This is a genomic window from Mitsuaria sp. MSU3D (assembly GCF_056867975.1).
The window spans coordinates 5,384,661-5,440,285 of the sequence record NZ_CP200314.1 but is presented as its reverse complement, the minus strand read 5'-3'; the positions used below and the strand labels follow the sequence as shown (position 1 = coordinate 5,440,285).

General features: G+C 69.2%; 56 protein-coding genes (2 of these 56 cut by a window edge). 9 read left to right on the top strand and 47 right to left on the bottom strand.

The window, feature by feature from the left end; genetic code table 11:
- The 33 genes from fabG to AC1VNM_RS23800 form a co-directional block, all read right to left on the bottom strand.
- On the bottom strand, positions 1-199 hold the start of the coding sequence (gene fabG / locus AC1VNM_RS23960) for a 3-oxoacyl-ACP reductase FabG (RefSeq protein WP_377158305.1). It extends 548 nt beyond the left edge of the window; 199 of the gene's 747 nt are visible here — the first part of the coding sequence; it begins with the start codon at positions 197-199; its stop codon lies off the left edge, out of view.
- 74 nt (positions 200-273) lie between these two features.
- Positions 274-822 carry a hotdog family protein gene (locus AC1VNM_RS23955; protein ID WP_483108564.1) on the bottom strand — a complete coding sequence of 183 codons (549 nt, stop codon included), beginning with the start codon at positions 820-822 and terminating at the stop codon, positions 274-276.
- Entirely contained in the window at positions 815-2,011 is a 1,197-nt protein-coding gene (locus AC1VNM_RS23950; RefSeq protein ID WP_483109323.1) for a beta-ketoacyl-ACP synthase, read from the bottom strand. The genes AC1VNM_RS23955 and AC1VNM_RS23950 overlap by 8 nt, the downstream gene beginning before the upstream one ends.
- Before the next feature lie 2 nt (positions 2,012-2,013).
- Complete coding sequence (locus AC1VNM_RS23945; protein WP_483108563.1) at positions 2,014-2,682, bottom strand: DUF3261 domain-containing protein; 669 nt, start codon at positions 2,680-2,682, stop codon at positions 2,014-2,016.
- An 8-nt stretch (positions 2,683-2,690) separates the two neighbouring features.
- Complete coding sequence (locus AC1VNM_RS23940) at positions 2,691-3,812, bottom strand: class I SAM-dependent methyltransferase (RefSeq protein WP_377158311.1); 1,122 nt, start codon at positions 3,810-3,812, stop codon at positions 2,691-2,693.
- Positions 3,809-6,220, bottom strand: a complete 2,412-nt coding sequence (locus AC1VNM_RS23935; RefSeq protein ID WP_483108562.1) for an MMPL family transporter — start codon at positions 6,218-6,220, stop codon at positions 3,809-3,811. The genes AC1VNM_RS23940 and AC1VNM_RS23935 overlap by 4 nt, the downstream gene beginning before the upstream one ends.
- Positions 6,221-6,227: 7 nt before the next feature.
- Positions 6,228-6,887, bottom strand: coding sequence for a LolA family protein (locus tag AC1VNM_RS23930; RefSeq protein ID WP_483108561.1), 660 nt, complete (start codon positions 6,885-6,887; stop codon positions 6,228-6,230).
- 23 nt (positions 6,888-6,910) lie between these two features.
- Positions 6,911-7,375, bottom strand: a complete 465-nt coding sequence (locus AC1VNM_RS23925) for an acyl-CoA thioesterase (protein ID WP_483108560.1) — start codon at positions 7,373-7,375, stop codon at positions 6,911-6,913.
- A complete protein-coding gene (locus AC1VNM_RS23920) occupies positions 7,365-8,921 on the bottom strand; it encodes an HAL/PAL/TAL family ammonia-lyase (protein WP_483108559.1) in 1,557 nt (518 codons plus the stop codon). The genes AC1VNM_RS23925 and AC1VNM_RS23920 overlap by 11 nt, the downstream gene beginning before the upstream one ends.
- The gene (locus AC1VNM_RS23915) at positions 8,908-9,891 is read right to left on the bottom strand and encodes an LpxL/LpxP family acyltransferase (RefSeq protein WP_483108558.1); all 984 of its coding nucleotides are present in this window, start codon (positions 9,889-9,891) and stop codon (positions 8,908-8,910) included. The genes AC1VNM_RS23920 and AC1VNM_RS23915 overlap by 14 nt, the downstream gene beginning before the upstream one ends.
- Positions 9,888-10,622, bottom strand: coding sequence for a glycosyltransferase family 2 protein (locus AC1VNM_RS23910; RefSeq protein WP_483108557.1), 735 nt, complete (start codon positions 10,620-10,622; stop codon positions 9,888-9,890). The genes AC1VNM_RS23915 and AC1VNM_RS23910 overlap by 4 nt, the downstream gene beginning before the upstream one ends.
- Positions 10,619-12,442 carry an ApeI family dehydratase gene (locus AC1VNM_RS23905; RefSeq protein ID WP_483108556.1) on the bottom strand — a complete coding sequence of 608 codons (1,824 nt, stop codon included), beginning with the start codon at positions 12,440-12,442 and terminating at the stop codon, positions 10,619-10,621. Before AC1VNM_RS23905 ends, AC1VNM_RS23910 begins: the two co-directional genes overlap by 4 nt.
- A gap of 13 nt (positions 12,443-12,455) precedes the next feature.
- Positions 12,456-13,013, bottom strand: a complete 558-nt coding sequence (locus AC1VNM_RS23900; RefSeq protein ID WP_483108555.1) for a COG4648 family protein — start codon at positions 13,011-13,013, stop codon at positions 12,456-12,458.
- A 6-nt stretch (positions 13,014-13,019) separates the two neighbouring features.
- Positions 13,020-13,283: an acyl carrier protein gene (locus AC1VNM_RS23895; protein WP_377158324.1), complete on the bottom strand. Its 264-nt coding sequence runs from the start codon at positions 13,281-13,283 to the stop codon at positions 13,020-13,022.
- 27 nt (positions 13,284-13,310) lie between these two features.
- Complete coding sequence (locus AC1VNM_RS23890; protein ID WP_067279176.1) at positions 13,311-13,577, bottom strand: phosphopantetheine-binding protein; 267 nt, start codon at positions 13,575-13,577, stop codon at positions 13,311-13,313.
- Positions 13,558-14,367, bottom strand: a complete 810-nt coding sequence (locus AC1VNM_RS23885) for a lysophospholipid acyltransferase family protein (protein ID WP_377158326.1) — start codon at positions 14,365-14,367, stop codon at positions 13,558-13,560. Before AC1VNM_RS23885 ends, AC1VNM_RS23890 begins: the two co-directional genes overlap by 20 nt.
- Before the next feature lie 9 nt (positions 14,368-14,376).
- On the bottom strand, positions 14,377-15,189 hold the full coding sequence (locus AC1VNM_RS23880; protein WP_483108554.1) for a beta-ketoacyl synthase chain length factor: 813 nt from the start codon (positions 15,187-15,189) through the stop codon (positions 14,377-14,379).
- A 60-nt stretch (positions 15,190-15,249) separates the two neighbouring features.
- Positions 15,250-15,666 carry a F0F1 ATP synthase subunit epsilon gene (locus tag AC1VNM_RS23875; RefSeq protein WP_088405913.1) on the bottom strand — a complete coding sequence of 139 codons (417 nt, stop codon included), beginning with the start codon at positions 15,664-15,666 and terminating at the stop codon, positions 15,250-15,252.
- Positions 15,667-15,747: 81 nt separating this feature from the next.
- The gene (gene atpD, locus AC1VNM_RS23870) at positions 15,748-17,160 is read right to left on the bottom strand and encodes a F0F1 ATP synthase subunit beta (protein ID WP_377158329.1); all 1,413 of its coding nucleotides are present in this window, start codon (positions 17,158-17,160) and stop codon (positions 15,748-15,750) included.
- Positions 17,161-17,208: 48 nt separating this feature from the next.
- Complete coding sequence (atpG, locus tag AC1VNM_RS23865) at positions 17,209-18,084, bottom strand: F0F1 ATP synthase subunit gamma (RefSeq protein ID WP_297530792.1); 876 nt, start codon at positions 18,082-18,084, stop codon at positions 17,209-17,211.
- Between the two features lie 59 nt (positions 18,085-18,143).
- The gene (gene atpA / locus AC1VNM_RS23860; protein WP_377158330.1) at positions 18,144-19,697 is read right to left on the bottom strand and encodes a F0F1 ATP synthase subunit alpha; all 1,554 of its coding nucleotides are present in this window, start codon (positions 19,695-19,697) and stop codon (positions 18,144-18,146) included.
- A 91-nt stretch (positions 19,698-19,788) separates the two neighbouring features.
- Positions 19,789-20,322, bottom strand: a complete 534-nt coding sequence (locus AC1VNM_RS23855) for a F0F1 ATP synthase subunit delta (RefSeq protein WP_483108553.1) — start codon at positions 20,320-20,322, stop codon at positions 19,789-19,791.
- A 2-nt stretch (positions 20,323-20,324) separates the two neighbouring features.
- Positions 20,325-20,795, bottom strand: a complete 471-nt coding sequence (locus AC1VNM_RS23850) for a F0F1 ATP synthase subunit B (protein WP_377158334.1) — start codon at positions 20,793-20,795, stop codon at positions 20,325-20,327.
- 38 nt (positions 20,796-20,833) lie between these two features.
- Positions 20,834-21,103: a F0F1 ATP synthase subunit C gene (atpE, locus tag AC1VNM_RS23845; RefSeq protein WP_067066400.1), complete on the bottom strand. Its 270-nt coding sequence runs from the start codon at positions 21,101-21,103 to the stop codon at positions 20,834-20,836.
- 80 nt (positions 21,104-21,183) lie between these two features.
- Positions 21,184-22,053: a F0F1 ATP synthase subunit A gene (gene atpB, locus AC1VNM_RS23840; protein WP_377158336.1), complete on the bottom strand. Its 870-nt coding sequence runs from the start codon at positions 22,051-22,053 to the stop codon at positions 21,184-21,186.
- A 16-nt stretch (positions 22,054-22,069) separates the two neighbouring features.
- Positions 22,070-22,561, bottom strand: a complete 492-nt coding sequence (locus AC1VNM_RS23835; RefSeq protein ID WP_483108552.1) for an ATP synthase subunit I — start codon at positions 22,559-22,561, stop codon at positions 22,070-22,072.
- Between the two features lie 335 nt (positions 22,562-22,896).
- Positions 22,897-23,841: an SMP-30/gluconolactonase/LRE family protein gene (locus AC1VNM_RS23830; protein WP_483108551.1), complete on the bottom strand. Its 945-nt coding sequence runs from the start codon at positions 23,839-23,841 to the stop codon at positions 22,897-22,899.
- Between the two features lie 81 nt (positions 23,842-23,922).
- The gene (locus AC1VNM_RS23825) at positions 23,923-24,414 is read right to left on the bottom strand and encodes a GNAT family N-acetyltransferase (protein ID WP_483108550.1); all 492 of its coding nucleotides are present in this window, start codon (positions 24,412-24,414) and stop codon (positions 23,923-23,925) included.
- 58 nt (positions 24,415-24,472) lie between these two features.
- The gene (locus AC1VNM_RS23820) at positions 24,473-25,147 is read right to left on the bottom strand and encodes a glutathione S-transferase C-terminal domain-containing protein (RefSeq protein WP_483108549.1); all 675 of its coding nucleotides are present in this window, start codon (positions 25,145-25,147) and stop codon (positions 24,473-24,475) included.
- Entirely contained in the window at positions 25,144-25,887 is a 744-nt protein-coding gene (locus AC1VNM_RS23815; RefSeq protein WP_483108548.1) for an alanyl-tRNA editing protein, read from the bottom strand. The genes AC1VNM_RS23820 and AC1VNM_RS23815 overlap by 4 nt, the downstream gene beginning before the upstream one ends.
- Before the next feature lie 40 nt (positions 25,888-25,927).
- A complete protein-coding gene (locus AC1VNM_RS23810) occupies positions 25,928-26,563 on the bottom strand; it encodes a VOC family protein (protein ID WP_377158347.1) in 636 nt (211 codons plus the stop codon).
- Positions 26,564-26,567: 4 nt separating this feature from the next.
- Positions 26,568-27,407: a PhzF family phenazine biosynthesis protein gene (locus tag AC1VNM_RS23805; RefSeq protein ID WP_483108547.1), complete on the bottom strand. Its 840-nt coding sequence runs from the start codon at positions 27,405-27,407 to the stop codon at positions 26,568-26,570.
- Between the two features lie 127 nt (positions 27,408-27,534).
- Positions 27,535-28,749: an aminotransferase-like domain-containing protein gene (locus tag AC1VNM_RS23800; protein ID WP_377158350.1), complete on the bottom strand. Its 1,215-nt coding sequence runs from the start codon at positions 28,747-28,749 to the stop codon at positions 27,535-27,537.
- 119 nt (positions 28,750-28,868) lie between these two features.
- Between AC1VNM_RS23800 and AC1VNM_RS23795 the strand changes: the two genes are divergently transcribed.
- A complete protein-coding gene (locus tag AC1VNM_RS23795) occupies positions 28,869-30,311 on the top strand; it encodes an aminotransferase-like domain-containing protein (protein ID WP_483109322.1) in 1,443 nt (480 codons plus the stop codon).
- 9 nt (positions 30,312-30,320) lie between these two features.
- On the opposite strand, the gene AC1VNM_RS23790 is transcribed toward AC1VNM_RS23795, so the two are convergent.
- A complete protein-coding gene (locus tag AC1VNM_RS23790; protein WP_483108546.1) occupies positions 30,321-30,785 on the bottom strand; it encodes an energy transducer TonB in 465 nt (154 codons plus the stop codon).
- A 95-nt stretch (positions 30,786-30,880) separates the two neighbouring features.
- Here AC1VNM_RS23790 and AC1VNM_RS23785 point away from each other — a divergent pair, with 95 nt between their 5' ends.
- Positions 30,881-31,666 (top strand): fumarylacetoacetate hydrolase family protein, encoded by a 786-nt coding sequence (locus tag AC1VNM_RS23785; RefSeq protein ID WP_483108545.1) that lies wholly within the window; start codon positions 30,881-30,883, stop codon positions 31,664-31,666.
- A 153-nt stretch (positions 31,667-31,819) separates the two neighbouring features.
- Here the strand turns inward: AC1VNM_RS23785 and AC1VNM_RS23780 are convergent, their stop codons facing one another.
- The 3 genes from AC1VNM_RS23780 to AC1VNM_RS23770 form a co-directional block, all read right to left on the bottom strand.
- The gene (locus AC1VNM_RS23780; protein WP_483108544.1) at positions 31,820-32,575 is read right to left on the bottom strand and encodes a hypothetical protein; all 756 of its coding nucleotides are present in this window, start codon (positions 32,573-32,575) and stop codon (positions 31,820-31,822) included.
- Positions 32,576-32,647: 72 nt separating this feature from the next.
- Positions 32,648-34,525 carry an ATP-binding cassette domain-containing protein gene (locus tag AC1VNM_RS23775; RefSeq protein WP_431101284.1) on the bottom strand — a complete coding sequence of 626 codons (1,878 nt, stop codon included), beginning with the start codon at positions 34,523-34,525 and terminating at the stop codon, positions 32,648-32,650.
- Between the two features lie 33 nt (positions 34,526-34,558).
- The gene (locus AC1VNM_RS23770) at positions 34,559-35,479 is read right to left on the bottom strand and encodes a helix-turn-helix domain-containing protein (protein ID WP_483108543.1); all 921 of its coding nucleotides are present in this window, start codon (positions 35,477-35,479) and stop codon (positions 34,559-34,561) included.
- Between the two features lie 146 nt (positions 35,480-35,625).
- Between AC1VNM_RS23770 and AC1VNM_RS23765 the strand changes: the two genes are divergently transcribed.
- The gene (locus AC1VNM_RS23765) at positions 35,626-37,053 is read left to right on the top strand and encodes a cytochrome P450 (protein ID WP_483108542.1); all 1,428 of its coding nucleotides are present in this window, start codon (positions 35,626-35,628) and stop codon (positions 37,051-37,053) included.
- 5 nt (positions 37,054-37,058) lie between these two features.
- Here AC1VNM_RS23765 and AC1VNM_RS23760 read toward each other — a convergent pair whose 3' ends face one another.
- A complete protein-coding gene (locus AC1VNM_RS23760) occupies positions 37,059-37,676 on the bottom strand; it encodes a helix-turn-helix domain-containing protein (protein WP_377158356.1) in 618 nt (205 codons plus the stop codon).
- Positions 37,677-37,786: 110 nt separating this feature from the next.
- Here AC1VNM_RS23760 and AC1VNM_RS23755 point away from each other — a divergent pair, with 110 nt between their 5' ends.
- A complete protein-coding gene (locus AC1VNM_RS23755; protein ID WP_483108541.1) occupies positions 37,787-39,007 on the top strand; it encodes an MFS transporter in 1,221 nt (406 codons plus the stop codon).
- On the opposite strand, the gene AC1VNM_RS23750 is transcribed toward AC1VNM_RS23755, so the two are convergent.
- On the bottom strand, positions 38,929-39,924 hold the full coding sequence (locus tag AC1VNM_RS23750) for a Bug family tripartite tricarboxylate transporter substrate binding protein (RefSeq protein WP_483108540.1): 996 nt from the start codon (positions 39,922-39,924) through the stop codon (positions 38,929-38,931). The genes AC1VNM_RS23755 and AC1VNM_RS23750 overlap by 79 nt on opposite strands.
- Positions 39,925-40,036: 112 nt before the next feature.
- Positions 40,037-40,558, bottom strand: coding sequence for a MarR family winged helix-turn-helix transcriptional regulator (locus AC1VNM_RS23745; RefSeq protein WP_483108539.1), 522 nt, complete (start codon positions 40,556-40,558; stop codon positions 40,037-40,039).
- A 72-nt stretch (positions 40,559-40,630) separates the two neighbouring features.
- Between AC1VNM_RS23745 and AC1VNM_RS23740 the strand changes: the two genes are divergently transcribed.
- Both AC1VNM_RS23740 and AC1VNM_RS23735 read left to right on the top strand, forming a co-directional pair.
- Entirely contained in the window at positions 40,631-41,917 is a 1,287-nt protein-coding gene (locus tag AC1VNM_RS23740; RefSeq protein WP_483108538.1) for a flavin-dependent oxidoreductase, read from the top strand.
- 147 nt (positions 41,918-42,064) lie between these two features.
- On the top strand, positions 42,065-43,153 hold the full coding sequence (locus AC1VNM_RS23735; protein WP_483108537.1) for a Uma2 family endonuclease: 1,089 nt from the start codon (positions 42,065-42,067) through the stop codon (positions 43,151-43,153).
- A gap of 18 nt (positions 43,154-43,171) precedes the next feature.
- Here AC1VNM_RS23735 and AC1VNM_RS23730 read toward each other — a convergent pair whose 3' ends face one another.
- The 6 genes from AC1VNM_RS23730 to AC1VNM_RS23705 all read right to left on the bottom strand — a co-directional run bounded on the left by AC1VNM_RS23730 (position 43,172) and on the right by AC1VNM_RS23705 (position 52,070).
- Complete coding sequence (locus AC1VNM_RS23730; protein ID WP_483108536.1) at positions 43,172-43,909, bottom strand: metallophosphoesterase family protein; 738 nt, start codon at positions 43,907-43,909, stop codon at positions 43,172-43,174.
- A gap of 43 nt (positions 43,910-43,952) precedes the next feature.
- Complete coding sequence (fghA, locus tag AC1VNM_RS23725; RefSeq protein WP_483108535.1) at positions 43,953-44,813, bottom strand: S-formylglutathione hydrolase; 861 nt, start codon at positions 44,811-44,813, stop codon at positions 43,953-43,955.
- A gap of 61 nt (positions 44,814-44,874) precedes the next feature.
- On the bottom strand, positions 44,875-45,858 hold the full coding sequence (gshB, locus tag AC1VNM_RS23720) for a glutathione synthase (RefSeq protein ID WP_377158368.1): 984 nt from the start codon (positions 45,856-45,858) through the stop codon (positions 44,875-44,877).
- A 23-nt stretch (positions 45,859-45,881) separates the two neighbouring features.
- On the bottom strand, positions 45,882-47,048 hold the full coding sequence (locus tag AC1VNM_RS23715) for a benzoate/H(+) symporter BenE family transporter (protein WP_483108534.1): 1,167 nt from the start codon (positions 47,046-47,048) through the stop codon (positions 45,882-45,884).
- A gap of 10 nt (positions 47,049-47,058) precedes the next feature.
- Positions 47,059-48,942, bottom strand: coding sequence for a potassium transporter Kup (locus AC1VNM_RS23710; protein WP_483108533.1), 1,884 nt, complete (start codon positions 48,940-48,942; stop codon positions 47,059-47,061).
- Positions 48,943-49,058: 116 nt separating this feature from the next.
- Entirely contained in the window at positions 49,059-52,070 is a 3,012-nt protein-coding gene (locus tag AC1VNM_RS23705) for a TonB-dependent receptor domain-containing protein (RefSeq protein ID WP_483108532.1), read from the bottom strand.
- A 103-nt stretch (positions 52,071-52,173) separates the two neighbouring features.
- On the opposite strand from AC1VNM_RS23705, the gene AC1VNM_RS23700 reads away from it, so the two are divergent.
- Both AC1VNM_RS23700 and AC1VNM_RS23695 read left to right on the top strand, forming a co-directional pair.
- Positions 52,174-53,136: a LysR family transcriptional regulator gene (locus tag AC1VNM_RS23700; RefSeq protein ID WP_431101268.1), complete on the top strand. Its 963-nt coding sequence runs from the start codon at positions 52,174-52,176 to the stop codon at positions 53,134-53,136.
- Positions 53,137-53,572: 436 nt separating this feature from the next.
- Positions 53,573-53,830: a hypothetical protein gene (locus tag AC1VNM_RS23695; protein WP_483108531.1), complete on the top strand. Its 258-nt coding sequence runs from the start codon at positions 53,573-53,575 to the stop codon at positions 53,828-53,830.
- Here the strand turns inward: AC1VNM_RS23695 and gshA are convergent.
- The gene (gshA, locus tag AC1VNM_RS23690; RefSeq protein ID WP_377158375.1) at positions 53,821-55,116 is read right to left on the bottom strand and encodes a glutamate--cysteine ligase; all 1,296 of its coding nucleotides are present in this window, start codon (positions 55,114-55,116) and stop codon (positions 53,821-53,823) included. The two genes, AC1VNM_RS23695 and gshA, sit on opposite strands and share 10 nt — an antisense overlap.
- Before the next feature lie 161 nt (positions 55,117-55,277).
- Between gshA and AC1VNM_RS23685 the strand changes: the two genes are divergently transcribed.
- On the top strand, positions 55,278-55,625 hold the start of the coding sequence (locus AC1VNM_RS23685) for a hypothetical protein (RefSeq protein ID WP_483108530.1). 612 nt of this gene lie beyond the right edge of the window; 348 of the gene's 960 nt are visible here — the first part of the coding sequence; its start codon is at positions 55,278-55,280; its stop codon lies beyond the right edge, outside the window.

The following is a 55,625-nucleotide window of genomic DNA, read 5'->3' as shown; positions in this document are numbered from 1 at the left end:
CGTCGAACTGCAGCACGCGGGCCTGGCGGCCCAGGGCCGTGATCTCGGCGGCGACGGCGTCGGCTTCCTCGACGCGGCTGCGGCAATGCACCACCACGTCGTAGCCGTCGCGCGCCAGGCGCAGCGCCACCGCGCGCCCGATGCCCCGGCTGGAGCCGGTCACCAGGACGGTGTCGTTGGAATCGTTGTTGTTCTTCATGGAGCGGGGTAAGCGTTCTTCTTTGGAATTCTCGTCGGGCGGGCGAGACCTCTTCGGACCTCGTCACGCCATTTTCATGGCGCCATGCCGGCCAGGAAAGCCGCCGGATCAGGCGGCCCGAACACGGTGAGCTGGGCCTGGGCCAGCGGCGGCGCCTCCGGCGAATGCGGCGCATCCCCGGCGAGGTGCACCACGCAGGCGAACTGGCCCAGTCCGTTGTCGGCCTGGAACTCGCGCGCGATCTCGATGCGCAGCGTCTCGCCGGCCTCGAAGCGGGCGCGCGTGCTGCGGTACTTGCGGCAACCGAGCAGCAAACCGATGCGCGGCGCCTCGCCCTGGGCGCGGCCCTGCACACCGGCCCACGCGGCCACGGCCTGCGCCATCAGCTCGATGCCGATCCAGCCGCCGATGCCGGTGCCCTCGCCCTGGCTGTCGTGAAAGAGCTGGTCGCCGTCGAGCACCGCCTCGGCCACCAGACGGTCGCCCTCGCAGGCCAGCACGCGCGTCAGCAGGCTCATGCGACCGGCGTGCGGCACCAGCTCGGCGGCCGGCATCGGGAACACGAGGTCGAAGGCGGCGTCAGACGGATTCGACGGGTTCGACGGGTTCATCGGCTCAGACATCGTGTCGGCTCAGGATCAGCGCGGCATTGCTGCCGCCGAAGGCGAAGGAGTTGCTCAGCACGTGGCGCGGCGGACGGCCCAGGCGCTCGCCCGGCACGGCGAGCCGGATCGCGGGCAGCGCCGGATCGCGGCGGCCATCCCACCAGTGTGGCGCGAGGCGGCCGTCCGGGTTGTCGCGCAGGTGTATCCAGGCGATCGCGGCCTCCAGCGCGCCGGCGGCGCCGAGCGTGTGGCCGGTCAGCGGCTTGGTCGAGCTGCACGGCAGGTCGAGCCCGAACAGCGCCTCGACCGCGCGGCTCTCCATCGCATCGTTCTGCGGCGTGGCCGTGCCGTGGAGGTTGAGGTAATCGATGTCGGACGGCGCCAGGCCGGCCTGCGTCAGCGCGGCGCGCATGGCCGCCAGCGCACCGGTGCCGCCCGGTTCGGGCGCCGAGATGTGATGCGCGTCCGAGGTCTCGCCCCAGCCGGCGAGTCGCACCGGGCCGGGCTCGCGCGTCATCAGGAACAGGGCGGCGGCCTCGCCGATGTTGATGCCCTCGCGGCATTCGCTCATCGGGTTGCAGCGTGCCTCCGCGACCGAGTCCAAGGCCGCGAAACCGGCGACGGTGAAGCGGCACAGCGAGTCCGCGCCACCGCAGACGACCGCGTCGCAGAGGCCGGCGCGCAACAGCCGCGCGGCGCTCGCGAGCGCCTTGGCGCTGGACGAGCAGGCGGTCGAGATCACGTGCCGCGGACCCGCGGCGCCGAGCTCGCGCGCGAGCATCAGCGCGGGCGCGCCGATCTCCTGCTGGCCGACGTGGAAGGACTCGGGGAGTCGAGACCCATCGCCACCGGCCTGCGCCGCGGCGTTCCAGGCCGCCTCGGCCTCGCCGACGCCGGATGTACTGGTCCCCAGCACCACGCCGATGCGACCGGCACCGAAGCGCGCGATCGCGGCGTCCACGGCCGGCCGGATCTGCGCGAGCGCCTCCAGCAGCAGCGCGTTGTTGCGGCTGCGCTCGGCGAGCGGCCGCGCATCGACGGGCGGCAGCGCGGCGTTCACCGCGCCGAGGTGCAGCGTGCGCCCGGGCCAGATCGCCTCGTTCGGCGCGACGCCGCCCGGCGCGTACGCGAAGACGCCCGCGCGCAGCGCGTCGACGCCGCTGCCCAATGCGCAGACGACGCCCAGTTCATGCAGATAGGCGGCCACGCTCATCGGCCGGACTCCAGAGGTCGGGATTCGATCAGGAGCCGATAGTGCTCCCGCTGGTTGGTGATGACGATCCGGCTGTCCCCCGCGAGGTCCCCGGAGACGGCGACATCGACGACCGGGTGTGCGACGTCCGCGCCCGCGATCAGCTCGCGGCGGCCCGGCGTCTCGCGCAGCGTCCAGCCCGGCGGCAGCGCGCCGCGCAACGCGGGCACGGGCCAGTAGACCAGCGTCATGTCGCGCAGCATGCGCTGCTCGTCGACCTCGGCGGGCAGGCGCGGATGGCGCTGCGTCTTCAGCTCGCGGCCGTCCCACTGCATCAGCAGCACGCGCTGGCCGATCGCGAAGGCGGCCAGGCGCAGGCCCTCGCGGTCGATCTCCAGCTGCACGTCGACGACCTGCTGCTCGCGCCCGCTGCCGTCCAGCGGCGTGACCGTGAGCCGCTGGCTCAGGCTCGCGTCGCGCTCGAGCAGCGCAGGGGCCAACCGCAGCATCGGCAGCGGCGTCTCTTCGCTGGCAGGCGCCGAGGCCGACGCCGACGTCGGCGCCGCCGCTCCCGTCGACGCGGCAGCAGGCAGCCGCGAGGACGCGCACCCCGTCATCGCCACCGCGAGCGCGGCGAACACGGCGAACGGGACGAGGAGCGACGCGTGCAGCCCCCTGAGGCTCATCGGACGCATCACGCCTTCGTCAGCCGCATCAGGCTGTGGCAGTAGCCGATGTTGTCGCGCATCGTGACGAGCTTCAGGCCGGCCTGCGCGGCCAGGCGCAGGTAGTCGCCGCTCTGGTAGACCTTGGAGTTGCCGCTGGCCATCGCGGTGAAGTACGGCGAGGTGTTGATCAGGCAGTACGCGGCGATGTCGTAGCGCTGACGGTCCCACAGCGTGTCCAGGATCAGCACCTGGCCGCCGGGCGCCAGCGCGTCGGCCACGCGGCGGAAGATGCTGGCGATCTGCGGCTCGCCGAAGCAGCTCAGGAACTGGCTCATCCAGATGATGTCCATGCCTTCGGGCAACGCGGCGTTGTCGTCGAGCATGTCGCGGCCGTGGAACTTCGCGCGGCCGACGGTGCCGGCCTCGGTCAGCGTGGCGCGGGCCAGTTCGAGTTGCTGCGGCAGGTCCACCAGGTTCAGCTCGAAATCGGCGTTGTAGGCCAGCGCCGCGCGGCTGAACTTGCCGGTGTTGGCGCCGATGTCCATCACGCGCCTGGGCGCGGTGGCGAAGACGTCGGGCAGGATGTCCGGGAACGAGGTGTCGGAGTAGAAGTGGTCGAACTCGAACCAGCTCGTGCGCGCCGGCTCCTGCAGCTGCGACAGGCCTTCGTAGATCGTCGGCCAGGGGCCCAGGTGGGCCAGGCCCAGCGGGCGCTCCTCGTCGAGCGAGCGCTCCAGGTCGAACAGCCCCTGGTAGCAGACGTCCTGGACGAAGTTGATGTTGATCTGCGTGATGCGGTCGCTGATCAGGCAGTAGCCGGTCTTGTCCAGCGTCCAGCGGCCCTGCTTCAGTTCGACGACGCCGGCCGACAGGCAGGACTCCAGCGCGAGCTTGAGCGCGTAGGCGGTCCATCGACCGTCGGCCACCAGCTGTTCCATGCTGAGTCCGGCGTCACCGGCGCCGGCCAGCGTTTCCAGCATGCCGCGCTTCCACGCGTAGCGCACGCATTGGAAGACGACCGGGCCGAAGGCGATCTTCTGGGCCTCGTAGCGCGCGGCGAAGGCGCTCTGCTTGGGCGGGGAGAAGCGCTTGTCGATGGCCTCGGTGGCACCGTGCGCTGCGGTGTCCTGGGTCGCGGTCGTGGTCATGGAGTCCCTTGTGATGAAGGTGGTGTGGGCGCGGTGGCGCCTCTCGGATCGTTGGTCTGGTCCGGGCGCGTGACAGCGTCGGCGTCGGTGCCGGTGTCGGCGTCCGCGGGCATGAAGAGCGGCGTGAGCCACCAGGCGAGCGTGACGCCGACCAGCAGCGTCAGGCCGAAGGCGCGCAGCGCCGGCGTGGTGGACAGCGCCAGCAGGCCGAAGGCCAGCAGCGTGGAGAGCGCGGCCAGGCTCACGGACAGGAAGGGCTGGATCTCGCGGCGGCCCGGTTGTTCGAGCAGGAAGATGCCGTAGTCGACGCCCAGGCCGAGCAGGATGAGCAGCGGCAGCAGGTGGAACAGCGTGACGGGGACGCCCGCCATGCCGAAGACGGCGAGCGTGAGCAGCGTGGCGAGCGAGGTCGGCACCAGCGCCCGCCACGCCCGGCGGCCGAAGCGCGGCATCAGCGCGAGCCACACCAGCAGATGCCCGGCCACCACCATCACGCCGAACAGCGACGCGTAGCGGCCGAGCAGCGCGGAGATCTCGCCGACCTTGTCGACCCAGACCGCGCCGGGGATCTGACCGATCGCCGCGGACAGTCGCGCGGCGTCCAGCGGCGCATCGCCGCCTCGCAGCAGCACGGCGCTGCGCCAAGCACCGTCCGCGCCGCGGCCCAGCCATTGGTGACGCAGCGGTTCCGACACCGCCGACGCGAGCCACGGTGCCGGCAGCAGCGGCGATGCGACGGCGGCGGGCGCGGGCAGCGTCTCGTCGAGCATCGTCGCGAGCGCGCCGTTGATCTCGGCCACACGGCGCGCGATCAGCGCGGCGTCGTCGCGTTGCGCCTGCCGTGACGGCAGCCATTGCGACACCGCCTGCGACTCGACGCCCAGCGCACCGAGGGCCCGCACCACGGCCTCGTCGCGGGTCAGCAGTTGCTCTTCGCTCTCGCCCTCGACGAGCACGAAGCGAGCGACGCCGGGCAGGCCCATCACACGACCGACCTCGCGCTGCTGGTCGATCAGCGCCGCGGGCGCGCTCTGCAGCTGGCGGATGTCGTCGTTGCGCGTGAGCTGATACAGGCCGAGCAGGATGAACATCGACGTGAAGATGATCAGCGTCGACGCCCAGCGGCGCAGTGCGACATGGGGCACGCGGGCGCGCAGGCCGCCGAGCCACAGGCCGAAACGCGTCGGCGGCGCGGCCTCGCCGTCCAGCCACGGGAACCAGAGCATCACGGTCACGAACGCGCCGAGCAGACCGGCCGACGAGAACACCGCGATCTGGCGCAGTCCGGGGAACGGTGCGATGCCGATCAGCGCGTAGGCGATCACCGTCGTCAGCATCGCCAGGCTCACGATCGGCCACTGCCGCCGCAGCATGTCCCAGCGCGCCGCGCGCGGCAGGCCCATGCGGGCGCAGAAGTAGTTGCTGCCGTAGTTCTCCGCGACGCCCAGCAGCGTCGCGCCGAACACCAGCGTGATCAGGTGCAGGCCGCCGAAGAGCGCATGCGTCACCGACACCGCCGCCGCCAGGCCCACGGCCATCGACAGCGTCACCAGCACGCGCGGCCGCAGCGAGCGGAACGCGCACCACGTCAGCAGCACGATGCCGATCAGCGAGCCGACGCCGATGGTGTGGATCTCGCGCTCGGCCTGCGCCGCGGCGGACGCCGCGAACAACGGCACGCCGCCCATCAGCACGCGCGAGTCCGGCACCGCGGTGCGTGCGGCGTCCGCTGCGGCTTCAAGTCGCGCGACCAGCGCGCGCTGCGCCGACACCGCGAAGGCCGGCGCCGTCGATTCGGCCATCAGCACCGCGTAGATCGTGTCGCCGTCGGTCACCGTGAGTCGCCCGTCCTGGACACGCACGCGGCTGATGCCGGCGCGCTCGGCGAGCCAGCGGCCGCGCAGATTCAGCGGGTCCTCGGCCCAGGAGCCGATGCGCGGCAGCCCCACCGGCTGGTGCAACGCGCGCAGCGCCTGCTGGGCGAGCGCTTCGGTCGACTGCGTCTGCAGCGCGCGGCGGTCCGTCTCGGTCAGCAGCGCGGCGCGCCACGGTGCGTAGAAATTGAGCCAGGCGCCCTGCTCGCCCTCGCCGACGCGCCAGCGCAGCGCGACCTCCTTGCCCAGCGCCTCGGCGAACGCGTCGCCCGCACGGCGTGCCTGCGCCGGATCCTTCGTGCCGATCAGCACGACGACGCGTCGCTCGCCCGCATCGGCCAGCGCGCGCGTGGCCGCGGCGACGGCGGGGCGGCGCTCGTCGCGCGGCAGCATCGCGAGCACGTCGCTGTCCAGCACGCCGGCCGGTCGCGTCCACAGCCACGCCTGGTGCGCCGCGATGACGAGCACCACCGCCAGCCACAGCCAGGCAAGCAGGCGGTGACCGCGCGGAGGACGCGACGCGAGGGCGGTCATGCGGCGATCAGTCGAAGAGCCGCGCGCCGCCCTCGGGGGCGGATTCGCGCAGATTGGAGAAGGCGATGCGCGTGATGTCGCCGCCGGCCTCGACCAGCTCGACCGCGCGCACGTGCGTGTCGCCGCTGAGCGCCAGACGCTGCAGGACTTGCAACCACGCCGCCTGGCGCGGACGCAGATCCAGCTTCCAAGCGGCGGTGCCGGTCAACTCGCCCTCCATTGAGAAGAGCTTGGAGAGCGCGCCCACATCGCCGCCGAGCAGGGCGAACATCATCTCGTTGACCAGCCGCAGCGCGGGCTCGCGCTGGGCGTCCATCCGCATCGCCGTCGCGCCGCCCTGGCTGGCGCGGATCTCGTCTCGCGTCAGGCGCAGCTCGCTCTCGAACGGCGTGCGCGTGTGCCACAGCACGCCGCGGCCGCGCGCCACGACGAAGTCGCCGCGCGAGACCACCGGCTTCTTGAATCCGGGCACCTGCTTCGATTGCTCGAAATCGCCGCGCAGCCACTCGGGCTGACGCAGACGCGACTGCACGCCCTTCATCAGCGCGGCTTCATCGGTCGCAGCCAGCGCCGAAGTCGGCAACACGAAGGCGAAGGCCGACAGCGCGCCGACGGCGAGCAGTCGGCGACGGATCGGATCGACGCTCGTCGTGCCCATCTTGTGCATCGTGTCCATCCTGGTCATCGCCGTCATGCCGGGCGCACGCCCAGCTTGTCCCAAAGGATCCGCGGGCACACGTACTGCATCTGCCGCGACGCGATCTCCAGCGCGACCTGGATCGTGTAGGCCTTGTTGAGCACGCGGCCCGTCGCGGCGTTGCGCACCTGGTACTCGATCTTCAGGCGGTTCTCCCACTCGACGATCTCGGCGCGGATGCGCACCGCCTGGCCGTACTCGACCATGCCGACGTACTTCAGCCGGATGTCCACGATCGGCCACGCGTAGCCGGACGCCCGCATCTGGGGATAGTCGTAGTCGAACTTCTGCAGCAGCGCGCACCGCGCGAGCTCCAGATACTTGACGTAGTGGCCGTGCCAGACGACCTCCATGAGATCGATGTCATGGAACGCCGGCGAGAGCTCGATCTCGTGGCTGAGGTCCGGCGGGCTGTTGTCGGCACGGTCGAAACCGCTGCCGTCGGCGTCAATCGTCATGGAGCCTCCACTGCCGCTCGCGCAGCGCGTGCACCAGCGCGAGCAGTTCGCGATCGAGCGCGCGGTCTTCCTCGATGAGTGGGATGCGGGCCGAAAGCTCCTCGAACATCGCGGCGGCGCCGGTGCCCAGCGCCAGCGGTTCCGGCTGCAGGAGCGCGCGCAGCGCGAGGCCCTGGCGGGCGGCGATCAGCATGGCGGCGACGACCTGCTCGGACAGCTCCAGCACGCGCAGGCAGTCGCGCGCGGCGATCGTGCCCATGCTGACCTTGTCCTGGTTGTGGCACTCGGTCGAACGGCTGAAGACCGAGGCCGGCATCGTCTGCTTGAGGGCCTCGGCGGTCCAGGCCGACACGCTGATCTGCAGCGCCTTCAGGCCGTGGTTGATCGCGGCGCGCTCACCGGACGCACCCGACAGGTTGGACGGCAGACCGTGGTTGTAGCGCGTGTCCACCAGCAGCGCGAGCTGGCGGTCCAGCAGATCGGCGACGTTGGCCACGGCGTTCTTCAAGGTGTCCATGGCCAACGCGATGTGACCGCCGTAGAAATGGCCCCCGTGCAGCACGCGCTCGTTCTCGGCGTCGATCAGCGGGTTGTCGTTGGCGCTGTTGAGCTCGTTCTCGATCAGCTGGCGCAGGAAGGGCAGCGCGTCCTCGAGGACACCGATGACGTGCGGCGCGCAGCGCAGCGAGTAGCGGTCCTGCAGGCGATGCGAGTTGCGGCTCGGCGCGTCGACGGCCAGATCGGCGCGCAGCCGCGCGGCGATCTTCTGCTGGCCCGGATGCGGCTTGGCGGCGAACAGCGTCTCGTCGAAGTGGTGCGCGTTGCCGGCGCTGGCGACGACGTTCATCGCCGTCAGGCGCGTGGCCATGCGGTTCAGGTAGTCGGCGCGCGTCCACGCGAGGCAGGCCAGGCCCGTCATGACGGCCGTGCCGTTCATGATCGCGAGGCCCTCCTTCGGGCGCAGTTTGTGCGGGGTCAGGCCGATGGCCTTCAGCGCGTCGGCGGCAGCCATGCGCTCGCCGCGCCACATCACCTCGCGCTCGCCGCACAGCACGGCGGCGACGTAGGACAGCGGCGTCAGGTCGCCGCTCGCGCCGACCGACCCTTCCGACGGGATCAGCGGCAGCACGTCGTGGCGCAGCAGCTGCTCCAGGCCTTGCAGCAGCTCCAGGCTCACGCCCGACATGCCCTGCGCCAGCGAGTTCAGCCGCGCGGCCAGGACGGCGCGCGTCTGCTCGGCCGTGAGGTAGGCGCCGGCGCCGCAGCCGTGGTACGTGTACAGGTGGTGCGGGAGTTCCGTGACGAGGTGCGGCGGAATCACGACGGTGCAGGAATCGCCGTAGCCGGTCGTGACGCCGTAGATGACGCCGTCCTCGGCCAGCAGGCGGGCGACGAAGTCGGCGCCCGCGCGGATGCGCGCCTGGAAGGCGGCATCGGTGGACAGGCGCGCCTCGGCGCGGCGCTCCGCGATCGCGGCGACGTCCTCGATGCGCAGCGGGCCGCCGTCGAAGATCACGGTGGGCAGCAGGGTCTCAGGACTCGACATCGGGTTGATTCCAGAACGGGAAGAAGTTGAACCAGTCATGCGGCGAGCGCCGCAGGCAACGCGTCAGCGCCGCGACGTAGGCGAGCGCCGGATCGGTCATCGCGCGCTCGCGGTCGCCGCGCGGCAGGGCGATGCGATCGGCCAGGCGCTCGAAGCGCAGCGCATAGCCGCGGCCCTCGTGCACGCAGCCCATGAAGAAGAGCGGGCACTTGAGCAGCCCGGCGATCAGGTACGGCCCGATGGGGAAGCGCGCCGGCTCGCCCAGGAAGGGCAGCGTCAGCGTGCGGCCGCTGTTGACCGGCACGCGGTCGCCGGCGATGACGACGCACTCGCCGGCCGAGATGCGCTCGGCCAGCTGCATCGCCAGCGCGGGATCGATGCCGGTCACCTCGATCAGGCGCACGCTGGCGCCTTCCGCGATGGCGTCGGCGCCCTGGAGCCGGTCGAGGATGCGGTTGAAGCTCTGCGCGTGGCGCGTGTGCACCAGCACGTTGAGACGCAGGCCGGGCATCCGGCCGGCAAGCGCGCGGCACAGCTCCAGGCAGCCGATATGGGCCGTCGCGAGCACCAGGCCCTGCCCGGTACGCAGCTGCGCGAGGACCTCGTCCTTGCCGTCGACGCTGACGCGCTCCGCCGGATAGCGGCCGGCCATCGCCAGCAGCTTGTCGAGCATCGTGTCGGCGAACAGCGCGACATGCGCGAGGCTGTCCCGCCAGGTCGGCGCCGGGCGGCCGGCGACGGCATGCACGCGGCGCAGATAGTCGAGGCTGTCACGGCGCAGCGCGGGCCGGCTCAGCCAGTGCACGAACACCACGGGGAACATCGCCGCGCGGAACAGCCATCGTCCCGCCACGCGATGCACCGCGTAGAGCAGCCAGATGCCGGCGACGAAGGTCGTCTCGCCGAACTGGGCCCAATGGCGCGGTGCGTCGGCGGGACCCGACCCGGAGGCGGCGTGCGGATCGCTCACGGGGCCACCTTGCGCCACAGCAGCAGCGGCAGGCGCGGCAGCATGCCGAAGAACAGCCGCGTGTGCATCCACGAGATCAGCAGGTTGTCCCGCAGCGCGCGGAAGTGCGAGACGCCATCCTCGGGATAACGCACGCGGGTCGGCACGTTGCGCACGCGCACGCCGTCCCAGACCAGGCGCACGGCGATCTCGACATCGAAGTCCATGCGTCGGCCGATGCGCGTGCGCGTCAGCCGCGCCACCGTCGGCGCCAGCGGATAGACGCGGAAGCCGCACATCGAGTCCTTCACCGCGAAGGACAGCGTGTTGATCCAGACCCAGACGTGCGTCGCATAGCGGCCGTAGAGCCGCCCCTTGGGCACCGACGCGTCGTAGACGGGGCAGCCGCAGATGAAGTGATCGGGGAAGTCCTCGGATTCGGCCAGGAAACGCGGCAGATCGCCGACGTCGTGCTGGCCGTCGGCGTCGATCTGCAGCGCGTGGGTGAAGCCCAGTCGTTGTGCTTGCGTCAGCCCGGCGATCATCGCGCCGCCCTTGCCCTGGTTCACCGCGAGGCGCAGCAGGCGGACCTCGGCATCGGCGGCGGACAAGGCATCGAGCACGGCGGCACAGCCGGGTTCGCTGCCGTCGTCGACCAGCAACACCGGCAGCCCCTGGGCGCGCAGGGCCTGCACGACGCCGCCCACCGGACCGCCGTGGTTGTAGACGGGCACGACGGCCGTGAGGCTCATGCGGTCGCTCCCTGCAGGCGGATCTTTCCGGCGGCGTGAGCGCCGGCGGCCGAGCGATAGCTGAAGCTCAGCAGCGGCGCGGTGAACGCGAGCGTGAGCTCCACCGTCATCCCGGGCGCGATGACCTGCTGGAACTTGAGGTTGTCGATGCCGGCGAAATCCGCCTGCCCCGCGGCCTGACCCGCCGGCGGCAAGGGCAGCCACTCGCGCGCCAAGAGCATCACCCAGTCGAGCTGCGCGACACCGGGAAGGATGGGATGGCCGGGGAAGTGACCGTCGAATTGCGGCAAGGTCGCATCGACGCTGAGGCGCAACGTGACTTCGTTGGCCGACCGCGCCAGCAACCGCACCCCCGGCCGTCGCGGGTCGAAGAGCCGCGTCAGCGCGGCCACCGTGATCTTGCCCTGCGCGTTCACCGGCAGCTGCGAGAGGAAGCGCCAACGCCGCGGCAGCGCGATGCGCTCCAGGTGCGGCGCGAGCCGGTCCCTGAGCTTTTGCGCGAATGCGGCCTTGCCGTGCTCGTCGTGCTCGGCCCAGCCGGCGTCGTTGAGCTGCACGGCGACGGCGAGCTGCTCGCGCGCGCCGGGCTCCAGCACGAAGACGCGCAGGTCCTCGATCCAGCCGCTGTCGCGCAGCACCGTCTCGATCGTCTGCAGCGACACGCGCTTGCCTTCGATCTTCACGATGCGGTCGGCACGGCCCAGCAGCTCGAAACCGTCGGCGGTGAGGCGCACGCGATCGGCGCTCTCGAACCATTCGGCGGGATCGGGCAAGTGGTGCGATCGGATGCGCAGCGTGCCGGACTCGTCAGCCTGCCACTCGATGCCGGGCAGCGCGGTCCAGGTCGTCGGTGCGCCGACGTCGCGCTGGCGCCAGGCCACGCCGCCGGTCTCGCTGCTGCCGTAGACCTCCAGCGGCGCCTGGCCGAAGAGGCGGCGGCAATCGGGCACGGCCTCTTCGGGCAGCGGACCGCCGGACGAGAAGATCAGCGCCAGATGGGCGGCCTCGACTGGAGGCGCGCTGTCGGCGGGCGGCAGACGCTTCAGGTGCGCCGGGCTGGCGACGACGGCGAAGCGCGGGCCCGCATGCAGAGCGGCGAGCAGGGTCTCGATGTAGGGCAGGCGCTCGGCATGCAGCACGCGGCCCGCGGCCAGCGGCCACAGCACCCGATACAGCAGGCCGTAGATGTGCTGGTGGGACACGAGGCCCAGGATCTCGGCGCCATCGAGGCGGGCGCCGAAGGCCTGCTCCAGCGCGTCGACCTCGGCGAAGAGCTCGCGCAGCCGCTTCGGGATCGCGCCTGGCTGGCCGGTGCTGCCGGAAGTGAAGATGACGAGCCGTTCGGCCTCGGCATCGAGCGGCTCGAAGGTCCGGTCGTCGGGCGTCGCGGCGGCCTCGATGCGCGTCAGCGCAGCGTCTGCGACATTCATGGCGCCTGCGGCCGGCGCCGACATCGCCGTCGTCGATGCATCGCTCGCCAGCGCGCTCACGCACCCTCGCAGCGCCTGCAGCGTCGCGGGCTGGAGGTCACCCGGCAGCCACGCCGTGCCGCCCACGGCCCAGAGGCCGAACAGCGCAGCGGAGAATTCGACGGTGTCCTCGAAGTGCAGCGCCACGTGCGGCGCACCCGAGGTGCCACTCGACAAGCCCACCGCTGCGTCTGCATGGCCTCGATCCAGCGCCGCGAAAGCGGCCGCCCAACGGCGCGTCCGTGCGTGGAAGCCGGCCTCGTCCACCAGCCCGCCCGCACGGCGGGCCACCGGTCGACCGGGGCGCGGAGGCGCGCTCATCAGCGCGCACAGGGTCTTCAGCAAGCTCATGGAGGAGGAAGGATCAGGTCTGGACCGCGTCGCGCCGACGCACCCACAGGCGCACCAGGTACTCGCCGCCCATCAGCAGTCCGATCAGCACGTAGGACACCAGACCGTTGTACAGCGCCCAGACCTTGTCGTCGGCCCAGAGCGCCGTCGCCAGGGCGATGCCGCCGTTCATCACGAAGAACCCGCACCAGACCTGGGTGACACGGCGCGTGTAGCGTTGGCCGCGTTCATCGAGATCGGGCTCCGTCAAGCGCGCCAGGCGTTCGACGATCGGCGGACCGTGCCACAGGCTCACGCCGAACAGCCCCAGCAGCCCGGCATTCACCAGCACCGGATAGAGCTTGAGCGGCAGGCTCTGGTTCATCAGCGCGGCCGCGCCGGCGAGCAGCGCGGCGCCGGCGGCGCTCCACCACCAGAGACGGGCCTCGGCGCTGCCGCGACGGGCGAGCGCGCGCAACGCGGCCAGCGCCGCCAGCAGCAGCGCGAGGTCGCGCGGCTGGGCATGCGCCAGACCGAGATACACGAGCAGGGGATAGGCCGCCGTCAGCAACCACAACACGGCGCGGGCCATGGAGACTCAGGCGCTGGCCGTCTCCGGCGTCTTGATCAGGCCTTGCAGCGCGTCGACGACGTCCTGCAAGGTGCGCACGGCCTTGAAGGCCTCGGGTTGCAGCTTCTTGCCGACCATCGGCTTGAGCTTCACGATCAGGTCGACCGCGTCGATCGAGTCGATGTCGAGGTCCTCGTAGAGGCGGGCCTCGGGGGTGATGCGATCGGCTTCGATGTCGAAGGTCTCGATCAGGATGTCGCGCAGGCGCGCGAAGATGTCTTCATTCGTCATGTCGTGGATCCTCCCTGCCGGCTTGAATCAGGCCGCGACCTTGCCGTGCTCCGCCACGAAGCGGGCCAGCGCGCGGATGCTGGCGAAATGCCGGCGCGTCTCTTCCGAGTCCGCAGCCATGCTCACGCCATATTTCTTCTGCAGGGCCAGCCCCAGCTCCAGCGCGTCGATCGAGTCCAGCCCCAGGCCGGTCACGAAGAGCGCGTCTTCCGCGTCGATCTGCTCGGGCGTCAGGTCCTCGAGATTCAAGGCCTCGATCAATAGCAGTTTGATGTCACGTTCCAGCGCCTGCATGGCTCCCTCGTTCATTCGAAAAATAATGGATCAGATGGTCCGTCAACCGCCTTGCCGCCAGGGCGGGTTCGCCGCCGCTGGCCGTCAGGAACGGCGCCACCGCAATGTCTTCACCCACGCAGATGTCGAAGTGCAGTCGCCGCGATGCCACCTGCCACCACGGCTGGCCCTTGGTCAGGCCCAGCGGGGTGCATCGGATGGTCACCGGTGTGATGTCCTGGACGGCGCGCGTCGCGATCTGGGCGGCGCCGCGCTGCATGCGCAGCGGCTCGCCGGGCCGCGTGCGCGTACCTTCCGGGAAGATGATCAGGTTGCCAGACGCTGCGAGGCTGTCCATACAGGATTGCAGCAAGTCGGCCCCAGAATTGTTGCAGATGTAGGCTGTTGACCGCACGGGGCCCCTGGTGAAGGGATTGCTCGCCAGCGTGGACTTCACCACGCAGTCTGCGTTTCGCACGAGGGCGATCAGGAACACGACGTCGATCAAGGTCGGGTGGTTCGCCAGGATCAGCAGACCGCCGCGATGCAGACGCTCGCGATGACGGATCTCGAAGCCGATCAGTCCCAGCACCCGCATCCAGCCGATGAACAGCCGGAATGTTCGATGCACAGCCCCGCGGGCCAGCGCGACGCGACGTTCGCGGTTGCGGACCAACAGGTCCAGCGCCGGGAACCAGACCAGCCAGAGGATCAGTCCGCCGACGCCGAAGCTCGCGAAGGCGATCGCGGTTGCGAGCACGCGCCAGGCGCGGCCGACGGTGCGGTCGAGGAGGTCGAGCAACGGGCCCATGGCATCGGCTCAGGGCGTGTCGGCCGGACGGCGCGTCCAGCGCCAGCCGCCGGGCTGCCCGGCGATGAGACGGTCCAGCGAGACGCCTTCCCGCGCCGCGCCGGCTTCGTCTGCCGCGGCGAGCAGCGCCAGCACCGGGAGGCTGCCGCTCAACCATGGTGAGGACGGTGCCTCCGGCGCGAGTGCGTCGGCCGCCACCGGCTCCAGCGCGAAGGATGGCGAACCGGCCTCCGGCCGCGCGAGCACGCAGGCCCACGCGACGAGCGCCGGATCCGCCGTCGAGGGGTCGATCTGTCCGAGCGCCGCGTAGGCATCGGGCAAAGGCGCATCGACATGCGCGACCAGCACCTGCGACGCGCCTTCTGCCAGCAGGCCGAGCGCCTCGCAGAAGGCGGCTTCCGCGCTGTGTTCGCCGCCGGCGACGGCGAGGTAGTTCTGCCGGTCCTGCCGCGCCATCGAATACAACGCGCCGGACGCGTTGTGCACCGAGAGGCTGAAGTGCGTCGGCGACAGCGGCTCACCGCCGGCCAGTTGCTGCAGCAGCGTCAGCGAGCGGGCGATCTCGCCCCAGCGCGACGCGAAGATCACCGGCATCGCGCCGGCGCCCTCTTCGGGCGTGCCTTGCGCCCACCACGCGGCCTGCAGCGCGGCGCGGCCCAGCGGGTCGATGCGACGGCGCATCATCGCCGGCACTTCGGCCAGCGGCGGTTGGCCCTCCGCGGCGATCGGCGTGGGCGAAGCGAGCCAGGCGCGCCAGGCTTCCCGGGAATCGAGACCCGGAGCCCAGGCGGCCCAACGAACGACGCGGAAGCGGTGATTCATGATGAAGAAAGCCCGCCTCGATGTCGCGAGGCGGGCTGCTCGGCTGGGGCCGGAAGGGGTTCAGCGCTTGGCGCGGAACTTCCGCAGCGCCGCGATCTGCGCGGCCATCGCCGCGAATTCGCTTTGCGCCTTGGCGAAGTCGATGTCGCTCTTGGCGTTCTTCATCGCGTCTTCGGCGGCCTTCTTCGCGGCCTCGGCGCGGGCCTCATCGAGGTCCTTGCCGCGGATCGCGGTGTCGGCCAGCACGGTCACGACGTCGGGTTGCACTTCCAGCAGGCCGCCGGCGACGAAGACGAACTCTTCATCGCCGTTGGGACGCTGGATGCGCACGGCGCCCGGCTTGATGCGGGTGATCAGCGGGGTGTGCTTGGGCAGGATGCCCAGCTCGCCGCCTTCGCCCGGCAGCGCCACGAATTTCGCCTCGCCCGAGAAGATCTGCTCTTCCGCCGAGACCACGTTCACGTGGAGGGTTGCCATTGCGTTTCCTTGATCGAAAGGTGGGAAGTCCGTTCAGCTCATCGACGGCGGGTCCGTCAGGACCGCGCCGTCGAACGGGCTTTACTGGATCTTCTTGGCCTTCTCGAAAGCCTCGTCGATCGTGCCGACCATGTAGAACGCTTGTTCCGGCAGGTGGTCGCATTCGCCGTTCACGATCATCTTGAAACCACGGATGGTTTCCTTCAGCGGGACGTACTTGCCGGGCGCGCCGGTGAACACTTCCGCGACGTGGAACGGCTGCGACAGGAAGCGCTGGATCTTGCGGGCGCGGGCCACGGCCTGCTTGTCTTCCGGCGACAGCTCGTCCATGCCCAGGATCGCGATGATGTCGCGCAGTTCCTTGTAGCGCTGCAGCACCGACTGCACCGAACGCGTCACGTTGTAGTGCTCTTCGCCGATGACGTTCGGGTCGATCTGACGCGAGGTCGAGTCCAGCGGGTCCACGGCCGGGTAGATGCCCAGCGACGCGATGTCACGCGACAGCACGACGGTGGCGTCCAAGTGGGCGAAGGTCGTGGCGGGCGACGGGTCGGTCAGGTCGTCCGCAGGGACGTACACGGCCTGGATCGAGGTGATCGAGCCGACCTTGGTCGACGTGATCCGCTCCTGCAGGCGGCCCATTTCCTCGGCCAGCGTCGGCTGGTAGCCCACCGCGGACGGCATGCGACCCAGCAGCGCGGACACTTCGGTACCGGCCAGCGTGTAGCGGTAGATGTTGTCCACGAAGAACAGCACGTCACGGCCTTCGTCGCGGAACGACTCGGCCATGGTCAGACCGGTCAGCGCCACGCGCAGACGGTTGCCCGGGGGCTCGTTCATCTGGCCGTAGACCATCGCGACCTTCGACTTGCTCAGGTCCTCCTGGTTCACGACGCCCGCGTCGGACATCTCGTGATAGAAGTCGTTGCCCTCGCGGGTACGCTCGCCGACACCCGCGAACACCGACAGACCCGAGTGAGCCTTGGCGATGTTGTTGATCAGCTCCATCATGTTGACGGTCTTGCCGACGCCGGCGCCGCCGAACAGGCCGACCTTGCCGCCCTTGGCGAACGGGCAGATCAGGTCGATGACCTTGATGCCGGTTTCCAGCAGCTCCTGCGACGGGCTCAGCTCGTCGTAGGCCGGGGCCTTGCGGTGGATGGACGCGGTCTGCGCGCGCGAGACTTCGCCGCGCTCGTCGATCGGGTTGCCCAGCACGTCCATGATGCGGCCCAGCGTGGGCTGGCCGACCGGGACCTGGATCATGTCGCCGGTGTTGTAGACCTCGCTGCCGCGGCGCAGGCCGTCGGACGAGCCCAGCGCAATGGTGCGCACCACGCCGTCGCCCAGCTGCTGCTGAACTTCCAGCGTCAGGGTCGAGCCTTCCATCTTCAGGGCGTCGAACACCTTCGGCATCTGGTCACGCGGGAATTCCACGTCCACCACGGCGCCGATGCACTGAACGATCTTGCCCACCGATTGAGTGTTAGCCATTTCTTCGTTCCTTCAATTCAAATCTGTTGCCTGCGATCGATCGCGAGATCAACCGCTGATGGCGGCCGCGCCGCTGACGATTTCCGACAGTTCCTTCGTGATCGCGGCCTGGCGGGTCTTGTTGTAGACCAGCTTCAGCTCACCGATCAGCGTTCCGGCGTTGTCGGTCGCGGCCTTCATGGCCACCATCCGCGCGGATTGCTCCGACGCCATGTTCTCGGCCACGGCCTGATAGACCAGGGCTTCGGTGTAGCGCACCAGCAGCTCGTTGATCACGGTCGGGGCGTCGGGTTCGTACAGGTAGTCCCATGCGTGACCCGCGGCATCCGTCTCCAGCGACTCGGCCGTCAGCGGCAGCAGCTGCTGCACCACCGGCTCCTGCTTCATCGTGTTGACGAAGCGCGTGTAGCAGAGGTAGACCGCCGACAGCTTGCCGTCCGCATACGCGTCCAGCAGCGTCTTGACCGGGCCGACCAGCTTCTCGAGCTGGGGGCTGTCGCCGAGCTGCGTCGCATGCGCGACGACCTTGGCGCCGATCCGGTTCATGAAACCCAGACCCTTGTTGCCGATCGCCACCACTTCGGACTTCTGACCCGCGGACTCAACTTCCTTGAGCTTGCCGGTCGCCGCGCGAAGCAGGTTGGTGTTCAGACCGCCGCACAGACCCTTGTCCGTCGTGACCACCACGAAGCCCACCGACTTGGCGTCCGGGTTCGCCACCATGAACGGGTGACGGTACTCCGGATTGGCCTTGGACAGATTGGCGGCGATGTTGCCGACCTTCTCCGCGTACGGACGGGCCGCGCGCATCCGATCCTGCGCCTTGCGCATCTTCGAAGCGGCGACCATCTCCATGGCCTTGGTGATCTTCTTGGTGTTCTCGACCGACTTGATCTTGCCGCGAATTTCCTTGCCTGCTGCCATGATTTCTCCTGTGAGGGCCGGGTCTTGCCTGACTTCAACGAGACCCGGTCATGGGTTGCTTAGGCGAAGGACTTCTTGAACGACGTGATCGCGGCGTTCAGTTCGGCTTCGGCATCCTTGTCCATGGCCTTGTCGCTTTCCAGCTTCGTCAGCAGGGCGGCGTGCGAGGACTTCAGGAACTGGTGCAGACCGTGCTCGAACGGCAGGACCTTCTTGACGTCGATGTCGTCCATGAAGCCCTTGTTCGCGGCGTACAGCGACGCGCCCATCAGGCTGATGGACAGCGGGCTGTACTGGGCCTGCTTCAGCAGTTCCGTCACGCGGGCACCGCGGTCCAGCTGCTTGCGGGTCGCGGCGTCCAGGTCCGAGGCGAACTGCGCGAACGCGGCCAGCTCACGGTACTGGGCCAGGTCGGTACGGATACCGCCGGACAGCGACTTGATCAGCTTGGTCTGCGCAGCGCCACCGACGCGCGACACCGAGATACCGGCGTTGATCGCGGGACGGATGCCGGCGTTGAACAGGTTGGTTTCCAGGAAGATCTGGCCGTCGGTGATCGAGATGACGTTCGTCGGAACGAAGGCGGACACGTCGCCGGCCTGCGTCTCGATGATCGGCAGCGCGGTCAGCGAGCCGGTCTTGCCCTTGACTTCACCCTTGGTGAAGGCTTCGACGTACTCGGCGTTGACGCGGGCGGCGCGCTCCAGCAGACGGCTGTGGAGATAGAACACGTCGCCGGGGAAGGCTTCGCGGCCCGGAGGACGGCGCAGCAGCAGCGAGACCTGGCGGTAGGCGACGGCCTGCTTGGACAGGTCGTCGTACACGATCAGCGCGTCTTGACCGCGATCGCGGAAGTACTCGCCCATCGTGCAGCCGGAGTAGGCCGACACGTACTGCATCGCGGCGGATTCCGACGCGGACGCGGCGACGACGATGGTGTAGTCCATCGCGCCGGCGGCTTCCAGGGCGCGCACGACGTTCTTGATCGACGAGGCTTTCTGGCCGATCGCGACGTACACGCAGGTCATGTTCTGACCCTTCTGGTTGATGATCGCGTCGATCGCCACGGCGGTCTTGCCGGTCTGGCGGTCGCCGATGATCAGCTCGCGCTGGCCACGGCCGACGGGCACCATCGAGTCGATCGACTTCAGACCGGTCTGCACCGGCTGGTCGACGGACTTGCGGGCGATCACGCCCGGGGCGACCTTCTCGATGACGTCGGTCATCTTGGCGTTGATCGGGCCCTTGCCGTCGATCGGCTGACCCAGCGCGTTCACGACGCGGCCGATCAGCTCGGGGCCGACCGGCACTTCCAGGATGCGGCCCGTGCACTTGACGGTGTCGCCTTCGGAAATGTGCTCGTAAGCGCCCAGGATCACGGCGCCGACGGAGTCGCGCTCCAGGTTCAGCGCCAGACCGAAGGTCTGCGTGCCGTCCGGGGCGACCGGGAACTCCAGCATTTCGCCTTGCATCACGTCGGACAGGCCGTGCACGCGCACGATGCCGTCGGACACGGACACGACGGTGCCCTGGTTGCGCACGTCGGTGGACGCGCCAAGGCCTTCGATGCGGCTCTTGATCAGTTCGGAAATTTCAGCAGGATTCAGTTGCATTGCTTGCTCCCAGCGGCATCCCGCCGAAGCGGGACACCAGGGTGAATCGGGGGGATCTCAGGCAGTCGGGCCGAAGCCTGAAGCCGAGGCTTCAGGCAGTCAGCGCCACTTTCATGCGTTCCAGACGGGCCTTCACCGAGGTGTCCAGCACCTCGTCGCCGACCACCACACGGATACCGCCGATCAGGCCAGGCTCCAGCTCAACCTGCGCTTGCAGCTTGCGACCGAAGCGCTTCTCCAGCGACACGACCACGTCGGCCAGTTGGGCCGGCTCGATCGGGAACGCGCTGTAGATGTGCGCATCGGACACGCCGGAAGCGGCGTTGGCCAGTTCGTGGAACTGCTGGACCATCGCCGGCAGCGCCGACAGGCGGCCGTTGGCGATCACCTCGCGCAGGAAGTTCTGAACGCCGGGCACCAGCGACTGGCCGCTCGCCGCGGACACCACCTGGAACACCTGTTCGGTGCTCACCTTGGGGTCTTCGGCGAACTGGCGCAGTTGGCTGTCGCCGGCGACGAGCGCCAGCGCGGCGAGCTGCTCGTTCCAGGTCTTGAGGTCCTGGGAGGACGCGACCTGGAACAGCGCTTCGGCGTAGGGACGGGCAATGGTTGCGAGTTCAGCCATGATTACAGCTCCGTCTTGAGACGGTTCAGCAATTCGGCGTGCACGCCGGCATTGACCTCGCGCTGCAGGATCTGCTCGGCGCCCTTGACGGCCAGCGCGGCGACCTGCTCGCGCAGGGCCTCGCGGGCGCGCACCGACTGCTGCTCGGCTTCGGCCTTGGCAGCGGCGATGATCTTGGCGCCTTCGTCTTCCGCACGCTTCTTCGCTTCGTCCACGATCGCGGCGCCGCGCTTTTCAGCGTCGGACAGCAGCTTGGTGGTTTCGTTGCGGGTCTGCGCCAGTTGCTCGTCGACCTTCTTGTTGGCATTGGCCAGTTCGGCCTTCGCCTGGTCAGCGGCGGTCAGGCCGGCACGGATCTTCTCCGCGCGCTCGTCCAGTGCCTTCACGATCGGCGGCCAGATGAACTTCATCGTGACGAACACGAGAAGCGCAAACGGGATCCACTGGATGAAGAGGCTAGCGTTGATATTCACGGCACGATCCTTTCAGTCGTGAAAGGGTTCGGGCTCAATCAGCGAGCGACGGTGGCCAGCAGCGTAGCGGCGAACGGGTTGGCGAACGCGAACAGCAGGGCGATGGCGACGCCGATCAGGAAGGCGGCGTCGATCAGACCGGCCAGGATGAACATCTTGGTTTGCAGTTCGTTCATCAGCTCGGGTTGACGGGCCGACGATTCCAGGAACTTGCCGCCCATCAGCGCGATGCCGATGGAAGCGCCGATCGCGCCCAGACCAACGATGATGCCGCAAGCCAGAGCGACCAGACCGAGGATGTTTTCCATGTTTTGCTCCTGAGAGAGTTAGATAAAAGGGAAAGGGAAAAGGAATCGAGAAATCGCGGGGATCGAGCTGTCCGGCCGGATCAGTGCGCGTCGTGCGCCTGGCCCAGGTAGATCAGCGTCAGCATCATGAAGATGAAGGCCTGCAGCGTGATCACAAGGATGTGGAACAGCGTCCAGACCGTGCCGGCCAGGACGTGGCCGATGGCCAGGCCGATGCCGGTTCCGGTCAGGGCCCAGCCGCCGCCCATCAGGGCGATCAGCATGAACACGAGTTCGCCGGCGAACATGTTGCCGAACAGTCGCATGCCATGAGACACCGTCTTGGCGACGAACTCGATGACCTGCATGGCGAAGTTGGCGGGGTAAAGGAACCACTTGTCGCCGAACGGCGCGGCGATCAATTCGTGACCCCAGCCGCCCAGGCCCTTGATCTTGACGCTGTAGAAGAACACCAGCGCCAGGACGAAGGTCGACAGGCTCAGCGTGGTCGACAGGTCGGCGGTCGGCACGACACGCTGATAGGCGTGGTGCGCGTCATGGGCGACGTAGTTGGTGAACAGCGTGGGCAACCAGTCGACCGGCAGCATGTCCATCGCGTTCATGAAGAAGATCCACACGAACACGGTCAGGGCGACCGGACCGATGACCTTGCGGCTCTTCTCGTTGTGGATGACCGACTTGGCCTGGTTGTCCACCATCTCGACGAGGATCTCGATGGCGGCCTGGAAGCGGCCCGGCACGCCGGCATGCGCCTTGCGTGCGACACGCCAGAGGATGAACACGGCCAGCAGGCCGAGGACTGTCGAATAGATCAGCGAATCGAAATTGAAGACGCTGAAGTCGACCAGACCCGTCTGCTTGACGTCTTCGAAGGCGAAATTCTTCTGCCAATGCTGCAAATGGTGGGTGATGTATTCACCCGAAGTCGGCGCGTGCCCTTCTGCTGCCATGGTTGTATTTCCGTCTCTATTTTCTGATTCGACCCCGCCGAAGCAGGGCCAGCCAATTTGCCTTCAGGGTCACGACGAGGGTCGAGAGCAATGCTGCCCAACTCAACGACGGGAAACCCGCGGCGACCGCCACCAGGATGGCGACCGCCAGAATGATCTTCACCAGCTCCCAGACCACGAACGACAGCATCGGAGTGCCGGCATCCACGGTCTTGCGCCGCGTCACGCCCCACGCCATCAGGGCGTTCGGCACGACGACCGAGACGGCACCGAACAGCGCCGACCAGGTTTTGTCGGCTTGCAGGGACAGCAGCCCCCACAGCGCGACCATGGTGGCGCCCGCCGCCGCCTGCCAGGTCAACAACGACCAGACGGACATCACCGGGAGCCGGGCCCGCAAGTCCTGCGCTTCTTCTCGCGTCAGAGGCTTGAAAGCCGGTTCGCCACCCGCATCTCCTTCTGTTCCATCGTCCCAAGCATCCTGGCTGGCGGTGCCACGGTCGTTCATCTGAACGGGCCGGTGCGGCTCTGCGGGCGGCGCAACGGGTGCGCGCGCTGGATGGGGATTCACGGCGTCAGGGGGCGAGCTGCAAAACCACGGGATTATAGGGGTTCTGGCCTTACGAACCCTTAACAGGCCGTGGCGCTGGCCCATCCGCGCCGACTTGACAGGCTGCGCGAACCGCGCCTAGGGCTCTCCCGAGCCCTGTTCATCGGCTTTCGGAACACTCACCATACCGGAGCGGCGCGCTGTGCGCACGCAACACCTGTCCCCTGACCAGGCGCCCTGGCGCTATCGCAGCCGCAGCCGCGGTTGCAGTCGCAGTCGCAGCCGCAGTCGGCTCAGTCTTCCCAGTGCGCGAACTGCACCGGCAGCCCCGCCACCGGCACCCGCATCTTCAACACGCAGCCGGCCCAGGGCTGAGCGGCGAGCTCGGCCTCGCTGCGCTTTTCCCGTGCGGTGGTGACGAAAAGGGTGCACATGTCTGCACCACCGAAGGTCGGCATGGTGGCGCAGCGCACCGGCAGCTCGACCCGCGTGAGCACCTCGCCCGACGGCGACAGCCGCAGCAACTGCTGCCCTTCCATCATGGCGATCCAGTAGGCGCCCTCGACGTCCACGGCCGCGCCATCCGGCCGGCCGCCGTAGGTCTCGAGCGGCTGCTCCGGCGCGCGCTTGTCGAAGCTGATGAAGGTCTCACGCGCGCCGACGGTGCCGGCGTCGGCATCGAAGCTCAACCGGTAGATCTCATGGGCCTTGGTGTCGGCCCAATACATCGTGCGACCGTCGGGGCTCCAGGCCAGGCCGTTGGACACGGTGATGCCGTCCAGGACCTGTTCGAACGCCCCGTCGCGCAGGCAATAGAGCGCCGACTCCGGCTCGCGCGCGTCATCGATCGTGCCGACCCACAGACGCCCCTTCGCATCGGCCTTGCCGTCGTTGAAGCGGCGCTTGGACGCGTCGTAGGGCGGGTCGAGCAGCTTTTCATACGCGCCGGTCGCCGGATCGAAGCGCCACAGCCCGTTGCGCTGCGGGATCAGCAGCTTGCCGTCGGTCAGCGGGACCACGCAGCCCGGCTCGTCGTTGAGCGCCCAGCGGGTCGGCGTGTCCGCGCGGTTGTCGAGCCGGAACAACGCTTTGCCCGGGATGTCGACGTAATAGAGGCATTGCTCCAATGGATGCCAGAACGGCGACTCGCCGAGCAGCGCCGGCGTCAGCGATGCGGGCTCGAGGCGGAAGAAGTCGTCCGAGGACGTCGTCGAAGCGGCGTGGGGCTGTGAGCTCATGCCCCGATGCTATGCCTGTAACCCGACGAAACCGATCCCCCTGCCGGCGAACAGGCCGGTCGGGGCCACGGCATCGTCAGATCAGTCCAGATCGACCTTCAGGTAGTGCGCGCCGGCGATCGGATTGAAGTAGTACGGCGGGATTTCCTCGAAGCCGAGGCTCTCGTACAGATCGCGCGCCGCTTCCATGTCATCGAGCGTGTCGAGCAGCATGCTGGAGTAGCCGGCCGTGGTGGCGCGATCGATCAGCGCCTGCGCCATCGTGCGGCCCAGGCCGAAGCGGCGGAACGCGGGGCGGATGAACAGGCGCTTCATCTCGCAGGCATTGGCGTAATCGGAATCCGTCATCGGCCGGAAGCCGCCGCAGCCCGCGATCTGGCCGTCGACAAGTGCCAGCAGCAGCGCGCCTTGCGGCGCGTCGTACTCGCCGGGCAGCGAGGCCAGTTCCTCGTCGAAGTTCTGGAAGTCCAGGTCGACGGCCAGACTCTGCGCGTATTCGCGCATGATCACGCGCGCTTCATCCCACAACGTGGGCGAATCGGGGCTGATCAGTCGTATCTCAGGGGTGTCCACAGCGGGCGAGTGTAGCGAGGCCGTCCCGGCGATCAAGTGCCGCGTCTAGAGGCGTCCATCAAGGACCGGCGGCCGGGCCGTGCGTGGCGAAGCCGGGACGCGTCAGCAGTTGCTGGTACCAGGTCTCGACAGCGGGGAGGTCCGCATGCGCGATCGGCGCGGCCCGCCAGCGATGGGCGGACAGGCCGAGCACCACATCCGCGAGCGTGAACGTCCCGCCGAGCACGAAGGGCCCGCCGGAGCGCGCGAGTTGCCCGTCGAGCATCGCCATGTGCAGGTTCCAGTTCGCGATGCCGGCTTCGATCTGCGCGGCGTCCTGGTGCTGCGCGCTCTTGCGCACCGTCGCCAGGAACGCGTAGCGCCAGCTGTTGTTCAGCTCACCGCCTTGCCAGTCCATCCACATCTCGACCAGCGCGCGCTGGCGGGGCTCGTCGGGCAGCAGGTCGACGCGCCCCTCGCGACGAGCGAGGTAGCGACAGATGCTGTTGCTCTCCCACATCGAGAACGGCTGACCGTCCGCTGCTTCCGTCGCCGACGCCGACGCCGATACCGGCGCCGCGGCGTCATCGTCGATCAGCACCGGCATCATCGCGTTGGGGTTGAGCCGGCGGAACGCGTCCGCCTTCACGTCGACGTCCTCACGCGACAGGTCCAGGCCCAGTTCGACACCGGTCCACAGCACCTTGCGGACGTTGATGGACGCCGCGCGTCCGAGCACGCGAAGTCCGCTCATGCCGAGGTGGCGGTCGCCACCGGGTCCGCGGGCGCAAAGCCCAGCACGACGCGGCGCGTCCTGGCCGACTTCTTCTCGATCTTCGTGACGACCACCGCGCCGATCTCCGACGTGTTGGCGACATGCGTCCCACCGCAGGGCTGGAGGTCGACGCCATCGATCGCCAGCAGGCGCACGCGACCGGTGCCGCGCGGCGGCTGCACGCTCATGCTGCGCACGAGCGTCGGATTCGCGTCGAGTTCCTCGTCGCCGATCCAACGGTGGCCCACCGGATGTGCCTCGGCGACGAGCCGGGCGATGCCGGCCGTCAGCGCGTCCTTGTCGAGCGCCTCGGTCATGTGGAAGTCCAGCCGCGCGTAGCCCGCCGTGATCGAGCAACCGTCGACCGGATGCGGCACCAGCGCGCACAGCAGATGCGTCGCCGTGTGGAAGCGCATGTGGGCATGCCGGCGCGCCCAGTCGATGCGCGCGGTGACCGCCGTGCCGGCGTCGAGTCCGCTCAGGTCCTGGTCCGGCGCGGGCAGGTGCAGGATCTCGCCGCCTTCGCCCTTGCGGGTGTCGACGATCAGCAGCTCCCGCCCGCCCGGCAAGGTCAGCACGCCGGCATCGCCCGCCTGGCCGCCGCCTTGCGGATAGAACACCGTGCGGTCCAGCAGCAGACCGCGCTCGTCGACGCGCAGCAGCATCGCCTCGCATTCGCGCAGTTGCGCGTCCTCACGGAAGAGATCCAGCGTGCTCATCGGATGCTTGTCAGCGCCCCGGCGGGACCTCGGCGACACGTCATTCGAGGTCTCCATGGCCCGTCGGCGCATCGGACAAGGTGCCCTCGATCGCCTCCAGTTCGACCGTGCCCTTGGGCGTCGAGAGCTGCGCACGCAGGCCGTCGCGGGCCTCGAAGCTCAGCAGCTGCACGCCGCTCTCGGGCAGCTTGTCGGTCGGATGGGCGTCGCCCTTCCATTCGATCGGCACGGGCAGGCCTTCCTTGCGCAGGCGGCGACCGTCTTCGCGCAAGGCGATGCGCCAGCTCAGGTCGCCCCGCGCGGCCTCGACCGCCTCGCCGGCGTCGATGCCCTCACCCGCCCAGGTCGCCAAGGTGGCGTCCAGGCTCTGCACGCGCGCGACCCAATGCAGCAGCGACGGACCGTCCTGCTTCAGGCGTTCGCGCACGGCCGGCTGGTCCAGGTCGAACCAGCGCGGCCGGCCCGGATCCGGGGCCTCCGGGTCGATGGCGATGATTTCCAGGTAGCAGCGCGGATAGGTCGGCGGCCCGCTGATGTTGAGCAGCAGGTTGTGCGTGCCCATCAGCGCATGGCGCCCACCGGGCTGAGGGGACACACCGAGGACGCGTTCGCACCAGGCGCGGCCCTCCTCGAGGGTGTTCGCGGCGACAACGAGATGATCGACTTCCATGCTCATGGCTTTACAACCTCACCTGACCGTGGATCAACGGCGTGACATCGCCGCCAATCCAGCAATGTCCGCCCTCTTTCGCCACATGCACCCGACCGGCACGCCCGAGGGCGGCGCCCTGGGCGGCCACATAGCGATCGGGCGCCAGACCGGCGCCTTGCAGCCATAGTGCCAGACCCGCGTTCAAGCTGCCCGTCACCGGGTCTTCGGCAGGACCGAGGCCGGGCACGAAGGCCCTCACCTCGAACTGCAGCGGCGAGCCCGCAGGATAAGCGCCAACAACGCCCAGCTTGAGTCGCCCCATGGACACGTAGTCCGGTTCGAGGGCGAGGACCGCCTCGGCCGAGGCCAGCCGTGCCGCCATCCAGTCGGGGCCGTTGTTCACCCAGACGACGTCCAGCAGGTCCGCGTCGGCGACGCGCAGCGCGCGCGCCACCTGTTCGCGCAGCGCCGGCTCGACCGGTCCTTCGCGCCGCAGCGCCGGCGCGGCGAAGGCCAGCCGCGTGCCGTCGCGGCGGATGCGCACCAGACCGATGGCGCATTCCTGCACCACCTCGCCGGGCCGCTTGGGATCCCCGCCGCTGGACAGCCACGCGTGACAGGAGCCCAGCGTCGGATGCCCCGCGAAAGGCAGTTCGCCGCCCGGCGTGAAGATGCGGACGCGGTAGTCGGCCTCGGGATGCGTGGGCGGGAGCAGGAAGGTCGTTTCGGAGAGATTCGTCCACTCGGCGAACTTCGCCATCGTGGCCTCGTCCAGGCCCGCACCGTCGATGACGACGGCCAGCGGGTTGCCCTTCAACGCCTCGGCGGTGAAGACATCGACTTGAACGAAGCGGCGGAGTTCGGACATGCGGAACCTCGGAAAAACAGAGCGAGTCGATCCGTACCGCCTGACGAGGCAGTGACGGGGCGGTGACGGGTGACGGGAACAGGGGACAAGCCCCGACCCCCGGGCGGGGTCGGTGACGGCTCGTCGATCAGGGCGCCGTTTCGGCGGTCGTCAGCGCGAGCGCCTCGTGCAGCACGCGACCGAGCTTGTCGACGCCTTCGGCGATCAGGTCCGGCGTCAGCGTCACGAACGACAGGCGCAGCGTGCGCGTGTCAGGCTGGTGCGCGTAGAACGCGGCGCCCGGCACGTAGGCGATGCCGGCGTCGACCGCGCGCGGCAGCAGCGCCATCGCATCCAGGCCCTCGGGCAGGCGGATCCAGAAGAACATGCCGCCTTCCGGGGTCTGCCATTCGCAGCCGGGCGGCAGCGATTCCGCCAGCGCCTTGGCCATCGCATCGCGGTTGGCCTTGTAGCGGGCGCGGATCTTGGGCACGTGCTCGTCCAGGAAGCCGCCCTTGATGACCTCGTGCACGACGCGCTGGTTGAAGCCCGGCGTGTGCAGGTCGGCGGCCTGCTTGGCCTGCAGCAGCTTCGGGTACAGCTCGGTCGGGGCGACGATGTAGCCCAGGCGGAAGCCCGGCGTCAGCACCTTGGAGAACGAGCCCAGGTAGATGCTGCCCTCGGGCCACAGCGAGCTCAGCGAGGCCGGCGGCGCCTGGTCGAACCACAGGTCGCCGTAGGGGTTGTCCTCGACGATGGGCACGCCGGCCTTGCGGGCGGCGGCAACCACGGCCTGGCGGCGCTCGGCGCTCATCACGCGGCCGGTCGGGTTCTGGTAGTTCGGCAGCAGATACGCGAAGCGCGTGCCCGGCGCGTCGTGCGGCAGGGCCTCGATGGCCGAGGGCAGCGGGCCTTCGTCATCGCTGGCAAGGCTGGCGAAGATCGGCTCGTACGGCGTGAAGGCCTGCAGCGCGCCGAGGTAGGTGGGCGTCTCGACCGCGACCGGCGCGCCCGCGTCGCACAGCAGCTTGCCGACCAGGTCCAGGCCCTGCTGCGAGCCGCTGGTGATCAGCACCTGGTCCGGCGAGGCCTGGATCCCCAGCGTCGCGACCTTGGCCGCCACCCATTCGCGCAGCGGCGCGAAGCCCTCGCTGGCGGCGTACTGCAGCGCCTCCTTGGCGTTGTGCGTCAGCACGCGGTCGCAGGCGGTCTTGATGGCCTCCACCGGGAACGTGTCCGCGCTGGGCAGGCCGCCGGCCATGGACAGGATGCCCGGCTTCTCGGTGACCTTCAGGATCTCTCGGATGATGGACGGGTTCATGCGCGCCGCGCGGCGGGCCTGCGTCCAGGGACTGCGGTTCATGGGGGTTGTCTCCGGTTGAGCGGACCAGTCTAAGGGGTCGACCAGCACAGGACCAATACACTGCGCCATACCACCGCATGATCTGTATCGGCATGGACACCAGCACAGCCAACGCCGGCATGAGCGCGCCCAACAGCGCGAATGTCGCTCCGGTCGCCCTCTCCCGCAACGCCAGCCAGCCGCTCGCGCAGCAGCTGGCGCAGCGCTTCGCGGCGCGGATCCAGCAGCGCCTGCTGCTGCCGGGGGCGCGGCTGCCGTCGGTGCGGGATTGCGCGCGGCACCACGGGGTCAGTCCGTACACGGTCGTGGCGGCCTACGACCAGCTGCTCGCGCAGGGCCTGCTGGAGGCGCGCAAGAAGCGTGGGTTTTTCGTTCGCGAAACCCGGACGCCGCCGCCCCGGGCGACGGTCGCCCACGACGTCGCCCCCGCGCCACTGCCGCCCCCGGTGGACGCCAGCGCACTGATCCGCGGCATGTTCCAGGCGGATGCGCGGCGCTCGCCGGGCCTGGGCACCTTGCCGGCGGAATGGCTGGACCTGGGGCTGCTGCAATCGACGCTGCGCCGGCTCGCGGCAAACGCGGACGACGCGCTGCTGTCCGGCTACGGCGAGCCGCTCGGCGACGAGCGTCTGCGGCGCGCGCTGTCGAGGCGGCTGCTGGACATCGCCGTCCAGGCCGCACCGGACCAGATCATGAGCACCGTCGGCGCGACGCACGGACTGGACCTGATCACACGCGCCTTCCTGGAGCCGGGCGACGCCGTGCTGGTGGACGACCCGGGCTGGGCGATCGAATACGCGCGTCTGTCCCAGGCCGGCATGCGGCTGCTGCCGGTGCCGCGCGGCGCGCACGGGCCGGACATGACGGTGATGCGGCGGCTGATCGAGGAACACCGGCCGCGCATGTACGTGACGGTGTCGGTGCTGCACAACCCGACCGGCGCGACGCTGGACCTGGCGCATGCGCACCAGGTGCTGCAGCTGGCGCACGCGCACGACCTGCTGATCGTCGAGGACGACACCTACGCGCTGTTCGCGCCCAACCACGCGCCGCGGCTGGCCGCGCTCGACCAGTTGCGGCGCACGATCTACGTCTCGGGCTTCTCGAAGATGCTGTCGCCGGCGTGGCGCGTCGGTTTCGTGGCGGCGAGCCCGGAACGCATGGCGCGGCTGACCGACCTGAAGCTGCTGGCCTCGCTGACGACCAGCCCGCTGATGGACCGCGCGGTCGCGTTGTGCCTGGAGCAGGGCCTGCTGCGCAAGCACGCGGAACGGATCGCGGCGCGACTGGTGTCCGCGCGCCAACGCTGCGTGCGCCTGGCCGAGGACGCCGGCTGCCGCTTCGCCGCGACGCCGGCCGGTCTGTTCGGCTGGGTCGACGTGGGCGCCGACACCGAGCGCCTGGCGCCCGCGCTGATGGACCAGGGCTGGCTGATCGCTCCCGGCATCCTGTTCAGCCCGACGCGCACGCCGGGCACGCTGATGCGCATCAACTTCGCGACCTCTCAGGATCCGAAGTTCTGGCAGGCGCTGGAGCGGGCGCGGGAGGCGCTCAGGCGCTGAGTCGCGGAATCACTGGCGATCGCCCTCGTCGCGCACCGGCGCCCAGGGACCGATCAGCCGGTAGCCCTGCCGCCGCGTGCAGATCACGGCGACCGGCTCGCCGCGCAGCGTGGCGGGTCGGACGCGCCAGTCCTTCATCGCCACGTGAACGTGGGTGATGAAGGTTCGGTTCGGCCCCTCGGCCAGGGTCAACGGCTCCACGCGGCCCTGCGCGTCGACCTTGAACATCACGACGACATTCGCGTCGTTGCCGTTCATCAGGTGGGTCGCCGGGTACATCGTGTCGCTGCCGAACTCGAGGTAGGGCGCGACATCGTGCGGCCCCTTGCAGCCACCGATCGCGCCGGGCTTCAGCACGTTGTCGGCGTCGTAGGGACGGCCGAACGGGTTGAGCGGCTGCGGGGCGCAGGCACCGAGCAGCGCGGCCCATGCGAGCAGCGCGGCGCCACCCGCGTGCAAGGAGCGGATCATCATCGGGGAACCTCCCTGGGCGCGTCCCGCATCGCGCGGACGGCGTGTGTACGTTGTTGTCGCGCCCATCCTAGCGACGGCGCCTAAGATCCGCGCTCATGACGATCCCTAGCTCCTCCTCCCCCGCCGACCTCGGTGCCGCGCTCGCCGAGGCCTGGACCGCCGACACCCTGCTCGACGACACCGCGTGGTCGCTGCCCGACGAGGCTGCGGCCTACGCAGCGCAGGCCGAGCTCGCCAGGCGGCTCGACTGGCTGTCGCCGGGCCGGGTGCAGTTCTGGAAATGCGGCGGCTCGTCGCGCGAAGGCGCGCTGGGCAGTTCGCCGCTGCCACCGTTGCGCGCGCGCGAAGTACGCGGCCTGCGCAACGGCGGTGACTTCGGCGACCTGACGCTGGTCGGCGCCGAAGCGGAGATCGCGCTGCGCCTCGGTCAAGACGTGACCCCGGAGATGGCCGCGGCGCTGGTGCCCGGTCAGGCCGAGCACCTGATCGACGCGATGTGCGTCGCGGTGGAATGGCTGGGCTCGCGCTGGCAGCGCGGCCTGGCGGCGGACAACACCTTGCGCCTGGCCGACGCGCAGACGCACGGCGCGCTGGCGCTGGGTCCGTGGCAGGCGTGGAAGCCGGGCCACGACTGGGCGAACCAGCCCTGCGAACTGATCGTCGAAGGCCAGCCCCCGATGGGCGGCGTCGGCGGTCACGGCCTCAACGACCCGGCCTGGGTCGTCGCCGGTTGGCTTCAGACCGCGACGCGCGGCGGGCTGACGGTACCGGCGGGCAGCGTCGTCACGACGGGTTCGTGGCGCGTTGCGACGAAGCTCGCGAAAGGCGCGACGGTCACCGCGCGCTATGAGGGCCTGGGCGAACTCGTCGTCCGCTGCTGAGCGTCCGCGCCGCCGGCGTGGCGGCATGAGTGAGGCGCATCCGCCTCGCGACCTCCCAGGATCCGAAGTTCTGGCAGGCGATGCGCCCCAGAGCCGCACGCCAGCGCTGCATCGGCACGAGCAGTTGCTCGTGCATCCCGGCACTGCGGTGGCTCACTTCGGTGGTTCGGGAGGCAAGCCCATCGGGCGCCTGCCAAAACTCCAGGCCGACATGATCGGGCAGCTTCCATCATCCTCACCCTGGAGCGAGTCCGAGCGCGAGACCTTCACGTTCGTCCCACCCACCACCTCCCGGATCGAAGCGTTGCGCCCCAACAGGATCCGCGTCCCCGGGATGGAACATTCGACACGCCCGACCGACGCTCCCGGCAACAGACAGAGATTGGGTGGGAAGTCCGGATAACTGGCCGCAGGGCTCAGTTCCATCGCATCGACATGACATCCGGACCCGACAAGGGTCGACGCGGCGGCGACGCGGACTCGTCCTTCGATGTGCACATTCTTCTCCGGGCAGAACTGCGTCGTATGAATGTCGCCCTTCACCGAGGCGTCGCGGGCCGAGAAGCCAAGTGTCCCGCCGCAGACGATGTCGCCGACCACGGTGACCGAATCGAGAAGAACCCCGCCGCGTTCAGATGCCAGTACCGGCCCTGGATGCCCCGTCACCTTCAGCGTCGATCGCTCCAGCTTGACGCCGAAGTCGTCCGCAACGATCGGTGCCGACACGTATGCGTCCTTGACGAACAGCGCGCCGCCTTGGTGCTCCACGCGTTGGTTGCAGCGGCCACCGGCGATCTGCCGGCCGCCGTGCACGTCCCTGCTGTCACTGGCGAGCGGCCCGTCCTCGGCCGCGCAGGGCTGCGGGTGAATTGCTTGCGCGGCGTCCGCCGCAGCCACGGTCTTGAACATCGCGATCCCCTTGGCAAAGGGGGGATCAGTGCGACATCGCCCCAAGCGGTTCAGACGTTCGGCGAGCGTCCTTCACTTGGCATCAAGCTCTTCCCAACGCGTCATCAGCGTCAACAGTTCGTCGTCGATCTCCGCGGCGCGGTTGGTCACCTCGGTGATCCGGCCGGCGCCCTGCTGGTACAGCTCGGTGCTGTTGAGCAGCGCCTGCAGGTGCTTCTGCTCGGTCTCGAGCGCACCGATCTGCTTGGGGATCTCGTCCAGCTCGCGCTGTTCCTTGTAGCTGAGCTTGCGCTTCGTGGCGACGACCGGAGCCGGTGCGGGCGCCGGTGCAGGGGCCGGGGTCGGCGCGGCGGCCGGCGCCTGGCGCGCCTTGATCTCGGCGGCGCGCTGCGACTGCTGCAGCCAGTCCTCGATGTCGCCTTCGTACTCGCGCCACTTGCCGCCGCCTTCGCTGACGATGGTCGAGGTCACGACGTTGTCCAGGAAGCGACGGTCATGGCTGACCAGGAACACGGTGCCGTCGTACTCGGCCAGCAGTTCCTCGAGCAGCTCCAGCGTCTCGATGTCCAGGTCGTTGGTCGGTTCGTCCAGCACCAGCACGTTGGCCGGCCGGGCGAACAGACGCGCCAGCAGCAGCCGGTTGCGTTCGCCGCCGGACAGGCTGGACACCGGCGATTCCGCCCGTGCCGGCGAGAACAGGAAGTCGCTCAGGTAGCTCTTGACGTGCTTGCGCTGGTTGCCGATCTCGATCCACTCGCTGCCCGGGCTGATCGTGTCGGCCAGCGTCGCGTTGAGGTTGAGCGCGTCGCGCATCTGGTCGAAGTAGGCGACCGACATCTTCGTGCCCAGGCGCACCGCGCCGCTGTCGGGCGGCAGCTCGCCGAGGATCATCTTCAGCAGCGTCGTCTTGCCGGCGCCGTTCGGGCCGATCAGGCCGACCTTGTCGCCGCGCAGGATCGTGCCGGTGAAGCCGTCGACGATCACGCGATCGCCGAAGCGCTTGGAAACGTTCTCCAGCTCCGCCACGATCTTGCCGCTCGAGTCGCCGGTGGCGACATCCAGCCGCACCTTGCCCTGCACGTCGCGGCGGGCCTGGCGTTCATTGCGCATCTCGTGCAGTCGCTGGACGCGGGCCACGCTGCGCGTGCGGCGCGCCTCGACGCCCTTGCGGATCCAGACCTCTTCCTGCGCCAGCATCTTGTCGAAGCGGGCGTTGGCGAGCGCCTCGTTTTCCAGCTCGTAGGCCTTGGCCGCCTGGAACGCGGCGAAGTTGCCGGGATAACCGCGCAGCTGGCCGCGGTCGAGCTCGACGATGCGGTTGGCGACGTTGTCCAGGAAGGCGCGATCGTGGGTGATCAGCAGCAGCGAGCCCTTGAAGCCGTTCAGCAGCTCTTCGAGCCAGCGGATCGCGTCGAGGTCCAGGTGGTTGGTCGGTTCGTCGAGCAGCAGCACGTCGGGCTGCGCGACCAGCGCGCGGGCCAGCGCGACGCGCTTCTTCAGCCCGCCGGAGAGTTCGCCGATCTTGCGTCCGCCGTCCAGGTCCAGGCGGTGCAGCGTCTCGTCGACGCGCTGCTCCCAGTTCCAGGCGCCGATCTGCTCGATGCGCTCCTGCACCCAGCCGAGGTCGTCGTTCTCGTCATGCGCCTCGTAGCGTTCGCGCAGCGCCTTCGCTTCGGCGACGCCTTCGCTGACGACGTCGAAGATCGTGGCCTCGGGGCGCAGCTCGGGCTCCTGCGGCACGTAGACGCTGGTCAGGCCCTTTTCGAGCTGCAGCAGCCCGTCGTCGAGCTTTTCGATGCCCGCGAGGACCTTCAGCATCGAGGACTTGCCGGTCCCGTTGCGACCGATCAGGCCGACGCGGTCGCCGGTTTCGAGGGAGAAATTCGCGCCGTCGAGCAGCGGCACGTGGCCGAAAGCGAGGTGGGCGTTGGAGAGGGAAAGGACAGCCATGGGCGCGATTGTCCTCGATGGCGAGGGGCGGGCTCAGACCCAGACGCGATAGGCCCAGAACGCTTCGTCCTGCGCGACGCGGCGGCGCAGCTCCTCGGGGCTGAAGCCGCTGAGCCGGCGGGTCTCGCGGCACAGGTGCGCCTGGTCGGCATAGCCGTGGTCCTGCGCCAGCGCGCTCCAGATCACGGCGCCCTCGTCCTCGTCGAGCTTGCGCACCTGCTGGAAGGCGGCCTCGGCGCGGCTGACGACACGCAGCGCGCGCAGGCTCTGGCCGCTCCATTGCTTGATGCGACGTTCCGCCTGCCGGACGCTGCGACCATGACCCGCCGCGATCGCGCGCAGCGCCAGGTGTTGCATCCAGCCGGCGTAACCGCGCGGGGGTGGATCCTCCGACAGCACCTCGTCGCGCACGGCGCGCCAGCGCGGCAGGAGGAAGTCCTCCAGCGTGCGGCGGGCCTCCTGCTCGTCGCGGCAGCTCAGCATCGCGGCGTCGAGCGCGCGCCACGCCGGATCGTCGATGAACGACAACGGCAGCATGCGGTCCTTGAGCAGCGCGAGATCGATGCCCGTCATGGCCCGCAGCGCCTCCGGCCGGATCGCGACCATGAACGCCCGGCAGTCGGGCGTCGCCTGGAAGCGCTTGGGGCCGCCACGCGGACCGCCGATGACGCTGGCGGGAAGCCATGGCTCTGCGTCACTATCGCCATCGCCATCGCCATCGCCGGCATCCTGCATCCCGACGTCCAGTTCGCGTACGCGCCCGCTCAAGGTCCAGCTGAGGCCGCACAGCGGCGTCGCGGGAAACCAGCTTTGGCATTGCGCATCGGTCAAGGTTTCGCCGTTCGCGGCCGCGGTCGACAGGTCCCGCCACAGACAGGCGTAGAGGCAGCCCTCCAGCGCGCGAGGCGGAATGTGCAGGCGGGCGACGGTGCCGGGATGCAGGGGAGCGTCCATGCGTCGCAGTCTAGGCGCCCTTCTTACTCCCTCTCCCGCTTGCGGGAGAGGGTGGGGGTGAGGGCCAGCGGCGGGGGAAGTACGAGCCCGGACGATGTCGCTTCGATTCAAGACGCCCACGAGCGGCGCACGAATCATGCGACCTCATGAGCCACGTCCTTGCGATCCCCGACACCGTGCCAGGTCCGCGTCCGCGCTGGGCCGGCCTGCCCGAAGTCCTGTCCATGCGCCGCGACTACCTGGGCCACATGCGGCGGCTGCACGAGCGCTACGGCGACGTCGTCCACCAGCGGCTGCTCGGCCTGGACGACTTCAACTTCTTCCATCCCGACCAGGTCCGCGAACTGCTGATCGCCGGCCACGACGGGATGATCCGCTGGGAACGCGCGACGCAGGTCTTCGCCGACGCGCACGGCCAGAGCGTGCTCGTCGCCGAAGGACCGGCTTGGCAGCGGCAGCGCAAGCTGCTGCAGCCGGGCTTTGCGCCGCAGCGTGTGCAGGGCTTTCTGCCCTTGATGGTGGACGCCGCCCATCGCGCGCTGGACCGCCTTCCCGGCGAGGCGGCGAGCGGCTCGGGAACGGCGCGCCGCATCGGTGGCGTCGATCGCGCCGGTGTCGTCGACATCGACTTCGAGCAGCTCATGACACTGCTGACGATGGACGTGATCCTGCGCACGCTGTTCTCGACCGGCGACGGCGAAGCGGTCGTCGCCGAGGCGTCCTGGGCGGTGCACGAGCTCGGCAAGGTCGCGATGGGCGAGATGTACGTGCCGGCCAGCGCGCCGCTGTGGGCGCCGTGGAAGCGCGGCAAGCGCCGCGCGTTGCGCGCGCTGGACACGCTGATCGGCGGCCATCTCGCCGCACGCCGCGATTGCGCCTCACGCGGCGAGCCGTCGCCCGACGACCTGCTCGCGATGCTGATGTCGCTGCGCGACGCCGATGGCGCGGCGCTGGACGACACGGCGCTGCGCGACGAATGCATGACGACCTTCCTGGCCGGCCACGAGACCAGCGCCGCCGCGCTGACTTGGTGGGGCTGGTGCATGGCCGCGCATCCGGAGGCACAGCAGCGCGCGGCCGACGAGGTCGACGCCGTGCTCGACGGCCGGCCGCCGACGGCGGCGGACCTGACGCAGCTGCCATGGCTGAGCCTGTGCATCAAGGAGACGCTGCGCCTCTACCCGCCGGCGCCGGCGCTGTTCACGCGCCAGCTGACCGGCGAGCTGGAGATCGCCGGCCTGCGGCTCCCGCGCGGCGCGATGCTGCGGCTGACGCCGGGCGTGATCCAGCGCGACGCCCGCTGGTTCGACGAACCGGATGCCTTCCGCCCGGAGCGCTTCGATCCCGCGTCCGGGCATCGCGAGATCCCGCGCGGCGCCTGGATGCCGTTCGGCGCGGGACCGCGGGTGTGCCTCGGCAGTCACTTCGCGCTGATGGAGATCACGCTGATCGCGGCGATGGTGCTGCAACGCCACCGGCTCGCGCCGGTGCCCGATGGACCGCCGCCGTCGCCGGTGCTCAACATCACGCTGCGTCCGGCGACGTCATTGCGGCTGCGGCTGCGGCCGCGCTGAATCTTTTATTCGTGGACGGCGGGCGAGGCGGTCCGTAGCCTCGCGGCATGACCGCCTTCCGAGATCGTCTCGGTCAGCCGCACGAAGCTCCCGTCCGACAGCTGGAAGCGCACCCAGCGCATCCGGCTCGGGACGATCGGCATGTCCTGCTCCACCGAGGCGCCGGTGTCGAACTCGACCGCGCCGGGCGCCGGCTCGTACCAGCCGAGCGCGTCGAGCCGCGCTTCCTGCGCGACGATCTCCGGCGTCGCGTAGCACCACAGCGCGCGTCCGATCAATTCGGAGCGTGGCAGACGGCAATGGCGCTCGCGTCCGCGCGACATCGCCAGCAGGCGATGGCTGAGATCGCAGATCAGGTGCACCGCGCCGGGTGCGCGCTCGACCAGGCGACCCAGCTCGAAGTCGGCGGCGCTGTCCAGTCGCGCGGCCATCAGCCGGCGCAGGGTCTGCTGCTCGTCGAGCGAGGGCGCGGCCAGTCCCGATTCCCAACGCGACACCGTCGTCTGCGACACGCCCAGTTCGGCCGCCACGCTCCCCTGCTTCAGACGGCGCAACGTGCGCCACAGGCGCAGGCTGCGGCCGAGCTGGCGGGCATCGCAGGAGAGCAGCGGCGAGTCGTTCATGGAGGGGCGGCGGGCAGGAGTCAGGACGAGGGATCGAAGTCGAAGTCGAAGTCGAAGTCGAAGTCGAAGTCGAAGTCGAAGTTCAGGATGAACGGAAACGAGGGATCGAAGTGAGGATTCTGCTGTACTACCTCTGCGGCGTGTTCGCCGCGGCGCAATTGGGCAAGCTGGCGGCCCTGTCGCCGCCGATCGCCCGCGAGCTCCAGCTCGGGCTGGCGGCGATGGCCGCGTTGACCTCGCTGCTGGAGGTCTGCGGCGCCACGCTCGGCGGCGTCGCGGGCCGTTGGCTCCCGCGCATCGGGCTGAAGCGCGCGTTGGCTGCGGCGGTACTGGCGCTCGCGGTCGGCGCGGCCGCGGCGGGATTTGCCCAGGGCGTGGCCCTGCTCGCGCTGGCGCGGCTGGTCGAAAGCCTGGGCTACCTCGCGATCGTCGTCGCCGCGCCCGTGCTGATCGCCCGCGCGGCGGAGGGTCGGCGCCAGGCCGCCGCGATGGCACTGTGGAGCACCTTCCTCCCGGTGGGCATGGCGATCGGCGCGTGGGCCTATGCGCACGCGGCGGGCTGGGCCGGCTGGCGGCCCGCGCAGGCGCTCAGCGTCGCGGGCGGCGTGCTGCTGTGGCTCGGGCTGCGATCGATCCGCGTGGACGACGACCCGCACGCCATCGAATCGCGGCATCGGCCGGGCCCGACCGGCGCGCTGCTCTGGGCGCTGGTCGCCGCCTTCGGCGCATACGCGATCGCGGAGGTGGGCCTGCTCGCGCTGCTGCCCAGCCTGCTCACGCAAGGCGGCATGCCTTTGAGTACCGCCGGCACCTGGACCGCCGCGGCCGCGCTGGCCAATGTGCCCGCCAGCGCCCTCGGCGCGTGGCTGCTGCGACGACACGGCGCGCTGTCGCGCGCGATCGCCGTCGGCATGGCGGTGTCGCTGGGCGCGTCAGGGCTGCTCTATCTCGGCGTGATGCGGGACGGGGGCGATGCCTCGTGGCAAGCGATGCTTGCGATCGGCATCAACGCGGCCTCGGGCGTGTTCCCGAGCCTGGTCTTCGCGCTGCTGCCGCTGGCCGCGCGCACGCCGGAGCGCCTGTCGCTCGCCAGCGGTCGCCTCACGCAGTTCGGCGCTTCGGGCGCGCTGCTCGGCCCGCCGCTGATGGGCACGGTCGTCGAGCGCTGGGGGTGGAGCGCGGCGGGCGGCCTGTCGCTCGCGTTGTCGCTGCTGGCGATCCCGCTGGCGCTCTTCGCGTGGCGGCGGCTCGCTCAATCGTCCGACGAGAACCCCGACGCCGCCACGATCGGTCCCCATTGCGTGCGCTCGGCCGCGAGCCGGCGCGCGTAGTCCGCCGGCTGCATCGCCAGCGGTTCGCAGCCGAGCTTGGCCAGGCCCTCGACGACCTGCTTCTCGCGCAGCGCGACGCGGACCAGGTCGAAGACCTTGTCGACGATCGCGGCCGGCGTCTTCGGCGGCAGGAAGAGGCCGTAGGTCTCCACGCCGATGATGCCCTTGAAGCCCTGCTCGCCGAAGGTGGGCACCTCCGGCGCGAAGCGCGAGCGCTCATGATCGGTGACCCCGAGGATGCGCACCCGCCCGCCCGCGACGTAGGGCAGCAGGTCGCCCAGGAGGAAGCAGCCCGACGCGATCTGCCCGCCCATCAGGTCCTGCAGGCCGGGCGCGGCGCCGCGGTACGGCACGTGCGTCAGCGTGATGCCGGCGGCGCGCTTGAACTGGTCGCCGAGGAAATGCGGCATCGCGCCGGCCGCGGGCGAGGCGTAGGACGACTGCTCCGGATGCGCCTTGGCCCAGGCGGCGAAATCGCCCATCGTCTTCACCGTCGCCGGCACCATCGGCCCGACGCCGAAGCCGCAGGTCGCGTTGGCCATCGGGGAGACCGCGATCGCGTCGGTCTCCGGCTTGTAGGCCAGCTTGCGGTAGACGTGCGGATAGATCGTGAACATCGACGACGGACTGACCAGCATCGTGCCCCCGTCGGGCGGCGCGTCGCGCAGCGCGGTCACCGCGAGCCGGCCGCCGGCGCCGACGCGCTGCTCGACCAGGACGTTCTCCGCGAGGCGTCCGCGCCACGCTTCGGCGAGGCGCCGCGCGCTGACGTCCACCGAGCCGCCGGCGGGGAAGCCGACGAGGATGCGCGGCATCGCCGCGGTCTGCGCGCGCAGCGGTCCGGCGAGTCCGGCCATCGCAGCGCCGAGCAGCAGGCCGGCGTCACGCCGGGTGAGCTTCCGATCGAGGTCGTTCATCGCTTGTCTCCGTCGTTGTTGTCTGTCGTCGTTGTTGTCTGTCGTCGTTCTCTGTCTTCGGCATCCGTCGCGGCCATCTGTCCCCGCCATCTGTCGTCGTCGGCCGTCGACGCTATCGGTCGTTGTCGTCCGTCGTGGCGATCTCCGCCAGGCGCTCCAGGTCCGCCTTCAGGCGCGCGGCGCGATCGCCGAGCCGGCTCATCAGGCGCTCGTCGTGCGCGCGGACGCGGCGCTCCAGCACCGTGAGCTGACGCTTGCCGGCCGGCGTCAGGAACAGGCCCCAGCGACGCGCGTCCTCGGCGTCGTCACGCCGCTCCACCCAGCCGCGGCCGGTGAGCCAATCCGTCAGACGCAGCGCGCCGCTGCGGTGCAGGCCCATCGCCTGCGCGAGCAGTCCCTGCCGCATGCCGGGATTGCGTCCGACGAGGACCAGGGCGGCGAAACGCTGCGGGCTGACGTCGAGCTCCGCGGTCGACCGGTAGAAGTCCAGGTAGAGCGCATTCTGGGCGCGCCGCAGCGCGTAGCCGAGCAGGTCGTCGAGGACGCCGTAGTCCAGGCCGGGAACGGGCAGCAGCGGCGCCTCGGGCGGCTCGCGCAACTCGGAAAGGGTTTTCGGCGGCGTGGCTCGGCTCATTAGGATCAGCTTAGATACTGTTGCATAGCGCAACTATCTCGCTTACCCTGATCTGATCGATTGGAGATCCCCATGGCCCTCGACATCCTGATCGCCGGCGGCGGCATCGGCGGACTGACCGCGGCACTGGCGCTGCAACGCGACGGCCACCGCGTGACCGTCTGCGAGGCCACGGCGGAACTCAAGCCGCTGGGCGTGGGCATCAACCTGCTGCCGCACGCGGTGGCGGTCCTCGACGGGCTGGGGCTGATGCCGACGTTGCAGGCAATGGCGGTGCCGACTTCGGCGCTGATCTTCGCCAACCGGCATGGCCAGGCGATCTACGAGGACCGCCGCGGACTCGCCGGCGGCTACAGCCATCCGCAATTCAGCGTGCATCGCGGCGAGCTGCAGTTGATGCTGTGGCGCGAGGCGGTGGCGCGGCTCGGCGCGGAACGCGTCGTCAGTGGCTGGCGCACGACCGGCGCGCGCAACGACGGGGACGCGGTCATCGTGCAGGGCACGGACGCGAGCGGTGCACCTGTGCAACGTCGCGCGGACCTGCTGATCGCGGCGGACGGCATCCATTCCGCGATCCGTCGCCAGTTCCATCCCGACGAAGGGGCACCGCGCTGGAACGGGATGATGATGTGGCGCGGCACCTCGCTGGCGAAGCCCTTCCTCGATGGGCGGACGATGGTGCAGGCGGGACACCGGCGCGCGAAGTTCGTCGTTTATCCGATCGCACCGCCGCGGCCGGACGGGCTGCAGCTGATCAACTGGATCTGCGACCGGCGCCTGCGCGAGGACGGCCTCGGCGGCGGCCTGACCGCACCGGGTCGCGAGGACTGGAACAAGCCCGGCTCCATCGACGATCTGCTGCCGACCTTCGGCGGCTGGCGCTTCCCATGGCTCGACGTGCCGGGCGTGATCGGCAGCGCGACGCAGCTGCTGGAATGGCCGATGGTCGACCGCGATCCGTTGCCGCGCTGGCGGCACGGCCGCATCACGCTGCTCGGCGACGCGGCGCATCCGATGTACCCGATCGGCTCGAACGGCGCGACGCAGGCGATCCTCGACGCCGAAGCGATCGCGCTGGCATTGCGCGAGGAACCACGCGTGGAGACGGCGCTCGATCACTACGAGGCCGAGCGCCGGCCCATGTGCGCGCGCATCGTCGAGCTGAACCGGCAGGAGGGGCTGGACTACATCCTCGACATGGTCGAGGAACGCGCGCCGGACGGTTTCGAGCGCCTGGAGGATGTGATCGATCCGGCGGAGGTGGATGCGTTCGTCAAGCGCTACAAGGCGGCGGCGGGACATCGCCAGACGGCGATGGCGGACGAGCCGCCAGAGGCCTCTCCGGCGCCCGCGCCGTAGCATCCGGAACCGCCCTGCTCATCTCGGTCACCCAGTCTCCTTGGATCGGGGACTGCGCCTGGATTTCATGCCGATCGAGGTGAGAGACGTCAGGCGACAGGCTTCGAAGAATCACCACCTTCCCTCACGAAGTTGCAGGAGTGGTGAATGTCCTCCTTATTCAAAGAGCTGCTGATGACCGCCGACCACTTCTTGCAGTGGCAGACCGATCAAGAGGACCTCCACGAGCTCGCTGGCGGCAAGAAGTTTCCGCTGCCACCCCGCGATCCGGCCTTCTTCCGGGTGCTGGTGAACATCACGACGGCGGTGAAGCGTCATCTCGACGACGGGGACCTCGCGTCGTTCATTCGAGGGCAGGCGGTTGTGGTCGACGACTACACCGTCATCCATCCAGATGCGATGGTCGCAGCACGCTTCGCGGCCCGGCCCGCTCCAGTGCTCGTGTTCGAGTTGGTGGGTGGCGAGCCGCGCGCCGCGGACATCGTGCGCCGCTCGATCGCCGCCAGGCGATTGCCGACGGTACGGGAGCTTGTCAGTGTCGACATGGCGGCGCGTTCCATCGAGGTCCGTCGTCGGGACAGCGACGGTCACTGGAAGACGCAGACCTTGCGCGAAGGCGAGACGGCCGAACTGGTGTCGATCGATCTTCGGCTCGACGTAGCGTCGGCATTCAAGGGACTGGACGCACCGGACCCCAGGCTGTCCGCGCAGGAATTCCTCGACTGGGACACGGACGAAGACTGCAAGCACGAGTTCATCGACGGCCGGATCGTGACGATGACGGGCGCCACGTTCGGCCACGTGACGACCTGCATCAATCTCTCCACCGCGTTGAATCTCCACCTGCTCAATACGCCATGCCGTGTGGTGATGGCCGACTTTCGTTTGCAAGGTGCCGGGCAGAACTACTACTTCCCCGATGTATCCGTCACTTGCGAACCCTTGACGGCGGACCACGTGGCGATGCGGTCGCCGCTCTTGCTCATCGAGGTGCTCTCCAAGTCGACCCGAGCCAAGGATCGCGGCGTGAAGCGTCAGGAGTACCTCAGGATTCCATCATTGCGAGAGTATGTGCTGGTGGACTGCCTGAAGCGCCGCATCGACATTCATCGCCGTGGGCCGGATGGCGCGTGGAGCCTGCATCAGTTCATCGCCGATGCGCCGCTGCGCCTGGAGTCCATTGATCTGGTGATCCCTGCAGCGTTCGTGTTTGCAAACGTTCCAATGGCAGCGTGAAGAGCGGTGCTTGGCAAATCAGGCCCACCCCGTCCTCAACCACCTCGCCCAATCCTCCCGCCCATTCCTGGAAGCGATGCTCGCCATCGCTTCATGGTCGTACGGCACGCTGATGGACTCGGTCCTCCAGCCCTGCGCAGTCCGCGCCACGATCGCGTAGCGCGCATCGGGCGAACCGTTCTCGGCGACATAGCGGATCGGATGGTCGTCGTCCCACGCTTGCAGTCCGACGCTGCCGGGATTCACCAGCCACTGTCCTCGCGCGCTGCGCAGCACGCGCGGGACGTGCGTGTGGCCGCAGCAGACCAACATGGATGCCTGCTCGCCGAGCCGATCGACGATCTCCGACGCAGTCGCCATCCGCAAGCGCGGACCGTCCTGCGTGTCGAGGAAATACTCGATGTCGCTGCGCGGCGTGCCGTGGCAGAGGAACACCTCATCGGTCAGCTGCATCGTCTTCGGCAGCTGGCGGAGCCACGCCAGCTCCGGCTCGCCCAGACGCTCACGCGCGAAGCGGTCGGACGCCCCGCCCGGCTTCTCCGCCGTGATCGCGAGCAACTGCCGCTCATGGTTGCCGGCGATCGTCGGCCAGTCTTGCGCCATCAGGTACTGCGCCGTCTCCAACGGCTGCAGCGGCCCGGACAGGATGTCGCCCAGGTTCACGATCTGATCGACGCCCCGTCGCCGCGCATCGGCCACGACGGCCTCCAGCGCGAGCAGGTTTCCGTGGATGTCGGACAGCAAGGCGATGCGCATGGCGGCCTCGTGAGTAGCAGCGCGGCGGCGCCTGATCGAGCGTTCAGCCCGCCAGCTGCCGCGCGTGATGCGCCAGGTGATCGTCGATCACCGTCGCGATGAAGTAGTAGCCGTGGTCGTAGCCGTCATGGCGGCGCAGCGTCAACGGCTGGCCGATCGACGCGCACGCCGACTCCAGCGCTTCCGGATACAGCTGCTCGACGAGGAACTTGTCCGCCAGGCCCTGGTCGACCAGGATGCCGTGCGGATAAGGCGCGCGCTCCTGTGCCTGGAACAACGCGCTCGCGTCATGCGCGGGCCAGGCGTCGCGGTCCTCGCCGAGATAGCCGGTGAACGCCTTCACGCCCCAGGGGCAGCGGCTTGGCGCCGCGATCGGCGCGATCGCCGAGACGGACGCGAACGCGCCCGGATGCCGCAGCGCCAGCGTCAGCGCGCCGTGGCCGCCCATCGAGTGCCCCGCGATGCCCGTCTTCGTCGCGTCCAGTCCCAGCGCCGCCTGCACCTGCGGGATCAGCTCCCGCATCAGGTAGCTCTCCATCCGCCAGTGCGTCGCCCACGGCGCCTGCGTCGCATCGAGGTAGAACCCCGCCGCGACGCCGAAGTCCCACGACGCCGTCGCGCCCGGCAACGCGCTCACCGCCTCGCCGCGCGGACTTGTGTCCGGCATCAGCAGCGCGAGTCCCAGCTCCGCCGCCTTGCGCTGCGCGCCGGCCTTCATCGTGAAGGTCTCTTCGCTGCAGGTCAGCCCCGCCAGGAACACCAGCAGCCCCTTCACCGACCGCGCGCCACCCGGCGGCAGGAACAGCGCGAAGCGCATCGGCAGGCCGATCTCGGCCGAGTCATGGCGATGGAAACGCTGCACGCCGCCGAAGCTGGCGTGCTCGCTGATCAATTCGAAAGTCATGTCGATGTCCCGGTGCGGCTCACGATCACGTCGGTGACCGGAGCGGAGATCCTTGTTGCGATCAGCGCGCCGCGGCGACCGCCGCTTCCAGCGCGTCGATGAACACGGCGCCGACGTCGAAACCCGTCTGCTCCATGATTTCCTGGAAGCAGGTCGGGCTGGTGACGTTGAGCTCCGTCATCCTGTCGCCGATCACGTCCAGCCCCACCAGCAGCAGCCCGCGCGCCGCCAGCACCGGCGCCAGCGCCTCGGCGATGCGGCGGTCGTCGTCGGTCAGCGGCTGCGCGACGCCCTTGCCGCCCGCGGCCAGGTTGCCGCGCACCTCGGTCCCCTGCGGGATCCGCGCCAGCGAGTACGGCACCGGCTTGCCGCCGATCAGCAGGATGCGCTTGTCGCCCTTGACGATCTCCGGCACGAAACGCTGCACCATCACCGACTGCGCGCCGTTCTTGTTCAGCGTCTCGATGATGCTGCCCAGGTTCAGCGCATCCGCCTTGACGCGGAAGATGCCCATGCCGCCCATGCCGTCCAGCGGCTTCAGGATGATGTCCTGGTGCTCCGCATGGAACGCCCGGATCGCCGCCGCCGAGCGCGTCACCAGCGTCGGCGCGATGAACTGCGGGAACTCCAGGATCGCGAGCTTCTCCGGATGGTCGCGCAGCGAGGCCGCCTTGTTGAAGACCTTCGCGCCTTCGCGCTCGGCCTGCTCCAGCAGGTGCGTGGCGTAGAAGAACTCCGAATCGAACGGCGGATCCTTGCGCATCAGCACAGCGTCGACGTCGGCCAGGGCCAGGTCTTGCGTCGCGGTGACCGCGTGCCACACGGCGAGCTTCGTGCCGGCCTGGCTGGCGACGGCCTCCGGCGTCAGCGTCAGCCGCTGTGCCGCATGCGCGGTCACGCGCCCGCCGCTGACCCACAGCAGGTCCGGCACCTCGCAGACCCAGAGCTCATGGCCGCGCCGGGCCGCCTCGCGCATCATCGCGAAGGTGGAGTCCTTGTAGGTGTTGAAGGTCGACAGCGGATCGGCGACGAACAGCAGTTTCATGGGCAAGGCTTTCAGCAAGGAACTCAACGAGCCTTGAAGTGTTGCACCAAAAGAGAAACCGCACCGGCGACCACGCCCCAGAACGCCGACCCGATGCCCAGCAGGCTCAGTCCCGACAGCGTCACCAGGAAGGTCAGGATGGCGGCGTCGCGGTGGTGCTCGTCCTTCAGCGCGGCGGACAGTCCGCCGGCGATCGTGCCCAGCAGCGCCAGGCCGGCCACGGCGGCGATCAGCTCCCGCGGGAAGGCGGTCAGCAGACCCACGACCGCGCCGCCCGCCAGGCCGATCACGAGGTAGAACACCCCCGCCATCGCCGAGGCCATGTAGCGCCGGGCGGGATCCTCGTGCGCTTCGCGCCCCATGCAGATCGCCGCGGTGATCGCCGCCAGGTTGAACGCGTAGCCGCCGAAGGGCGCGAAGACGATGGACGCGAACCCGGTCGCCGCGATGCTCGCCGACACCGGCGTCTGGTAGCCCGAGGCCCGCTGCGCCGCGACGCCGGGCAGGTTCTGCGAGGCCATCGTCACCAGGAACAGCGGCAGCGCCACGCCGACCAGCGCGGTCACGGAAAACGACGGCGTGACCCACACCGGCATCGCCCAGCTCCAGTCGACGGCCTCGAGATGCAGCCGCCCCTGCGAGGCCGCGACAGCCACGCCCGCCAGCAGCACCAGCGGCGTCGCATAGCGGGGAAGGAAACGCCGCGCCAGCACATAGGTGAGCGCCATCGTCAGGACCATCGCCGGCGCGGTCTTCGTGGCCAGCACGGCGTCCAGGCCGAAGCGCGCCAGCACGCCGGCCAGCAGCGCGGAGGCGATGGCGATCGGGATGCGGTCCATGATCCGTTCGAACCAGCGCGTCGCGCCGGCGATCAGGATCAGCACGCCGCAGACGATGAAGGCGCCGACGGCCTCGGACATCGAGATGCCGGAGACACCCGCGATCAGTGCCGCGCCCGGCGTGGACCACGCGGTCAGCACCGGCTGGCGGGTCCACAGCGACAGGCCGAGGCTGGTCAGTCCCATGCCCAGCCCGAGCGCCCAGATCCAGGAGCTGGTCTGCGCGGACGTTGCGCCGAGCGCCTGCGCGGCGTGGAACACGATGGCCACCGAGCTGGTGAAGCCCACCAGCACGGCGACGAAGCCCGCGACCACGGCGGACAGGGACAGGTCTTTCAGCCAGCGATTCATGGCGCGGGGGTCAGATCTCGACCTTCGACCCCAGCTCCACGATCCGGTTGGCCGGCAGGTGGAGGAAGTCCGCCGCCGCCGCCGCGTTGCGGTGCATGCTCGCGAAGAGCTTCTCCCGCCACAACGCCATGCCCGAGCCGATCGTCGGAATCACGATGTCCCGCGACAGGAAGTAGCTGGTCTCCATCTCGTCCAGATGCACGCCGCGCTGCTCCAGGAGCTTGAGCGCGTCCGGCACGTCGGGCTCGTTCTTGAAGCCGAAGTGCAGCGTCACCTGCCAGCAGTCGTTGTCCAAGCTCTCGACCTCGACCCGCTTCTCGAAGCCGATCCACGGCACCTCGTGATGCTTGACGCTGACGAACAGGTTCTGCTCGTGCAGCACCTTGTTGTGCTTGAGGTTGTGCAGCAGCGCGTTGGGCGTCGTGCCCTGCTCCGCCGACAGGAACACCGCGGTGCCCTGCACCCGCGTCGGCGGGTTGATGAACACCGCCTCGAGGAAGCTCTTCAGGTCGATCGCGTCCTCGCGCAGCTTGTCCGACAGCAGCCGGCGGCCCTGCTTCCAGGTCAGCATCAGCGTGAACATGCCGAAGCCGATCAGCAGCGGGAACCAGCCGCCGTGCAGCACCTTCAGCAGGTTGGACGCCAGGAAGGTGGCGTCGATGACGAAGAATGCGCCCGTCGCCAGCACGCACAGCCACAGCGGGTACTTCCAGCCGAAGCGGATCACGAAGAAGGTCATGACCGTGGTGATGGTCATGTCGATGGTCACCGCCACGCCGTAGGCGCCAGCCAGCTTGCTCGACGACTCGAAGAACGCCACCGCCACGACGACGAAGGCGAACAGCCCCCAGTTGACGAACGGGACGTAGATCTGGCCGATGTCGCGCACCGACGTGTGCACGATGCGCATGCGCGGCAGCAGCCCCAGCTGCACCGCCTGCTTGGTCACCGAGAACGCCGCCGTGATCAGCGCCTGCGACGCCACGATCGCCGCCAGCGTCGCCAGCACGAACAGCGGGATCTCCGCCCAGCTCGGCGCGAGCAGGAAGAACGGGTTCTTGATCGCCTCCGGCCGGTCCAGCAGCAGCGCGCCCTGGCCGAAGTAGTTCAGCGTCAGCGCCGGCATCACGAAGCTGTACCAGGCGATGCGGATCGGCTGCTTGCCGAAGTGGCCCAGGTCGGCGTAGAGCGCCTCGCCGCCGGTCACCACCAGCACCACCGCGCCCAGCGCGACGAAGGCGATCCAGCCGTAGTGCGTGCAGAAGTCGATCGCCCACATCGGGTTGATGGCCTGCAGCACATGCGGATTGCCGATGATCTTGGGCACGCCCAGCAGCGCCAGCGACGTGAACCACACCAGCATCACCGGCCCGAAGGCCTTGCCCACCCCGCCGGTGCCGAAACGCTGGACCGCGAACAGCCCCGCCAGCACCACCAGCGAGATCGGCACCACCGCGTCGTGGTACTGCGGCGCGTAGACCTCGATGCCCTCAACGGCCGAGAGCACCGTCATCGCCGGCGTGATCACCGCGTCGCCGAAGAAGATCGCCGTGCCGAACAGCCCCACCAGCATCAACCCGCGCCGCAGCGTGGGCTTCTCGCGCACGGCCGTCGTGGCCAGCGCGAGCATGGCGATCAGGCCGCCCTCGCCGTTGTTGTCGGCGCGCAGGATCAGCAGCACGTACTTGAACGAGACCACGATGGTCATCGTCCAGAACAGCAGCGACAGCACCCCGAGGATGTTGTCGTGCGTCATGGGGACATGCGCGCCGTGGAAGACTTCCTTGAGCGCGTAGAGGGGACTGGTGCCGATGTCGCCGTAGACGACACCGAGGGCGCCGATGGTCAGGCCGGCCAGGGCGGCCGGCGAACGGGGCGCGTGATGTGAACTCACAAGGATCGCGGCGGCCGCCCGGGCCGCCGGAAGTCGAAAACGCGTATTGTCTGCCTTCCGTTGTGCGGTGCGTCAATGGCCCCCGCCACCGTCACGGGGGCGGGGGTTGACGGCGATCACTGGAACACGTAGCTCGCCCCGACGTTGAAGCGCCGGCCCAGCACGTTGGACGCGCCGCTGTCGTAGTAGCTGAACACGGTCGGGATGCCGTTGGCGCGGTCGTAGTCGTTGGTGACGTTGATGACGCTGGCCGACAGCGTCAGGCCCTTGATGCCGCTGTACGAGGCGCCCAGGTCGATCGTGCGGTCGCGGCCCACGCGGCAGCGGTTGAGGTTGCTCAGGAAGGCCCGCTGCGCCGCGGTCAGCGACGAGCACACCGTGCTCGACAGCGGATCCGCGTGGTTGAAGCGGATCCAGCCCCGCGCCCGGTCGGTGTCCCACTTGAACGTCGCGCTGGCGCGGGTCTTGGAGATGTCCGACGTCGTGGTGCCGACCTGGTGCTGCACCTCGCCGCCCTTGAGGATCAGCTGGTCGTAGCGCGCCGTGTAGGTGCCGTTGACGTTCATGCTGAACTTGCCCCACGCCATCGCCGGCAGGCGGATGTTGAGGTCGTAGTCGATGCCCGAGGTCTTGGTCCACTCGTTGTTGCCGTACTGGCGCACCAGCATGATGATCGGGCCGCTGTTGGCCACGCCCGGCAGCCAGGTCTCGGGATTGGGATCACGCACGACCTGCACGTTCCCCGAGTTCGGGTTGGCGTTGTAGTCGTCCATGATGTCCACGCCGCGCTGCGAGCGGATCTCGTTCTTGCGGTGGAAGTACCAGCCGTCGATCGCCAGGTCCGCGTACTTGCTCGGCGTGAAGATCATGCCGGCGGTGAACGAATTGGACTTCTCCGGCTCCAGGTTCGGGTTGGCGCTGATCACCGTCGGGATGCTGCCCGGGTTGGTCGTGCCCGACGGCACCGCGCTGAAGCCCAGCACGTTGCAGTCGCGGTTCACCGACACCGGCGCCTTGCTGACCGGGGCGTTGGGGTTGCTGGTGTCGCAGCGCAGGCTGTCGAAGACGCGGCGCTCCTGGAAGCTGTGGAAGGACAGCGCGAACGAGTTGCCGATCTGCGAGATCGCCGGCGCGCGGAAGCCCGTCGCCGCCGTGCCGCGGAACACCATCAGCGACGGCAGCGCCGTCCACTTGAAGCCGGCCTTGCCGGTGGTGCTGTTGCCGAAGTCGTCGTAGTGCTCGTAGCGCGCCGCGGCCTGCAGCTCCAGCTGCTTCACGACGGGCAGGCTCAGCTCGGTGAAGGCGGCATACGACTTGCGGCTGCCCGAGGCGCCGTTGGCCACCAGGCCGATGTAGTCGCCGGTGCCGTAGACGTCGTCGGGGATGGCGTCGAGCTTCTCCTTGCGCAGCTCGGTACCGACGGCGATCGCGGCCGGGCCGCCCGGCAGCTGGAACAGCTCGCGGCTGCCGCGCAGGTCCCACGACACCAGCTGCGACTTGCCCTCGTTGTAGGCCGTCGACGACACGCTGTTGATCGCCTCCTGCGAATTGGTCTTGCCGAAGCGGTAGGTGCCGTTGGCGATCGCCGCGTTCAGCAGCGAGCTGCGCACGCGGCCTTCCTGGAAGCGCTCGTTGTTGTTCTGGCTGACCAGGATCGCGGTGTCGAAGTCCCAGCCGAAGGCGGTGCCTTCGAGGCCCGCCGTCAGGCGCGTGGAGCGCAGGATGTTGATGTCGCCCCGGGGCAGGTCCTCGAAGCGGTAGATCAGCTGCACCTGCTGCTGGTTCGCCGTGCCGTTGGTCGGGTTGTCCGGGTGGCCGACGGGCAGGATGATCGCGTTCTGACGCAGGAAGCTGCCGTCCAGCTTGGGCCAGGTCGTCGCGACCGGGTTGCCCGAGGTCACCAGCGACGTCGTCATCGCGTACGGCACGCGCTGCTCGGTCGTCTTGGTCTTCGAGTACATCAGGTCGGCATACGCGGTCAGGTCGTTGTTGATCGCGAAGGTGCCGCGCACCATGCCGCTCTGGCGGTCCTGCTTGGCGACGATCTCGTCCGCGTCGTCGAGGCTGAAGCGGCACAGTCCCGTCGGCAGCGAGCCGGTCGTGGGCAGGAAGCCCGCGGGCCGGTTCGGCACGCCCTGGCCGACGGTCCGGTCCGCCGGGCAGCCGGACAGGGTGCCCAGGTAGTTGGCGCCCGACAGGCTGTTGTTGGCGACGCTGATGCCGCCGATCGTGGTGGAGCCCGTCAGGCTGGTCGGCACGCGGTAGTAGTTGCCGTAGAACGATGCCGACGAGTCCGGCGTGAAGCGCGCCAGCGAGCCGTTGGACGTCAGGTACTGGTTCTGCAGCGCAAGGTTGCCGCGGTCCTTCAGCTCGTTGGCCATGACGCTGTCGCGCTTGGAGACCTCCAGGCCGCCGAAGACGTTGAAGCGCTGCGTGGCCAGGTTGCCGAAGCCGAAGGTGATCGCGCCGTTCTTCGTCGCGCCGACGCCCTGGTCGTTGGCGCCGTAGGAGGCGCTGCCCTCGATGCCCTGGTAGTCCTTGCGCAGGATGTAGTTGATGACGCCGGCCATCGCGTCCGAGCCGTACATCGCCGAGGCGCCGTCCTTCAGGATGTCGATGCGTTCGATCGCCTCCTTGGGGATGGTGTTGACGTTGATCATCGTGCCGCGGCCGAAGTTCACGTCCACCGCCGCGACCGGCGCGGTGCGGCGGCCGTTGATCAGGATCAGCGTGCCTTGCGAGCCGAAGCCGCGCAGCGAGATCGTCGACAGGCCGCCGACGAAGCCCGACGCGGCGCCGTCGCCGATCGAGCCCAGGTCGACGGCGGAGTTCGCACGCAGCAGCTCCTCGACGTTGGCATATCCGGAGTTGCGGATGTCTTCGCGCGTGATACTTTGGACGACCGACGGCGTCTCCTTGTCGGTGCGCTTGATCAGCGTGCCGGTGATCTCGACGCGCTCCAGCTTCTTCGAGTCATCCGCCGAAGGGGACGTGGCCGCGGCCGATGCGACGGCGGCGGGGGCCTGCTGGGCGTGGGCCTGGCTGGCGAGCGCGAGGGCGATGGCAGCCGCAAGCTGCAAGGGCTGCACCGGAAGCAGGCGCTGCGGACGGGAAATTCGACGGACCATGAAAGAACACTCCTGTGACGGGACTCGGGGGAGACGGGGTCACGGTAAGGAGGGGCGTCTTTCGGGCCATGATGCTTTGTGATGGACTTGTGAAACTTTGGTTATGAATGCGTCATCGACGTCGCCCGAGGCCGCCGAACACTTCGTCATCCGACGCATGTCGCTGCGCCACGCACGGGTGCTGCTGGCCCTCAACGACACCGGCAGCATCAGCGCTGCCGCCGATCAGCTGCATGTGACGCAGCCCGCGGTGAGCAAGACGCTGGCGGAGCTGGAGCAAGGGCTGGGACAAACCCTGTTCCTGCGGCGCGGACGCAACATGCAGCCCACGCCGCTGGGGCGTCGTCTGCTGACGCTGGCGCGCAAGCTCGATGCCGACCTGCAACGCGCCGCGGGCGACGTCGCCACGATGGTGCGCGGCGCGTCCGGCGAGGTGCGCATCGGGGCGACCAACGCATCGCTCGCGCGCCTGCTGCCGGTGGCCATCACGGCGATGAAGCGCGAGAACCCCGGCGTCACGCTGAGCGTGCGCACGCATGCGTTGCGCTCGCTGTTCGCGGAACTGCAGGCGGGGACGCTGGACCTGGTCGTCGCCCGCGCGATGCCGCAGGACGAGCCGCTCGGACTGGCGCGCGTGTCGCTGCTGCCGCAACCCGAAGTGCTGACGATGAGCGCGCAGCATCCGCTGGCGCGCACGCCCAAGCTGAGCTGGGAAGTGCTGAGCCACCAGCGCTGGATCTGGCAACTGCCGGGCACGCGCACGCGGATGCTGATGGACCGGCTCTGGCAGGAGATGGGCCTCGCGCCGCCCGCCGACCTGATCGAGAGCGGCGACGCGATGCTCGCCTTGAGCCTGATGCGCGAGATGCCGCTGGTCGCCGTCATGCCGCACGACATGGCCATGACCGCTGCGAAGCAGGAGGTGGTCGTGATCCTGCCGCATGCAGTCGATCTGGGGCTCGGCCCGATGAGCGTCTGGCACCTGCCCGAAACGCAGGTCGAGGCGGTGGAGCGCTTCAGGCAGCTGCTGGTGGAGACGGCGGGTGCCGAGAGCGGCAAGCACTGACCCGCCCGCCAGGCCCGTGGAGGCGCCGGACGAAAATCGGGCGACCGGTGGAACCAGGGATGCCCGCTGACAACTGAGCCTGGCAACCATGAGGTGGTCTCATGGATCGAAGGTCTCCATGTTCACCCCCACTCCCCTCCCGCGCTACCACCGCAACGTATCGGGTGCTTCGTACGCAGGGCGTCCCGACAACGCCCGACTGCTGGATCCGACCCAGACCCGATTCACCGAGCGCCTGTTGAATCTTCCGACCGCCCGCACCGCCCACGGGCTGTCCCCGGCCTCGGGCCAGCGGAGCAACAAGGGCCCGGCCCCTCAGCCACCGCGATGGCAACAGCCATGGACGCCCCCCGCGGTACTGCGCCTGGAATCCGTGAACGCATCAGTGGACGCATCCGTGAACAAAGCGCGGCCCCAGTCAAGCGGTTGGGAGGAAGTGACCGAGGGAGAGGCCCGCTCGCTGCTGCGTCCCGGCCAGGCGCCGAAGAGCCCCTCGGCCCGCGCACCGCACCCTCTCGGGGGCGCGCTGCCATTGCACCTGGCGGATCCGCCGCCCACGCGGTACCAGCGCGTCAAGCAGCGCCTGGCGAATGCCGTGCCGCTGCCGCTGCGTCGGGCCTGGCGCGCGGTCGACGCCGCCGTGCATCGGCTGATCGACCGCCTGCGTCCGCAGGCGGCCTCGGCTCAGGCGTAGTCCTCGGCGTCCGGATCGGTCGTCTCCAGCTCGTAGCTCGCCGCGAGCATGGCGAGGCGGCCGATCACGCCGTACATGTAGAAGCGGTTGGGCGCGCTGGCGCCGGGCTTCTCGCCCGGGGCGGGCAGGTGCGACGAGTGCGCGAAGGCCAGCGGCACATAGCTCGATCCCGGCGCGTTGAGGTTCTCGTCCTCGGCGCGGTCGGCATGCACGCGGTAGAAGCCGCCGACGACGTAGCGGTCCATCATGTACACGACCGGCTCGGCGACCGCCTCGTGCATGCGCTCATGCGTGACGACGCCTTCCTGCACCAGCACCTGCGACAGCGCGGGCACGCCCTCGAGTCTGGCCAGCTTGTCGCGCGCCTTGATCGCCAGCACGTCCAGGTCCTTCGCGTCGCGGATCGTCATCACGCCCAGGCCGTGCGTGCCGGCGTCCGGCTTGACGACGACGAAGGGCTTCTCCTGGATGCCGTATTCCTTGTACTTGCGGCGCGTGCGCGTCAGCGTCGCGTCGACCTGCGCCTGCAGCGCGTCCAGGCCGGCGCCCGTCGCGAAGTCCAGCCCGTCCACCGCCACCGAGTGCGGATAGATCAGCCACGGGTCCATGCCCAGCAGCTTGGCGAACTTCTTCGAGACTTCCTCGTACGCGCGGAAGTGCTGGCTCTTGCGGCGCTGCGCCCAGCCGGCATGCAGCGGCGGCAGCAGGTACTGCTCGTGCAGGTGCTTCAGCACGTCCGGCGTGCCGGCCGACAGGTCGTCGTTCAGCAGGATGGTGCAGGGATCGAAGTCCTTGAGCATCAGCCGCGAGCGCTGGCGGACCAGCGGCTCCAGCGTCAGCGAATTGCCGTCCGGCAGCGCGACCGTGGTCGGCTCCTTGACCGACTCGTCCAGCGAGCCCAGCCGCACGTTCAGCCCCGCCATCGAGAAGATGCGGACCAGCGTCGCCAGGTTCGACAGGTAGAAGCTGCCGCGGTTCTTCGCTTCCGGGACCAGCAGCAGGTTCTTGGCCTCGGGGCAGATCTTCTCGATCGCCGCCATGGCCGCCTGCACGGCCAGCGGCAGCATCTCCGGCGTCAGGTTGTTGAAGCCGCCGGGGAACAGGTTGGTGTCCACCGGCGCCAGCTTGAAGCCGGCATTGCGCAGGTCCACCGAGCTGTAGAAGGGGGGCGTGTGCTCCATCCACTCGAGCCGGAACCAGCGTTCGATCGCCGGCATCGACTCGAGCACGCGCTGCTCCAGTTCATTGATGGGCCCGGTCAGGGCGGTGATGAGGTGAGGGACCATGATGGGCAGCGGCCGCCGGGAGGCGGACCTGAGGGGAGTAAGCCGATTCTAGGCATGCGCAACTGGGGGCGACATGCCGCAAGTCAAGAGGCTCCGTTCCTTCCCTCGAACTCAAGAGGTCCGGCGACAACTCATCAGACGACACCACTTCGCAAATCCCCATGCTGAACTACCTGCTGCCGAGCTTCTTCACCGCTCGATCGGAGCCCACACTGCCGGCCGAGATCCCGTCGGCGGATGACACGGTCGTCGTCTACGCCAATCCCCAGCGTGGTCGTCGCCTCTACCAGGAACTGGAGCGTCGGACCGGCTTCTCCGGGCCGCCAGGTGGCACTGGCGACGTCGGCCGCCTGCCCGGCAAAGCGGCGTTGTCCCTGCATACCCCTCGACAAGGCGGGAACGATGCGCCGCTGCGCGGCCATCTCGTCGATAGCCACACGCTGGTGCTGCGGGCGCCTGATGTCGATGACACCAGCCGGGCCCGCCTGATCGGCGCGCTGATGCATCAC

Coding starts and splice junctions, on each gene's coding strand:
- AC1VNM_RS23830 (WP_483108551.1), bottom strand. CDS start 23,841: ATGAGCTCACAGCCCCACGCCGCTTCGACGACGTCCTCGGACGACTTC.
- AC1VNM_RS23795 (WP_483109322.1), top strand. CDS start 28,869: ATGAGCGCGCCCAACAGCGCGAATGTCGCTCCGGTCGCCCTCTCCCGC.
- AC1VNM_RS23875 (WP_088405913.1), bottom strand. CDS start 15,666: ATGGCAACCCTCCACGTGAACGTGGTCTCGGCGGAAGAGCAGATCTTC.
- AC1VNM_RS23705 (WP_483108532.1), bottom strand. CDS start 52,070: ATGGTCCGTCGAATTTCCCGTCCGCAGCGCCTGCTTCCGGTGCAGCCC.
- AC1VNM_RS23805 (WP_483108547.1), bottom strand. CDS start 27,407: ATGTCCGAACTCCGCCGCTTCGTTCAAGTCGATGTCTTCACCGCCGAG.
- AC1VNM_RS23920 (WP_483108559.1), bottom strand. CDS start 8,921: ATGTCGAGTCCTGAGACCCTGCTGCCCACCGTGATCTTCGACGGCGGC.
- AC1VNM_RS23790 (WP_483108546.1), bottom strand. CDS start 30,785: ATGATGATCCGCTCCTTGCACGCGGGTGGCGCCGCGCTGCTCGCATGG.
- AC1VNM_RS23760 (WP_377158356.1), bottom strand. CDS start 37,676: ATGAACGACTCGCCGCTGCTCTCCTGCGATGCCCGCCAGCTCGGCCGC.
- AC1VNM_RS23855 (WP_483108553.1), bottom strand. CDS start 20,322: ATGGCTGAACTCGCAACCATTGCCCGTCCCTACGCCGAAGCGCTGTTC.
- atpA (WP_377158330.1), bottom strand. CDS start 19,697: ATGCAACTGAATCCTGCTGAAATTTCCGAACTGATCAAGAGCCGCATC.
- AC1VNM_RS23800 (WP_377158350.1), bottom strand. CDS start 28,749: ATGAACCGCAGTCCCTGGACGCAGGCCCGCCGCGCGGCGCGCATGAAC.
- AC1VNM_RS23925 (WP_483108560.1), bottom strand. CDS start 7,375: ATGACGATTGACGCCGACGGCAGCGGTTTCGACCGTGCCGACAACAGC.
- AC1VNM_RS23910 (WP_483108557.1), bottom strand. CDS start 10,622: ATGAGCCTCACGGCCGTCGTGCCCGTCTACAACCACGGCGGTCCGGTG.
- AC1VNM_RS23895 (WP_377158324.1), bottom strand. CDS start 13,283: ATGACGAATGAAGACATCTTCGCGCGCCTGCGCGACATCCTGATCGAG.
- AC1VNM_RS23885 (WP_377158326.1), bottom strand. CDS start 14,367: ATGGGCCCGTTGCTCGACCTCCTCGACCGCACCGTCGGCCGCGCCTGG.
- atpB (WP_377158336.1), bottom strand. CDS start 22,053: ATGGCAGCAGAAGGGCACGCGCCGACTTCGGGTGAATACATCACCCAC.
- AC1VNM_RS23750 (WP_483108540.1), bottom strand. CDS start 39,924: ATGAACGACCTCGATCGGAAGCTCACCCGGCGTGACGCCGGCCTGCTG.
- AC1VNM_RS23730 (WP_483108536.1), bottom strand. CDS start 43,909: ATGCGCATCGCCTTGCTGTCCGACATCCACGGAAACCTGCTCGCGCTG.
- atpG (WP_297530792.1), bottom strand. CDS start 18,084: ATGGCAGCAGGCAAGGAAATTCGCGGCAAGATCAAGTCGGTCGAGAAC.
- AC1VNM_RS23775 (WP_431101284.1), bottom strand. CDS start 34,525: ATGGCTGTCCTTTCCCTCTCCAACGCCCACCTCGCTTTCGGCCACGTG.
- AC1VNM_RS23785 (WP_483108545.1), top strand. CDS start 30,881: ATGACGATCCCTAGCTCCTCCTCCCCCGCCGACCTCGGTGCCGCGCTC.
- AC1VNM_RS23815 (WP_483108548.1), bottom strand. CDS start 25,887: ATGAGCACGCTGGATCTCTTCCGTGAGGACGCGCAACTGCGCGAATGC.
- AC1VNM_RS23890 (WP_067279176.1), bottom strand. CDS start 13,577: ATGCAGGCGCTGGAACGTGACATCAAACTGCTATTGATCGAGGCCTTG.
- AC1VNM_RS23930 (WP_483108561.1), bottom strand. CDS start 6,887: ATGCACAAGATGGGCACGACGAGCGTCGATCCGATCCGTCGCCGACTG.
- AC1VNM_RS23745 (WP_483108539.1), bottom strand. CDS start 40,558: ATGAGCCGAGCCACGCCGCCGAAAACCCTTTCCGAGTTGCGCGAGCCG.
- AC1VNM_RS23715 (WP_483108534.1), bottom strand. CDS start 47,048: ATGAATCGCTGGCTGAAAGACCTGTCCCTGTCCGCCGTGGTCGCGGGC.
- fghA (WP_483108535.1), bottom strand. CDS start 44,813: ATGACTTTCGAATTGATCAGCGAGCACGCCAGCTTCGGCGGCGTGCAG.
- AC1VNM_RS23955 (WP_483108564.1), bottom strand. CDS start 822: ATGTCTGAGCCGATGAACCCGTCGAACCCGTCGAATCCGTCTGACGCC.
- AC1VNM_RS23765 (WP_483108542.1), top strand. CDS start 35,626: ATGAGCCACGTCCTTGCGATCCCCGACACCGTGCCAGGTCCGCGTCCG.
- AC1VNM_RS23735 (WP_483108537.1), top strand. CDS start 42,065: ATGTCCTCCTTATTCAAAGAGCTGCTGATGACCGCCGACCACTTCTTG.
- atpE (WP_067066400.1), bottom strand. CDS start 21,103: ATGGAAAACATCCTCGGTCTGGTCGCTCTGGCTTGCGGCATCATCGTT.
- AC1VNM_RS23835 (WP_483108552.1), bottom strand. CDS start 22,561: ATGAACGACCGTGGCACCGCCAGCCAGGATGCTTGGGACGATGGAACA.
- AC1VNM_RS23770 (WP_483108543.1), bottom strand. CDS start 35,479: ATGGACGCTCCCCTGCATCCCGGCACCGTCGCCCGCCTGCACATTCCG.
- AC1VNM_RS23820 (WP_483108549.1), bottom strand. CDS start 25,147: ATGAGCGGACTTCGCGTGCTCGGACGCGCGGCGTCCATCAACGTCCGC.
- gshB (WP_377158368.1), bottom strand. CDS start 45,858: ATGAAACTGCTGTTCGTCGCCGATCCGCTGTCGACCTTCAACACCTAC.
- AC1VNM_RS23905 (WP_483108556.1), bottom strand. CDS start 12,442: ATGAGCTTGCTGAAGACCCTGTGCGCGCTGATGAGCGCGCCTCCGCGC.
- AC1VNM_RS23900 (WP_483108555.1), bottom strand. CDS start 13,013: ATGGCCCGCGCCGTGTTGTGGTTGCTGACGGCGGCCTATCCCCTGCTC.
- AC1VNM_RS23740 (WP_483108538.1), top strand. CDS start 40,631: ATGGCCCTCGACATCCTGATCGCCGGCGGCGGCATCGGCGGACTGACC.
- gshA (WP_377158375.1), bottom strand. CDS start 55,116: ATGGTCCCTCACCTCATCACCGCCCTGACCGGGCCCATCAATGAACTG.
- AC1VNM_RS23810 (WP_377158347.1), bottom strand. CDS start 26,563: ATGAGCATGGAAGTCGATCATCTCGTTGTCGCCGCGAACACCCTCGAG.
- AC1VNM_RS23780 (WP_483108544.1), bottom strand. CDS start 32,575: ATGTTCAAGACCGTGGCTGCGGCGGACGCCGCGCAAGCAATTCACCCG.
- AC1VNM_RS23935 (WP_483108562.1), bottom strand. CDS start 6,220: ATGACCGCCCTCGCGTCGCGTCCTCCGCGCGGTCACCGCCTGCTTGCC.
- AC1VNM_RS23880 (WP_483108554.1), bottom strand. CDS start 15,189: ATGAATCACCGCTTCCGCGTCGTTCGTTGGGCCGCCTGGGCTCCGGGT.
- AC1VNM_RS23700 (WP_431101268.1), top strand. CDS start 52,174: ATGAATGCGTCATCGACGTCGCCCGAGGCCGCCGAACACTTCGTCATC.
- atpD (WP_377158329.1), bottom strand. CDS start 17,160: ATGGCTAACACTCAATCGGTGGGCAAGATCGTTCAGTGCATCGGCGCC.
- AC1VNM_RS23945 (WP_483108563.1), bottom strand. CDS start 2,682: ATGAGCCTCAGGGGGCTGCACGCGTCGCTCCTCGTCCCGTTCGCCGTG.
- AC1VNM_RS23940 (WP_377158311.1), bottom strand. CDS start 3,812: ATGACCACGACCGCGACCCAGGACACCGCAGCGCACGGTGCCACCGAG.